Consider the following 57,671-nt stretch of genomic DNA (forward strand, 5'->3'; position numbering starts at 1 on the left):
CGCTGCATGCGAGACTGGGCCGGATGGAGCAGGCCTTTGCGAGCTTCGATCGCGCGCTCGCGCTTCGTCCTGACTTTTCCGCGGCGCTCAACGAAAAGGCGCGGGCGCTGTGGAGCCTGCAATTGCTGGATGAGGCCTTCGCGACGTTTCACCGATCGCTGGCGGTCGCCCCCGACAATGCGGATACGATCTGGAATCTCGCGCTGCTGCAGATGCTGACGGGAGATTTCGAGCGGGGCTGGCTTGGACGCGAGGCCCGCTGGAAGGCGCCGTCTTTGGGCCTTGCGGAGCGCGGCTTCCCGCAAGCACGCTGGCTTGGCGACCACCCGCTCGAGGGCAGGACCATCCTGCTTCATGCCGACGAGGCCCTGGGCGATTCCATCCAGCTTGCGCGTTACGCGCCCATGGTGGCCGCGCTCGGGGCTCGGGTGATTCTGGAGGTCAAGTCTGCAGTCCGGCCGCTGCTGGCCGGGATCGGCGGCGTCGCAGATTGTATCGACCGGTCGTCGACGCCGTCGCTGGCGTTCGACCTGCACTGCCCGCTCGGTAGCCTGCCGCTGGCGTTCGGGACGCGCCCCGATACGATTCCGTTCGCGGACGGCTATCTTCCTGCACCGCCGGCAGCGCGTGTGGAGTCGTGGGGGAGCCGGCTCGGCCCCCGCACGCAGCTTCGCGTCGGTCTGGTCTGGTCGGGAGACCCCGGTCACAAGAACGATCACAACAGGTCGATCGCACTGCGCGCGCTTGTGCCGCTGCTGGATTGCGACGTCCAGTTCGTCTCCCTGCAGAAGGGCATTCGCGATGCGGATCGCGCCTTCCTCGCCGGGCGTCCCGACATTGTCGACCTGACCGAGCAGCTCAGCGATTTCAGCGAGACCGCGGCGCTGGTCTCCTGCCTCGACCTGGTGATCTCGGTCGACACCAGCGTCGTTCACCTCGCCGGCGCGCTTGGCGCACCGGTGTGGACCATGCTGCCCTTCAACCCGGATTGGCGCTGGCTGCTCAATCGCGACGATAGCCCGTGGTATCGGTCGATGCGCCTGTTCAGGCAGAAGAAGCGGGACGACTGGGCCGGCGTGGTGGACAGCGTTCGGCGAGAGCTGGAAGGAAAAATTGCTGCGTGGCAGGCCCGGCAGAGCGGAAGCCATCCTCGCGGCTAAAGCGCGATGAGATTGGGTTGAATCGTCATCGCGCTTTGGCTCTTTGTTTGAGCATAATCTTTTCGGGAAACCGCTTCACACTTTTCCGGATCATGCTCTAACCCTCCACCCGGTAAAGCCGCCACCGCGCCGGCACGCCCTTGAGCTGGTGGCTGCCGTGATCCCTGAGGCGGATCTGGGATTGCGCCGCGAGCAGGTCCTTCACCGCGCTCGAGACCAGCACTTCGCCGGCGCGCGCCTTGGCGGCGATTCGGGTGCCGATGTGGAAGGCAAGACCGACCATCTCGCCGCCGCTGATCGTATATTCGCCGGCGTGCAGGCCGACCCTGATCTCGAGGCCGAGCGTGCGCACGGCTTTCTGAATCGCGGCTGCGCAACTGATGCCAGCGGCCGGCGACTTGAAGGTTGCCAGCACGCCGTCGCCGGTCGTCACGACTTCCTTGCCGCGGCACGTCTTCAGCTCCTTGCGGACGGCGGCATAGTAGAGGCCCATCACCTTGGTCCAGCGCGCATCACCGAGCTTTGCGGCCTTTGCCGTGGAGCCGACGATGTCGACGATCAGAATCGTGGCGAGCGCCTGCTTGAGCTCGGCGCTGCCGTTGGCAGAATTTCTCCTGACGCCAATGGCACCACTGAGCGGTTCATAGTCATGGCTGCGCCGCCGTGCGATGGCGGATCTGGTGTAGTCCTGGGCGCGCTGCGCCGTGCGGCAGCGGATCGTTTTCTCCTGCGGCAGATGCGTCCAGTAAACCTTGCGGCTCTTGCCGGCGCCCTGCACTTCGACGGCGCCCCATTTCAGGAGCACCACCGAGCCGACCCGCCGCACGCACCACGCCTTCGACGTGTACCCCGATACGTTCGACTGATGCAGGCCGACGCGAAGAAACTTGGGCATGACGATGCGGCTGATGCTGAACCGATGTGGCGGACCTGAAGCGTAATTCGACGCCCGCGCCTTGGCAACAGCGCGCGCTCGCGCGGCGCGGCCTACGCCCGCGCGGACGGTTCAAACGCGAACAGCTCGATCGGGTCGCTGAAGCCGCGCACGGCATGCTTGCCGACGCGCTCCAGCTCGAATTCGCGATCGACCAGCTCGGCGAAGTCACGCGACAGCAGCACCTTCTTGCCGATCTGCTTGGTGAGCGTCTCCAGGCGCGAGGCCATGTTGACGGCAGGGCCGATCACGGTGAAGTCGAGCCGGCTTTTCGAGCCGATGTTGCCGTACATGACGTCGCCGACATGGACGCCGATGCCGTAATTCAGCGGCGCGCGACCCGTGCCGTTGTTGCGCGCGTTCAGGGCAGCCATCGCCTGCCGGGCTTCGGTGACGGCGCGCAGGAGATTGGCGCAGGCATTGGGCTGGCTGAGCGGGAAGATCGCGAGCAGGCCGTCGCCGATGAATTTCAGGATCTCACCGCCATGGCGGGCGATCGGGTCCGACATCGCGTCGAAATAATCGTTGAGCAGATCGATGACGTCGTCGCGCGGCCAGTTATCGGAGATTTTTGTGAAATCCCTGAGGTCGCAGATCATGATTGCGGCGCGCACCGTCGTGCCGGTGCCGCGGCGCGTGGCGCCGGCGAGGATCAGCTCGCCAGCATGGGAGCCCACATAGGTCTCCAGCAGCGTGCGCGCCAGGCGGTTCTTGATGCGGATTTCGCTGACCAGCGCCAGCACCGGCAACAGCTTCTTCAGCGCCGCGATTTGCGCATCCTCGAAGCCGCCGCGGCGGTCTGTAGCAAAGGTGACGAGATGGCGCTTGCCAAGCGTGTGATAGAGCGGCCAGGCGACATAGTCCGTCAGGCCGTTCGAGCGCATCTCGTCGTAGAGTGCGTGCTTGCGGCCGAGCGCCGGATCCCGTTCGAGATTTTCGCGCACTTCAGTTGCGCCATTCTGCATCTCGTTGGCGGGACTGCCGATATATTCGGAGCGCTCCCGCACGTCGAAATCGACTCGTGCGATCTCGGCCTCACGCATGCCGTCGGCCCACATGAAACGCGCCCCCAGCCATTGCGGGTGCTGGATCAGCACGTGAAGCGTCGACCGCTTCAGCGGAATGCCCGCTTGCTGGACGCGGATGCACATCTCGGCAAAAATGTTGTCGATGAAGCGCTCGTTGTGCGTCCCGGTAGTCAGCCAGTCGACAACGCCGTCGGCTAACGTGGCAGCGGGAATCTTGTCTGACGCGTTCATATCCTGGCCTTCGGCGGCAGTCTTCATGTCAGCAGATATCGTGTTCCGGATGGACCGCGTCAACCTAGCCAGTTGCACGGATTGTACGCATTCGCACGACCGCGGCCTAGCCGGTGAGCCGAATCGATCCCAGCACGGCAAGTCCCGAAACGAATGTCAGCCTGGACGCCTCGGCCAGCTCGACTTTCAGCGTGCAGCCGCCGGGAACGAGAAATTCCTCGCTACTGACCCGAATGCCGCAATCGCCCGATAGCGCGTACACCAGATGCGTGCCGGCGGGCAACGACCGCTCGCCGGGCTCCTTCAGCGCCACCAGCGCGATCTCCGCCGCACCGCGCCGCGCCATCAGATTGACGACCTCGACCGGACCGGCCTCGAGCTCGGTCACGATCTCCATCTCGCCGGTGAAGCGGACGGTCGTGAACGGCTCGCGCTCGTCGAACTCCTGCCCCTCGGCTTTCAGCACCAGCCCGCGCCCGCCGATCACCATCTGCAGCCGGTCGATGCCTGGCATGTGCGAGAACGGCCCGGGCGCGACGATCGGCGTCGAGGCAAAGCGCCACAGCAGGCTGTCCCAGTTCTTCACCACCGTGCCGGGCCGATGCGCATCCGCGATATCGGTAAAGATGCCGCCGCCGTTCTTCCAGGGCGCACGGGTGTAGTCTTCCGGTTTCAGCAGCGTGGTTTTCATGTCGTGCAGGCGTCCAGCAGGGGATCACCCACGCATCATTAATCGTCATACGCCTCGGCGTCGAGGCGTATGCCCGAGCTCGCAAGTGGCCACGATCTTCGGATTGCCGGCTCGAACCGTGCTATCGTGCCCCGCGACGGTCCAACCTTCAGAGAGGCAAGCATGTCTGCAACTGACAAGGTTTTCGCCGGCTCGGTCCCCAAGCTCTACGACGAATATCTGGTCCCGCTGATCTTCTCCGTCTATGCCGACGACCTGGCCAGACGCGTCGCCGCGCTGTCGCCCTCGGACCTGCTCGAGATCGCCGCGGGCACCGGCGCGGTGACACGGGCCGTGGCGGCTCTGCTGCCTTCGGATGTCCGCTATGTCGCGACCGACCTCAACGAGCCGATGCTCGCAGTCGCCAGGCAGCGTCAGGGTGACGATCCCCGCATGACCTGGCGTCAGGCCGATGCGCTGACGCTGCCCTTCAACGACGCCGCGTTCGACGTGGTCTTCTGCCAGTTCGGCGCCATGTTCTTTCCGGACCGGAGCAAGGGCTACGCCGAGACGAGGCGGGTGTTGAAGCCTGGCGGCACCTATCTGTTCAACGTGTGGGACCGTATCGCGGACAATGTGTTCGCCGATGAGGCGACCGCCACGCTCGGCAAGATGTTCCCCGACGATCCGCCGCTGTTCATGGCGCGGACGCCGCACGGCTATCACGACAAGGCGGTCATCAAGGCCGATCTCGAGCGCGCAGGCTTCAGGGACATATCGATCGAAACCCTGACGGCGACGAGCCGCGCGCCTTCGGCCGAATATGTCGCGATCGCGTATTGCCAGGGAACGCCGCTGCGCGGCGAGATCGAGGCCAGGGATGCGAGCAGGCTCGAGGCCGCGACCGACGCGGTCGCCGAAGCGATCCGGAAACGCCACGGCTCGGGACCGGTCGAAGCAAAGATTCAGGCGCTGGTGATCACGGCCCGGCCGTAATGCCGGAGCAGCTATGCTCCAGCCTTGCCCTTACCAAAAACTCCGCTGCATCGGCATCGGCTGTGCCGGCTGATAATACTGGTACTGGCCGGCGCGGCGGCGCGGATTGGCCGGCTGCGCGTAGGGATCGCGCTGCCCAAAGAAGAAGAAGCCGTTGCCGCCCCAGCCGTCGTCACTGGCCATTTCCACCGGCGGCGCGGTCGGCTTGCGGGTGATGAAGCCGCCTTGCGGATGGTTGCTCAGGACCGCGACGAACTCGGTGCGGTAGTTGGTTTCGGCGCTCAAGGGCTCATCCGAGATGATGATCGAGGAACGCGGCAACGCGGTCGGCGCGATGCGATCCCACACGTCCTGCGGGATCGTGATGCGGTCGAGCGCGTCCTTGGCGTCGTCGCCCTCGTCGATGCTGACGACGCTCCAGCGCAGGCCCGCGCCGCTCCTCGCCATTGCCGTGAAGATGTGCGTGCCGATCGGCTGGTCGGGATTGCGGATGGTGACGGGAACCTCGATGCTGGTATCGAACACCTCACCGCCGCCATCCGGCGCGGGCTTGTGGGTGTTGCGCCGAACATAGAGCTTCTGCGTGGCGCGGCTGATATAGACCGAGACCGGCTCCATTGCGAGCTTGGCATCGGTCGCAGCCTTCACAGCCTCGACCTTCTTGGCCGCGGCGACCTTGGCCGCCTCCTTGGTCGCGGCAACCGCGTCGCGCTTGGGCTGAGCGGCGGCCTTGGCGGCGTCGAGCTGGGTTGCGGCATCAGCGGCCTTGGCCGCCGCCTTCTGCTTCAGCTCGTCGGCCTTTGCCTTGGCCTGGTCGTTCTTGGCATTGGCAACCAGCTTGTCGGCATAGGCGTTCTCGGCGTCGGCGCGCGCCTTCTGCTGCTCGAGCTTGCGCAGCGTGGCCGGCAGCGATTGCGCCTCCTTCGCCGCAGCAGAAGCGGCCTTCTTGGCTTCATCGGCCGCCCTGACGGCCTCCTCCTCCTCCAGGAGGAGTTTGTCCGCACGCGCCGGGGCCGCCGCGATGGCCTCCTTGCTCGGCACGAACAGCGAAGGATGCGAGAAATCGACCGGGGCGGCGTCATTCGGCGAGATGATCACCCGCATGCCGATATTGGTCTTGTCGAACAGGCGTTCGGCGAAATCGAAGGGCATGCGCACGCAGCCGTGCGACGCCGCGTAGCCGGGCAGCGGTCCGCCATGCAGCGCGATGCCGTTCCAGGTGATGCGCTGCATGTTCGGCATCCAGGCATCGTCATACATGGTCGAGTGGTGATCCCTGTCCTTCTCGATGACGGCGAAGACGCCGGCCGGCGTCTCGCGTCCCGTCGTGCCGGTCGAGACCGGCGCACGCAGGATCCAGCCCTCGGAATCGTAGAACGTCACCTGCTGGCTCTTGATCGACACGATCGCCATGATCGGCTCGCCCGCTTCGCGCGGCGCCACCGCCTCAACGGTCTGGCGCGGTTGCTTGGCGGCCAGCGCCTGGCCCGGGGCGACCAGCGCCAGCGCTAGGGCGAACATCACAACTCTGGGAGCCCCCCAACGTCGCGCCGCTCGATTGGATTGCGCCGTCGTCATCAGGTCTTTCATGCCATTCCCCGGTTGCCTGTCCGCACTTGCATCGATGATCCGTCAGATTGCGATCTTCGGATTAAGATTTCGCAGCCACCATCTGTTCCGTTTCCGGCATTATTCGGTCCATTCCAGCGACGAAACTCTCTTATACGAGGGTCCGTGCGGGCGGAAGGGCGGTCCGCGGCCGAGGCTGGCCCGGAGCTGGCGATGGCGGTGACCGCCCCGACGCAATGTCCGCCCTGGGAAGCAGTCTGACCGGATGTGACCAGAATCACAGAAGATCGCGGACTGGCGACTGTGACGGCACCTGCAGCGGCAAGCGATCAAGCGAAACCTCATCATGGTGCGCCGCGTTACGGCGCGCCGACGGCCTTGTTCGCGAAGAGTGTCTCGATCTCGGCGTCGCTCATGCCGGCCTCGCGCAACACTTCACGCGAATGCTCGCCAAGCCGTGGCGCCATGCGATGGATGCCGGCCGGGCTCTCGGAAAATTTTGTCGCAGGACGCGCCTGGCGGATGCGACCTTCCGTCGGGTGATCGATATCGGCAAACAAGCCGACCGCTTTAAGATGCGGCTGCTCGCCGAGCTCGGTCAGCTTGGCGAAAGCGGTGTGCGGCACGTCGAGCCGCAGCAATAGCTCCTCCCACTCCGCGGTGGTGCGGGTCGGCCCGATCTCGCTCATGCGGTCGTAGACCTTGTCGATGTTCTGCGAGCGCAGCACGGGATCGCGCACGCCGAGCTCCTCGATCAGCTCGGGGCGGCCGACGGCTTCGAAGAAGGCGCACCAATTCTCCCCCGAATAGGGCAGCATCGTCAGCCAGCCGTCCTTGGTCTCCACCGGACGGCGGTTCTTCATGCGCTTGTAGCCGGTCGGGCCGATCGGCGGATCGAAGGCATACCCGCCCAGCATCTCGATGCTGTTGAAGCCCGCGATCGTCTCCAGCATCGGCACCTCGACCATCTGGCCCTGCCCGGTGCGCTCGCGCCGAAACAGCGCTGCCGAGACCGCACCGACCATCGCCATCGCGCAGATCTTGTCGCCGATCAGGCTCGGGACGAATTGCGGCTCATCGTCCGATCCGATCGACGATGCGAGGCCCGAGGCCGCCTGGATGATTTCATCGAAGGCCGGGCGCGCCGCCCACGGGCCGTCCTGGCCGAAGCCGGTCGCGGCCGCATAGATCAGCCTCGGATTGAGCTTTGCGCAGTCGGCGTAACCGAAGCCAAGCCGGGCCATTGCGGCCGGGCGCACATTGGTGACGAGCGCGTCGACCGTCGGGACCAGCTTCGCCAGCACCGCCTTGCCATCAGGATGCTTCAGATCGAGCGCGAGGCTGCGCTTGTTGCGGTTGACCGCCATGAACTGGCCGCTCATGCCGCGATTCCGGAACAGGCCGGCGTAGCGCCAGGTGTCGCCGGTGAGCGGCTCGATCTTGATGACGTCGGCGCCCCAATCGCCGAGCATTTGCGCGGCATAGGGACCGAACAGCACGCTGGTCAGATCGAGGACGCGGATGCCGCTGAGAGGGCCTGATGGTGCCATCGTCGCTTCACCGTGGCTGGAGGAGGTGAGACGATACATGGATTGTCAGGCGTGAGATGTGGCGCGGAATTCAGATGCGTATGCGCAAGCCGCAGCCGTCCCGCCTGACCGGTTCGTCAGCTTCGGCGGCTTAGACGCCCAGCGCCTTGCGATTGAACGTCCGCAGGATGCGCAGCGACAGCGTCCGCACATTCGCGACATTGAGAAGCCACGTGACGGCGACGTAGGCGAGGCCGCCCGCAACGCTCACGATAATCAGCGCCGCGATACCGGTGCCGTGGACCTGAGACCGCGCAAGGAGGATCGCAGCTGCCATTGCCGTGGCGGAAGCGGCGACGCCGGCCAGGCTGACGACGTCGAACGGCACGGGATGGGCGCGGTGCATCAGCACGACGGCGACGACGAAGCCGATCACCTCGGTTGCGAGGGTCGCCAGCGCAGCGCCGTAGATGCCGTAACCCGCAACCATTGTGAACATCAGCGCCACGCTCACCACCAGCGTGAGAAACGACTGTGCCGCCAGCATGAAAGGGCGTTCGGCGAGTTGGAAGCTGAGCTGGACATAGAATTGATTGGCAATGCCGAAGAAGCGGGCGAGCACGAGCGTCGGCAGCAGCGCGGCCACGCCGCCACGAAAATCGACACCGACCAGCGTGCCCGTGACCTGATCGGCGGCAAGCGCAAGCCAGACCGCGACGGGGGCGACGACGACCAGCAACAGCTCGAAGCTTTCGGTCAGCCGCTCCCGCGTCGTGCCCCTCTCCGACAGCGAACGGAACACCATCGGCACGGTGGCCGCGGCAACGCTGGTGGCGATCATGACCATGAACTGGCGCGGCAGGTCGGCGGCGACACCGAAAATGCCGGCGGAATCCTTGCCGAGCAGATAGGCGACGATGAGCCGGTCGCTGGCCGAGTAGACCGCGACGGAAAGTCCGGCCAGCGTCAACGGCAGGCCGTAGCGCGCCAGCTGCATGAACTGGCTGCGCGAAAAGCTTGCGACCCTGGCGCGATCGCTGACGAGATTGAGGATGACGCCGGTCAGCGAGCCGAGGCCAAAGGCGGCGAGCAGGCCCATGCCGCCCCAGCCAAGCCAGATCCCGAGCAGGCCGAATCCGACGCTCGCCACGCTGCGTACCATCGAGATCGCCGCGAACCGAAAGGGCCGAAACTTGGCGCGTTCGAACTCCTGGCCGACGTCAAACCCGTTCGACATGATCGCGACGAACATGCTGGCGAGCACCAGCTCGACACTGACGTCGCTACGGAACAGGAATACCAGGGGGCTCGCCGCGCACATGGCAAGGACGGTCAGCGCAAAGCCAGCCATCGCCGTGCCGCGAAAATCCACTTCCGCCGACATCGCCTGATAGCGCGACACCGACAGCTTGATCCAGGCGAAGAAGATCGCGCCCAGAATGCCGGCCGTGCTCATGCCGACGACATAGACGCCATACTCCGCCGGCGTCAGCAACCGCGTGTAGGCGGTGACCGCGAAAAAACCCATCGCAGCAGACAGGATGTAGCTGACGAGGTAGATGGAGAAATGGCGGTTCAGCATGCGTGCACGGGACCGGCGGCCTTGAAATCGAGCAGCCGTTATTCAGTTGGACCTTGGCTTGTGAACGAAGACTTGGTGAACAAAGGCTGGTGATCGGACTGCGCCGCAGCATCTCCCAAGATAGTCATTTAAGTCTGCAAATCGGCCGCCGAATGGGACGGAGCCACCGCTTTCGCGCGTTAGCGTTAAATTTGCCCTGTGCTTGAACGGGCCGCCGCGATCACCGAAAGGAAACCATGATTTTAAAGACGTCGCCCGACGTTTGGTTAATGTGTGGACGTGGCTAAGATGGACGTTGTCGAACGCATAGGGGCTAACCCGAACGCCCTGCCCCATGCCGGGACGGACGCGTCCCTGGTCCCGGCATCTCCTGGGGACGGGGGCGGGCGAATGACGCTCAATTTGTTCTTCGAGGAGCGTGACGACCGCTGGTTTCCGGGCGACCGCCATGTCCGGCCGCTGGTGCGGCGGATGCTGCTCGGAAAATCCTGGATCAGCGGCCAGCGGCGCGTATTCCTCAATCTCTGCGCCGGGCTCGACCTGGTTGGAATTCCTTATCGCGTCAACGACTACAGCTACATCCGCAAGCATCCGGAGGAGCTCGCCTGCATTCTCGGGCGCCCGTTCGTGCTCGACTGGTTCGCGTGGAAGAACCCGCTGCTGCTCGGCGTCGTCATGTACAACCATCCGGTTGACGTGCCCAAGCGTCTCAAGCTTGTTCACGAGAACACGATCCTGGTGCCCTGCGACTGGTATGCGCAGATGTGCCGGCCCTACTGGCCTGACGTCAAGGTGTGGCCGGTCGGCATCGAAACCGATTTGTGGACGCCAACGCCGGCCGCGCAAAAAAGCCTCGACGTGCTGCTCTACGACAAGGTTCGCTGGGAACATGACCGCTACGACAGCGAGCTGATCGAACCGATAAGATCGCATCTCGAAGCGAGCGGTCGCACGGTCGAGGTGATCCGCTACGGCCATTACACGGAAGACGACTACAAGGCCGCGCTGGCGCGCTGCCGCAGCATGGTCTTCCTCTGCGAACACGAGAGCCAGGGCATCGCCTGCCAGCAGGCGCTGTCCAGCGGCGTGCCCGTATTCGCCTGGGATCGCGGCGGCCCGTGGCAGGATCCGGAATATTTTCCGGACAAAGTGAGATACGAAGGCGGCGTGTCCTCCGTGCCCTATTTCGACGCACGCTGCGGCAGCACATTTATCGATGCCGACGGCTTCACCTCCGGCTGGAGCGGATTCTGGTCGCGGGTGAACGCGGGCGGCTTCGCGCCTCGCGACTATGTCATGGACAACCTCACGCTCGAAAAGGGCGCGCTGCACTATTACGACATCGCCGAAGCGGTGATGCAGCGCCACGCGCGCTGAACGAAACATTCGCGACAATTAACCCAACAACAGGAAACCGCGGCGTTGCAAGGCGCCGCTTGGTACGATGGCGCGTTGGTTCCGAAGGACTGCAGCCACGTGATCAAGCTCGACAGACGCGAATTTATCCTCGGCGGCGCCGCAACGCTCGCGGCGGGCGCATCGGCGTCCGCGGCGCTGCCGGCGTCGAAACTCGCCCGGCGTCATCAGGGCTATGGCGCGGCGGCCACGCTCTGGGATTTGCAGTCAGATCCACGGCTGGGCGAGGCCATCAGCACCTATTGCACGCAGGTGGTGCCGGTGCTCGAGCTGAAATGGCCGGTGCTGCGACCGGACGCGCACACCTTCGCCTTCGAACGCGCCGACGCAATCCTGGATTTTGCACAGAAGAACGATTTGACCATGCGCGGCCATACGCTCGCCTGGTATCACGACATTCCTGACTGGACCAAGCAGATCAAGGATTCCAAGGGCGTCGAGCGCGCCTATGTCGATCACATCTCGACCGTCGTGTCCTATTACAAGGACAAGCTGACCTCGTGGGACGTCGTCAACGAGCCGATTCCTGACAATCCCAAAGGCGTCAAGGACCGGCGCGACACCTTCTGGACGCAGCATCTCGGCGACCGCTGGATTCCGCTGGCGTTCCGCACCGCAGCCGCCGCCGATCCCTACGTCAAGCTCGCGATCAACGAATACGATATCGAGTCGGCGAAGGATTCGTTCATCGCCAAGCGCGCGGCCTATCGCAACCTCATCATGGAGCTGCTGGACCAGGGCGTGCCGCTGCACGCGGTCGGGCTGCAATCGCATCTGCATGCCGAGCTCGAGATTGACACCCACGGGCTTGCCGAATTCGTCACCGAGATCCGCTCATGGGGCCTCGAGGTCTTCGTCACCGAGCTCGACGTCGACGATCAGAAGCTGACCGGAAGTCCTTTGGAGCGCGACGCCATCGTCGCCAAGCGCGTCGACGATCTCCTGACGGCGATCGCGAGCAGCGGCCCCGTGCGCTCGGTCCTGACCTGGGGCATTTCCGATCGCTACAGCTGGATCAACGGCTACGTCAAACGCCCGGACAAGCAGCCGAACCGGCCATTGCCGCTCGACGGCGAGTTCAAGCCCAAGCCGTTCATGGATGTCATCAGCAAGTTCACGAACGACGTGTGAGGACTGGCCGGGTCTCACCTCTCCCCGACGGGGAGAGGTCGGATTGCGGAGCAATCCGGGTGAGGGGCCGCAGTAAGCACTGGGACCGTAACCCCTCACCCGGATCGCATCTACGATGCGATCCGACCTCTCCCTTCGGGAGAGGTGAACACTCACGCCCGATCTAAGCCAGTGTTAGCCATCCGACGGCAGTCCCTGCTCGATCCCGCGAAAGCGCAGCGGCGCCAGGGCGGATGCGCGTTGCCACCAGTCGGCGACGCGGTCGTCGAGCGCGGTCACCCCGCGACCGTGGCCTGGAAAGATCCGGATCTGCTGTACCGCTTCGGCGACGAACCCCTTGCCCCGGCGCGTGATCATGAGGGCGGCGCCTTCACGGTCGCGCTGCGTCAGCGGCACCAGCAGCCGGCCGCGCGGGCGAAGCGATGCAAGCCAGAGCGGATGCGGATGCGAGAAGCCGGCATGCACGATGATGACGTCGGCCGGCTCGCCGATATCGCGACAGCCGTCGCCGTAGATGACCTCGACATTGTGATAGGCGCGCAGGTAATTCGCAGCGCGCGCCGCGAGCCGCGCGTCGCATTCGATTGCACACACCCTGCCCTTCGTCCCCACGATCTCCGACAGGATCGCCGAGAAATAGCCGAGCCCGCAACCGATCTGGATCACGCGATCCTTCGCTCGGATGTCGAGCACATCGATGAAATGGGCCCACAGGCTCGGCAGCCCGGTGTCGAGCTTGCGGCGCGCGTCGATGGCGACGAGCACGTCATCGTAGAGATGAACGGGATCGGCGCTGGGCGTCAGCCGGTAGTTGCGCGCCGCCCCGCTCTTGATGCGCCAGGGGCCCTTCGCCAGAAAATTTTCACGCGGCACCGCCGCGAGCGCCGCAAGCAGGCGCGACGAAGCAATCCGCTCGCGCTTCGCGATCAGCTCGACGAAGCGCGCCCGCGCGGCGGACAGATCGCTCATTTCACCGGATTAGCCTGCGGACGAGCCGGTGTATCGCCGCCGAGCTCATGCACCAGCTGCATGGCCAGCTTCAGGTCGGGCGTCAGGAAGCCCTCGTTGAATTTGCCGACGATCGGCACGAGCAGAAGGCTCGCGTGCTCGCGCTTGCCCGATGCGTGCGACAGCCGCGCGAGGCTCACGGCGGTTCTGAGCTCCCAGGACAACGCGCCCTGCTTGCGCGCCGTCTCCAGCGACAGCTCGAACAGATCTTCCGCCTCCTGCACCGAGGCCGGATTGCCATCCGACAAGGTGATCTCCCCCTGCAGGCGGTACACCTCGGCGAGGTAGGAGTGATCGCCGGTGCGCCTTGCGGTCGCAAGCGCACCGTCCAGCGCGCGCAAGGCGGCATCGCGCATGCCGACCTTGGCATAGGCCTCCGCGAGCAGGCAGCGGAACCAGCAGCCGGCGAGCCAGGAATCCATCGCCTCATACTCGTCGAGGCCGAAGCGCATCTGGCTGATGCCTTCGTCGAGGTCGCCGAGCTGGGCCAGCGCCCAGCCGCGCAGAATCGCGGCCTGCTGCTTCCAGTGCAGGAAATTGTGCTCGGTGGCGATGATCATGGCGCGGTTGGCGTGATCGCGCGTACCTTCGATATCGCGCAGATGCTGGCAGAGATAGGCGCCGAACACGAGCGCGAAGGCGAGCGAAAACGGATGGCGGATCTTCTCCGCGAGCGCAATCGCCTGCTCGCTGTGCTGGCGCGCCGCGTCCGGCTGGCCCAGGAACCAGAGGAGGTAGCCGAGATAGGACAGCGAGACGACGCCGGGATCGGTGCCGTGGCGCACCATCAGGTCGGAATGCAGATCGGGACTGTAGAGATCGATGCAGCGATGCAGATGATGTTGCGCGGCGGCGAAGCGGCCGCGATAGAGCATGGTCATCGCGATCGAGCGGTGCGCCTCGATCAGGTAGCCGGTCTGCTGCGCCGCATCCTCGTTCAACCGCTCGCGCTTGGCGAATTTCAGCAGCTCGACACTGAGATCATGCGCGCGGGTCAGGTCGGCGCGGATGAAATGGCACACCCATAGCCCGCGCGTCGCCGCAAAGGTCTTTTCGTCGTCGTCGAGCTGCTGGCCAAGCTCGAGGGCGCGAATGTAGTTCTCCTCGACCTCCTGCACGGCGTAGCCCTTGGCGGCGATCAGTGCGTTGCCGAGCGCGATCCGCAGCTCGAGCTCCACCTCGTCCGCGCCCTGCATGCGTGCATTGGCCTGCACGACGCTCAAGCCCCGGCGAAGATGGCCGATGGCCTCGAGATTGGCGCCGCTCTTTGCCGCCTGCTTGCCGGCCTTGAGCCAGAAGCTCGCCGCGCCCTCGCTCTGTCCGGACTCGGTCAGATGGTGGGCCAGCAGCTCCGGCTCGCGATCGGTCTTCTCCGGATACATCTCGGCAAGGACCTGGGCGATGCTGGCATGCAGCTTGCGCCGCTCACTATGCAACAGGCTGGCATGCGCCGCATTCTGGATCATCACGTGCTTGAAGGAGTAAACCGCGTCTGGCGGATGTCCCCGGCGCATGATCAGGCCGGCCTCCTCCAGATGGGTCAGCGCCGCCTCGATCTGCTCCGCCGGCGTGTTGGCGACCGCGTGCAGGGTCTCGTAGGAGAATTCGCGGCCGATGGTGGCGCCGATCTGTGCAATCCGCTTGAACGGCCCCATCCGGTCGAGACGGGCCATCAGCGAGTCCGTCAAGGTCGCCGGGATCGCGAGCTGCCGCCACGGACCCGACAGCACGTAGCGCCCGTGCCGCTCGGTCAGGAGGTTGGATTCGAGAACCGTCTTGGTCAACTCCTCAAGGAACAGCGGCACGCCGTCGGTCTTGACGATAATCTCCTCGACGACCTCCTTGGGAAGCTCTCTGCCCGCAACGCGCTCGACCAGCGTGGTGCGCAGCGGCCGGCTCAGCCGGTTCAGCACCAGCGTTGTGATGTGCGAATGCGCGTTCCAGCTCGGCTGGAATTCGGAGCGCGCCGTGATGATGGCCAGGATCGGCCGGTTCTGCACCTGGTCGACCAGCAAATCGACCACCTCGCGGGACGTCGGATCGATCCAGTGCAGATCCTCAAAGGCCATCACCAGCGGCATCTCGCGCGCGAGCCCCAGGAAGTGATTGACCAGCGCCGCGACGGTCGCGTCCTTGTGTTGCTGCGGCGACAGGTCCAGCGGCGGATAGCGCCCACCAGTCGGGATCGACAGCAGCGCGGCGAACAGCGGTGCCACCTGCTCGATATCGCCGTGGGCTGCGGCGATCGCATTCTCCAGGCTCGCCAGCGACACCGCGGAGGCATCCTCGCGATCGAGACCGAGCGAGAATTTGAGCTGCTCGACGAAGGGATAGAACGCAGTGGAGGTGTAATAAGGCGAGCACTGGAACGCGACATGTCCGTGCCGGTCACCTGCGATCCGCTCAAATATCTCCTGGATGATGCGCGACTTGCCGATCCCGGGCTCGCCGAACTTGACGACGACCTGGCCGTCGCCGTCCTTGACCTGCTGCCAGCGCGCCATCAGCAGCGCGATTTCCTCTTCGCGGTTGACCAGCGGGGTCAGCCGCGTGCCCATGGCGGCGGCGAAGCGGGTCTCCACGCGCGTGGCGCGCACGACGTGCCAGGCCTGGGTTTTTTCCGAGATGCCTTTCAACGTCTGGGCGCCGAGATCGCGGAAATCGAACTTGCCCTTCAGCAGCGACTGCGTCGAGGCGGAGATCACCACGCCGTTGGGAGGCGCCAGCGCCTGCAGACGCGCGGCGAGATTGACAGTCTCGCCGACGGCGGAGTCGCGCTCTTCGGTGCCGTGGCCGACGAGGTCACCGACCACGACGAGGCCGGTCGCGATCCCGATGCGGACGGCGGGCGCGTGGCTGAGCGCGCCGCGCGGCTCGATCGCGCGCGCGGTCGACAGCACCCGCACGATCTCGAGCCCGGCGCGCACCGCGCGCTCGGCGTCGTCCTCATGCGCGGTCGGATAGCCGAAATAGACCAGAATGCCGTCGCCGACGAAGCGGGCGGCAAAGCCTTCATAATGCTTGACGACGCGAACGCAGGTTTCGCGAAAGCTGGCGATCATGTCGCGCACGTCTTCCGGATCGAACTGGGCCGAGAGCACCGTGGAATCCACCATGTCACAGAACATGGTGGTGAGCTGGCGACGCTCGGCGCCAACCTCGGTGCGGGTCTGCGGATGCGCCGGGGCAGCCGGCGCCTCCACCGTCTCCGCCTTGAACAGCGCGGCCATTGCCCGCTGCAACCGTTTGCGATCGCCAAGCGGTAACCCGAGCTCGGCAAGATCCGCCTCGGTCAGGTCGCCCATGACGTCGAGATCGAGGCGGTGCTGCGCGAACAGATCGGTATAGTGACCGAGACCAATGCCTTCGAGCCAACGCTTCAACCCGACTTCAGTCCCCGGCTCATTCTCCAGCATGGTGATCCCGCCGTACACTCCCTGCGCCAAAGGGCTTAAGGTCCCTCAACCACAGATTTTGGGGCCAAAACTTCACCTCAGACTGGACGCGTTCCCAAACTCCAGGGAAGAATAGCCCAATCGGATCAAAAGGGAATGGCATTGTCGGAGATTGCATCCGAGGCGGGAGATAGGCCTGCCGGCGCGGGCGTCGAAACCGAGAACCTTGCCGATATCGGCAGCCTTCTCGCTTTTCACGCGCGCGCGATGCCGGCGGCGCCCGCCCTGCTCGCGCCCGGCCGGCCTCCTCTGACCTACGGCGCGCTCGGCACCTGGATTGCGCATTGCGTCCGCACGCTGCGCGGGCTCGGCATTACACCGGCCGCCCGAATCGCCGTCGCACTGCCGCGCGGGGCCGACAGTGCATTGGCGCTGATCGCGGTGGCATCGACCTGCGCCTGCGTCCCCGTCAATCCCGACTTCACCGCGGACGAGCTGCAACGTTATTTCAGCGAATTGAAGCTCACGGCACTCGTCACACGGGCGGACATGAACTCGCCGAGCCGCGACGTCGCCAGAGCACTTGATATCGCGGTGATCGATTTCGTGCCGGGACCGGAGACGGATCTCGGCGGCTGCAAGTTCGTGGGCCCGACGATCGGGCCAGCCTGTGCCGACGGCACCGCTCGCGCGGAGGACGACGCCTTCATCCTGCTGACATCGGGCACGGCCGCGCGCCCGAAGATGGTGCCGCTGACGCACCGCAATGTGTGTCTCTCCGCGCAGAATGCCGGCCGGGTGCTTTCGCTCGCTCCGCATGATCGCCTGCTCAACGTCCTGCCGCTGTTTCATGCCCACGGCCTGATCTCCGGCCTCCTGACCGCACTCGCGGCGGGCTCCAGCGTGATCGTAACAGGCGGTTTCGACGCACCGTCCTTTTTCGGCTGGATGCGGGACCTGCAACCGACCTGGTACACGGCCGTGCCGACCATTCATCGCGCATTGCTCACCGCCGCGGAAGCGAGCCCCGAGCGCGTCCGGTCGTCGCCGCTGCGGGTGATCCGCTCGGCCTCGTCCTCGCTTGCACCCGCCATCCTGAGCGGGCTGGAGGCGATGTTCGGCGTCCCCGTGCTGGAAACCTACGGCATGACGGAAGCCGCCTCGCAGATTGCCGCCAATCCGTTCGAGCTGCGCAAGATCGGCTCGGTCGGCCGCGCCGCCGGCCCCGAGATCGCGATCATGGACGAGGCCGGCCGCCTGCTTGCGCCCGGCCAGCATGGCGAGATCATGCTGCGCGGGCCCAACATGAGCCGCGGCTATTGTAATGACGAGGCGGCGACGCAGGCCGCATTCCGCGACGGCTGGTTCAGGACCGGCGACCTCGGCTATCTCGACGCCGACGGCTATCTCTTCATCGTCGGCCGCATCAAGGACGTCATCAACCGCGGCGGCCAGAAGATCTCGCCGCTGGAGGTGGAGGAAGTGCTGCTGGCCCACCCGGCGGTGCTGGAAGCCGGCGTGTTCGCCATTCCCCATGCCAAGCTCGGCGAAAACGTCGCCGCCGTCGTGGTGCTCAGGGACAATGCCGAGACGACATCAGACCAGTTGCGCCAATTCGCACGCAAGCGTCTCGCCGCCTACAAGGTGCCAAGCCTGATCCGCGCCGTGGCCGCGCTGCCGAAGGGCGCCAGCGGCAAGGTCAAGCGCAACGCGCTGGCCGAGCTGATTTCAGCCCCCCTTGACGATGACGAAACGCACCTGCCGCGCAACGAGCTGGAGACCCAGCTCGCCGGAATCTGGGCCAGTCTGCTCGAGCTTCCGCAGGTCGGCATAGACCAGGACGTCTTTGCGCTCGGCGCAGATTCGCTCGCGGTCACGCAGATGCGCTCCCGCCTGCGCGAACGCTTCAATGTCGACTTCTCCTTCGAGGACATCTTCGATTGCGCGACGGTCGGTGCTCTTGCCGCCCGGATCGAGACCACGGCGCACCGCGATGCGACGTTGCCAGCTTGGCGCCAGGAGGCTGCCGAAACAGACGCGCCGCTGTCGTTCCAGCAGCAGCGGATGTACGTGCTCTCAAGGCTCGACCCGACGCGCTACAATTATAACGTGGTCGAGGTCGCGCTGCTGAAGGGCGAGGTCGATATTGCCGCGCTTCAGGTAAGCCTCAACGCGATCTGCGCACGTCATGAAGCGCTGCGTTCGATCTTCGTCGAACGCGAGGGCGAGCCTGTGCAGCGCGTGCTTCAGGCATCGCCACAGCTCGAGCGGATCAAGCTCGAGCCTTGCCCTGCCGAGAGGCAGGTTGCGGTCGTCAGGCGCGAGGCGCTCAAGCTTGCGCAGTACGAATTTGATCTTGCCGGTGAGCCGCCGCTGAAGGTCACGCTGCTCTCTTTCAACAAATCCAGCCATGCGCTGGTGGTTAATGTCCATCACCTCGTCACCGATGGTTGGTCGCAACGGCTGTTCTGGGAGGCGCTCGCCGCCGGATATTCTGCCGCGCGCAAGGGAAGTGTGACGGCGTTCGCCTCGCCCAGCTTTCAGTATCGCGACTTCGCGCGCTGGCAGCAGAGCTGGGCGCAGACCCCGGCCGCGAGGGAGCAGCTCGACTATTGGCGGACCCAGCTCGACGGCGTTACCACGCTGCCGCTGCGGACCGATCGGCCGCGGCCGGAGCTCTGGAGCGGCCACGGCGCCCGTCATTATTTCGAATTCTCAAAGGCCCTTTCCGCCGACATCCGCTCGCTGAGCCAGGGCCAGGGCGTGACGCCTTACATGGCGCTGCTCGCGGTGTTTCAGTGTCTGCTGTTCCGCCACACCGGACACGAGGATGTCGCGACGGGTTCGCTGATCGCGAACCGCAACCAGATCGAGAGCGAGCGCCTGATCGGGCTGTTTGCCAACACGCTGATCCTGCGCAACGATTTCAGCGGCGACCCGACCTTCGGCGAGCTGCTGCGCCGGGTGCGTCAGGCCACCCTCGATGCTTACCGCAACCAGGACCTTCCGATCGAGGAAGTCCTGCGTGCCTTGCAGATCGCGCGCAGGAGCGACGGCAATCCGCTGTTCCGGATCATGTTCATCCTGCAGAACGCATCGATCGAGAGCGCGCGCTTTCCCGGCCTGTCGACGCGGCGGCTGGAAATCGATCCGCAAGTCGCCCGCTTCGACATCACGCTCGAGCTGGTCGAGGCCGAGGGCCGCTTCACCGGCTTCTTCGAATACGCCACCGATCTGTTCGATGCGGCGACGATCGAGGCCATGGCGGATCGCTTCAAGACCTTGCTCAAGGCGGTCATCACCAATCCCGAGCAGCGCATCTCGCGCCTGCCGCTGCTGACGGCCGCGCAGCGCCGGCGATTGCTAACGAAGGGCCGGCCAGCCAATTTCGCAGCGCGCGGCAATGTCTGCGAACGGTTCGAGCGGCAGGCGAAAAAGGCGCCGAATGCCGTCGCGATTTCAGATGGACATCAGTCCCGGAGCTATCGCGAACTAGCGCATCGCAGCCAGGCGATCGCGCGCTGGCTTGCCAGCGAAGGTGCCGGTGCGGAGACCGTGGTCGCGCTATTGGCGGATCGCGGACCGGACCTGCTCGCAGCGATGATCGCGGTGCAGTGTGCGGGCGCAGCGTTCCTGAACCTCGATCCCGAGCAGCCGCCGGCGAGGCTCGCAACCATCCTCGGCTCGAGCTGCGCAAACGTGCTGCTGACGGGACGCGCGCAGTCCGCCATGGTCGACGCGCTACTCGAACCGCTGGTCGCACGCATCCGGGTCGCCGTAGTCGAAGATATAATCGCAGGCGGATCGAGCGAGCCGGGCCGCCCTGCGCGGCGGGCGGATTCGAGCCTAGCCTATCTCATCTATACGTCCGGCTCCTCCGGCGCACCGAAGGGCGTCATGATCGAACAGCGCGGGCTGTCGAACCATCTCGCCTCGCTCATCGATGAACTCGGCCTTACGGCCACGGACGTGATCGCGCAGACCGCGCCGCAGAGCTTTGTCATCTCGGTCTGGCAGTTCCTCGTCGGTCCCATGGTTGGCGCGCGGGTCCATGTCTGCGGCAATTCGATCGTGCAGGATCCGATGCTGCTGGCGCGGGAGATCGAGCGCGAAGGCATAACGGTGCTGGAGATCGTGCCCTCGCTGCTTCGCGTGATCCTCGAACGGATGGACGAGGCGCCGATGCTGCGCGCTTTTGCGAAGTTGCGACTATTGATCTCGACCGGCGAGCCGCTGCCGGTCGAGCTCTGCCGCGCCTGGTTCGCCCGCTGCCCGAAGGTGTCGCTGATCAATGCCTATGGTGCCTCGGAATGCTCAGACGACGTCTCGCTGCACCGGTTGACTCATGCACCCGATGCTGTGATCACCAATGTTCCGGTCGGCACGCCCCTGCCCAACACCCAGCTTTACGTGCTCGATCCGGATCTGGAGCCGCAGCCGATCGGCGTGGTCGGCGAGCTCTGCATCGGCGGCGCCGGCGTCGGCCGTGGCTATGTCAACGATCCCGCGCAGAGCCGGCTGCGCTTCATCCCCGATCCGTTCGCGCGAGGGAAAGGCGGCCGGCTCTATCGCACCGGCGACCTTGCCAGGCGCCGCGCCGACGGGACGATCGAATGCCTCGGCCGCGCCGACCTTCAGGTCAAGGTCCGTGGTTATCGCATCGAGCTCAAGGAGATCGAGACTGCGCTGGCCGACCACGCAAGCGTGCGGGCCGGCATCGTCGAGCCGCGGCGCGATGCCAATGGCGATGTCAGGCTGATTGCCCACGTCGTTGCCAAAGCCGGCAACAAGATCAGCGCCAGCGAGCTGCGCGATTTTCTCAAAAGCCGGCTGCCTGTTCATGCAATCCCGTCGGCGTTCCTGTTCCTGGATCAGGTCCCGCTCAACGCCCACGGCAAGCTCGATCGCTCCGCCGTGCTGGCGCCTCCGCAACAGGAGAGCGCCGCGACTGAGATGACCGTGCCGGCCCGGCGCTTCACGGAAAAGGTCCTGTCCGACATCTGGATCGATCTGCTGAAGGTCGAGAGCCTTGGTGTCACCGACAATTTCTTCGACCTCGGCGGCCATTCGCTGCTGGCCGGGCAAGCGATGGCGCGCATCGCCCGAGCGCTTGGCGTATCGCTGCCGATCAAGACCATCTTCGAGGCACCGACGATCGCGGAGCTCGCCCGGCGGGTCGACGAGGCCGTGGCCACGGCACCGCAAAAGCCTGCGGCCGGCGTTCCACGCCTGGCCGAAAGCGCTCCTCCCACGCTGTCGATCGCGCAGGACCAGATGATGCGGATCGAGCGGAACCTGCCCGATCTGCCGCTGTTCAACCTGCCCTTCGCGTTCCACCTCGAAGGCCCGGTCGATCCGCTCACCCTGGCGCAAGCCATTGACGACATCGTGCGTCGGCACGAATCCTTGCGGACGGCATTCGGTTGGAATGGCGAGCAACCGGTCAGCCAGGTCATCGCGCCAGCCACGCTCGGTCCGGTCCTGACCGTCGAAACCATCGGTGACGGGCGGCCCCACGACAATCAGCGGCGCAAGGCGCTCGAGTTCAGGAAGATCGAGCTCCTGATCGCGCAGGACACCTATACCCCCGTTAACACCGCGCGGGCACCGCTGCTGCGGGCGCGCCTGCTGCGCCTTCATGCCGAGGATCACGTCCTGCTGCTGACGCTGCACCATGCCATCGCGGATGGCTGGTCGATCGGCGTGCTGTTCGAGGAATTGTCGGGCCGCTATGCCGCGCTCGCGGGCCATCCGTCGCCGCCCCTGCCGGGGACGCCGCTGGCGTTTTCCGGCGTCGCGCGCTGGCAGCGCTGGTGGTGCGGAACTGCGGCGGCCCGCCGGCAGGCCGCCGACTGGGCCGACAATCTGCGCGGTGCAGCCCCCGTGTTTGACGGCGAAGCGCGCGCGGGCGCGTCGACCGGCCATCATCCGCTCAGCCTAGAGCGTGATCTCGTCGCCGGTCTCACCTTCTATGCGCGCCAGCACAACAGCACGCTGTTCATGTGTCTGCTCACCGGCCTGAAGGCCCTGCTGCTGGCGCGGACCGGGCGCACCGACATTTCGGTCGCCACCGCGATGGCCAACCGCGCCCAGCCGGACACCGACCGCATCATAGGCCCGTTCGAAAACACCGTGATCGTCCGCAGCCGAATCACGCCGGATCTGTCGTTCGCCCAGGCCTTGGCCCGGGTGCGCCAGGGCGTGCTCGACGCGCATGCGCGGCAGGAGCTGCCGTTCAACATCCTGGCCGACCATCTGGAGCAGGAAGGCATCGACCCGGCTTCGCTGCTTCAGGTCTATTTCACGCTGCAAAACCCGCTGCGCCAGCCGCTCGACCTGCCCGATGTCACGGTGCGATCGATCGGCAACGTCGCGCGGGAAGGCCAGCCGGTGCTGCCGGTCGACCAGACCTGGCTATCGCTGATGCTGAAGGAGCGCCCGACCGGGATTACAGGTTCGTGCAATTATAAAGACGATCTGCTCGACGGCGCCACGGTCGGCGCATGGATGGAGGATCTCGTCGCGCTGCTTGAGGCTGCCATCCTCCGGCCAAACACGCCGCTGGAGCGCTTGCTCGCCCGCAGGGCGGCATGATCAGCCGCACAGGACAGGCGAACACGAGTTCACCCGTCAAAGCTGTGAAGACACAAGTTGCATCTTGATTATTTGGCTCCAGCGCGCAAGATTATTCTCGCCTTTTGATTTGGACGATATTTTTAACCGGGGGAGTGTTATTATGGGTTTCATCAAATTTACCAAAGGCACCTCGCTCAGCGACAAGGACCGCAAGGCCCTGCTAAAGCTGCTGACGGGCGAGAAGAAAAAACTTCAGTCCGCCCTGAAGGACGTCGATGCCAGCCTTGCGACGCTGGGTGGCGCGAAGAAGGCCAAGAAGAAGAAGTAAGATTCGGCGGCCGGGACGCCGCGCGGATCTTCGGGTATCATTTTCGATTTGAGCCGCTCGCCTGTCGGGTTGGGGTCTCGCACAAGCCTGCTCCTGCAAACCGGCCAGCGATTGACAAGAATTTGCCTGGGTGGACCGCTAGAGATGGTCCGCCGAGTTGCTTCATGTTCGGTTGATCCTTCAGTCAGGGCCGGATTTGGCCTCCGCCTGACGCTATGGGCCCAATTGATGGCAGACGACGGAATTGAACTGTTTATCGGATTGATCGAGAGCATCGATACGCCCGGCGCAGTGGATGTGTGCCGAGGGTTGCTCTCGGTCGACGAGCAGATACGCGCCGACCGCTTCAAGTTTGAACGGCATCGGCGGCAATATGTCTTCGCGCATGCGATGCTGCGCCTCGCGTTGTCGCATGCGGCCCCTGAGGTCGAACCGACCGACTGGTCGTTTTCGACCGGCCGCTACGGGCGACCCTTTGTCGCGGCGCCCACGACCGCGACGCCGCTGCATTTCAGCCTGTCCCATGCCGATGGCTGCGTCGCCTGCGTCGTCTCGAAGCATGAGACCGTCGGCGTCGATGTCGAGACCGTGTCGCGGCGCGTCGCACCGCTGTCGACCGCGCTTCGCTTCTTTGCGCCGGAAGAGGTGGAGACGCTGCGCACGCTGCCGGAGCCCGCCGCGATCGAGCGCTTCTTCGACTATTGGACGCTGAAGGAAGCCTATCTGAAGGCCAGAGGTTTTGGGCTCAATCTGCCGCTGGATGCGTTCGCGATGCAGGTGTCGCGGGAGGCGATCAAGATCAGCTTCAAGCCCGATATTGCCGACGACCCTGCGGGCTGGTGCTTCTCGCTGTGCTCGCCATCGCCCTCGCATCGCCTTGCGATCGCCGACGGCTCGCGCGCGGCCGGCGGCCTGCGCATAACCCGCAACGCCTGGCCGCTCCAGGACGCGGCGGAATGATGCCGGCGCGGCTGCGCGTCTTTCCGGCGATCTCGCGCAACCGCGATCCCGAAAAATACGTCGGCGAGCTGATGCGGGTGGCTGATTTCGCCGACCGCAACGGCTTCGAAGGTATTCTGCTGTTCGAGGGCAACGACGTGTTCGTCGAGCCCTGGGCGATGGCCCAGCACATCCTCGCCGCGACGACGCGATCCTCGCCGCTCATCGCGGTCAATCCGGTTTACATGCATCCGTTCACGGCGGCGAAGTTCGTCTCGTCCTTTGCGCAGCTCTACGGCCGCAAGGTCTATCTCAACATGATCACGGGGACCGCGATCAGCGATCTGCAGGGGCTGGGCGACGAGCAGTCCCACGCCGACCGCTATGTCCGGCTCGGCGAGTTCGTCACCTTGATGCGCAGGCTGCTCTCGAGCCCCCGCCCGGTGAATGTCGACGGCCGATTCTATTGCGCCAGCAATCTGCAACTGCGGCCGCGCCTGCCCGCCGAGCTGATGCCGGAATTTCTGATCGCGGGGCAATCCGACGCAGCCAGGCGCGTCGCCGAGGAGACTGGCTGCATCAAGATGCAGATGTTGCCGCCCGACCTCGATCGCAGCCTCGGCGCATCAGGCATGAACTTTGGCATCTTCGCGCGCGAGAGTCGCGACGAGGCGCGGCAGGCGGCCAAGGCCCGTTTCCGCGACAATCCTGACGATCGCGAGCTGCTCGCGCTCACGGTCGAAAATTCAGATTCGGTCTGGAAGCGGGGATTGTACGAGGGGCAAAGCGGGGAGCTCGCCGACAATGGCTATTGGCTGCTGCCCTTCCTCACCTTCCAGGCCGACTGTCCCTATCTCGTCGGCAGCTATGCCGAGATCGGCGCCCAGCTGAAGGAGTTTGCGGCGAAGGGGCTGACCACTGTCATGCTCGACATGGTCGCTGACGAGGCCGAGATGCAGCATGTTTGCAAGGCGCTGAAGGCGAGCGGGATGTTTTGACTACTGATCAACACTGCATCCGCATCGTCATTGCGAGCGAAGCGAAGCAATCCGGGACCTTTCCCTAGAGGCAGTCTGGATTGCTTCGCTTCGCTCGCAATGACGGAGAACGACGATCCATCCAGCGAAAATCACCGCACCTCTTCGAATCCCGCAAGCACCGAGGTCAGGTTGGCGCCAAGGATATCCGAGAGATAGCCGCCCTCCTGCACGAACACGGTCGGCAGGCCCAGCTTCGCGATGGCCTGGCCGATGCGGCGGAAGCCGGGCGTGGTCACGGCAAGCCCCTTCAGCGGATCGTGCTCGGAGGCATCGAGGCCGAGCGCGATCACGAGCGCGCCCGGCGCAAAGGATTCGATCGCCTTGCGCGCGCTCTCCATCGCCTTGAGGTAGCCATCGTCGCCTGTGCCGATCGGCAGGGGAATGTTGAGATTGGCGCCGAGGCCGGCGCCCTCGCCGCGCTCATGCGCATAGCCCCACACATAGGGATAGTAGGCGACCGGATCGGCGTGGATCGAGACCGTGTAGACATCCGGCCGCGCGTAGAAGATGCCCTGCGTGCCGTTACCATGGTGGACGTCGACGTCGAGGATCACGACGCGCTCGTGCTTCAGCCGCAGATGCGCGGCCGCGATCGCGCTGTTGTTGAGGAAGCAGAAGCCGCCGGCCATATCGCGATAGGCGTGATGGCCGGGCGGACGGCAGAGCGCGTAAACGGCGTCTTCGCCGTCCATCACCATCTGCGCCGCGGTGACAGCGACATCCGTCGCCGCGCAGGCCGCGGCCCATGTGCCCGGCCCAATTGGAGCTGCGGTGTCGGCGGTGTGCCAGCCGAGCTTGCCGACGATGTGGGTCGGATAGGTGGCGGCGTGGCGCACGGGATGGACGTTGCCGATCATCTCCGGACCGGAATCGCCGAGCGCCGTCCAGGCGTCCCAGGCTTCGCTCAGGAACGACAGATATTCCGGGCTGTGGATGCGCGCCCGCGGGCCCTGGCCGAATTCGGTCGGCTCGACCAGCTGATGCTTGCCGTCCTTCAAGCCCTTGAGCAGGCGATCGGCGCGCTCGGGCTGCTCGGTGGTGCGCTTGACGACGCCGCGAACCAGGAAGAATTGCGGATCGTGGCTGCGGTGCAGTTCGGTATGGACGGCTTTCACTCAACACTCCGTGCTCTTCAGCGGCTTTTTGAATCGACGCGCTTTCCTGACGCGAACCGGTATCCACTTCGCTCGAAAACGCTTTGATAGTGCCACAGGGTTTTTTGATCGCTGCGGCGGCCAGATGCAAGCGAGAAGAATGCCGGCCTGTGCCGCACCGCTCTGCGCCAGCAGCAGATCGCCCGCGAAGGTCAGCAGCGCCCGCGCTGAAGACAATATTCCCTGCCCTGCTGATCGGTGCGGAAGGATTCGATGAAGCCGCCCTGGCGCTGGGTGACGAAGACCGTCTTGCCGTCGCTGCCGCCGAAGGCGAGATTGGTCGGCTCCTTCGCTTTCAGCGTGATCTCGCGCTCGACCACACCACTCGGCTTCATCAGCGCGATCGTGCCCTTGAGAATGCGCGCGACGTAAAGGCGGCCGGCGACGTCGGTGCGCAGACCGTCGATGGTGTCGGGCTGGAATGTCTTGACCAGCTTCGCGTCGGCGAGCTCGCTGCCCCGGATACTGTAGGACCAGACCTGGCCGTTGCTGGACTCACCGACATAGAGCGTCTTGCCGTCGGGGCTGAGATCGATGCCGTTGGTGGTGCCCATCGAACGCGGCGCCGACATGATCTGTCCCTGCACCACGCCATCGGCGGCTTTGGCAATGCGCCAGATGTGACCTTCGCGGCCCTTCCAGTTCGGATCGCTCGCATAGATCGTGCCGTCGTGTGCGATGGTGATGTCGTTGGGCTGGTTCATCTCGTCGGAGTGAAACCAGACGGCCGGCTCGGTGCCGCCCTTCGGGATCGCAAAGATGTTGTGCTTCTTGTAGTCGGCGATGAACATCGTGCCATTGCGATCGAAGCGGATCGCGTTGCCGACGCTTCCCTCGGGAAGCTCCGTGAAAGCTTCGGACGCCGCAGCGCCCGCGGGCAATCGGCCAATGGTGCCGGGCTTGCCGAAATTGACGACGAAGAGATCGCCATCGAGATCGGCGGCGGGACCCTCGATACCGTGCGTATATTCACCTGAAGGCGTGACCTGCACGCTTTCGAACAGCTTGGTCTCGGCCGCGAAGAGCGGCGTTGCAACGACAAGCAGAATGCTACTGCACAGGCACCAGAAAGTCCTGCCGGATGTAATAGCCATCGTCGTCGCTGCACTCACCATTCAGATAGGGATCGGCCGGCCGGAAGAATCGGCTGAAGCCGGGTTTGTCTACAGCGTTCCTTTGTGTCACGACGACGACCTTGGCAGCCGGTATTTCGCCGCATTCCTTGTTCGCCTTGCTGAAGAACTTGCGCTGCGGCAGGCCGAGCTTGATGCGCATCGGCGTTCCCGGAACCATCTTGGCAACGAGCAGATCCGCTGTCGTCAGCAGGGCCGCGTAACCCGGCTCGGTCTTCGGCAGACTCTCGCCGCCGGGCGGCATCAGCTTCTCCGCGCCGATGCCGCGCAGGCGCGTGCGCAATCTGCCGGAGGCGGGATCGCCCGGATAGATCCAGCCGTCCTGCGACAGCATGAACCTCAGCACGGTCGCATCCTTGTCCCCGTCCGACTGCCCTGCCTTGAGGCCGAAATCGGAGTGGCAGCCGACGCAGTGCTTTTCAACGAGGTTCTTGCGCAGCGTGGTGAGCCGTAGCTTGTTCTGCGGATCCTTGGCGACGAAGGTAGCGAGCTGGTCGATCAACGCCTGGCTTCTGACGTCGCAGGGTAGTGGCGGCGGCGGATCGCCGGCGGCGCGATCGATGCGGATGATGGTCTGGTTCTTGTCCTCGACCAGCCAGATCGCACCGTCCTCCGCGACCGTCATGCCAACTGGCGCGCCTTGCGGCCGCGCACCATTGACGCGGTGCCAGCCGGCGATCAGTTCGTCGAACGGCGCAGCGGCGACATCGCCGGCGTCGGTCTGAAAATTGTGGGTCGGATCGGCCGCGCAGCTGACGTGGTAGCGCACCGGCGGCGGAGCAGGCTTTGGAAAGCCGCGATCGTCGACGTCGTAGATCAGCACGCGGCTGCCGGTCGGGCGGTAGCCGTGCAGCCCGATCAGCAACTTCCCTTCCAACTCGGGGAACCTGGCGCCGTGATAGTACAGCATCGCGAGCGGCGCACCGTGTGGCGGCAGCAGCGAGAAGGGCTGCTTGTAGAGCGCGCTCGCCGTACAGAGCGATTTGTAGACGCCGGATTGCAGCACGAGCTTGAACTCGGGACTCGGCGTCGACAAATCGTAACAATAGGGCCAGCCATAATGCCTGCCCTGCTCGATCGCGTTGATCTCCTCGTTCGGCTTGAAGATATCGGGCAGGTCCCGACCATTCTCTCCTTGCAGGAAGGCGTAGCCGGCATCGGGGAAGTTCGGGTGCAGCGCCAGCGCCAGCGAGTTGCGCAAGCCGCGCGCGTAGATCGTGTGAGCAGGATCGGGATCGCCAGGCTTCAAGGCCGGGAAGACGCCGCCTGACGGTGGCGTGAACAGCCAGAGTGCCGCCATGGCGGAAGCGCCTTCAGCCGGTGCGCAAGGCTTCGTGATCGGCGCCGGCGCAATGCAATCATCGCTGTGGGCACCGACATTGACGAACAGCCGCCCGTTCTTGTCGAAGACGAACTGCTTGAGCGGATGCGCGGCCTCCTCGAGCTTCGTCCCGTCAGGCAGCGTGATGCGGCGGCCCGGCATGTGGCGGATGATGGTCTCGACCGTGCTGCGCGGATTATCGGCGAGCGGATCGAAGCGGAAGATCGTCTCGGCGGTCGAGGCGTAGAGCTTCTTGTCCGGCCCGATCACGAGGCCGAACGGATATTCGACCTCGGTCAGCAGCTCCTTGAAGCGATGGCCGCTGGCGGCGTGAGGATCGAGCAGCAGCAGCCGGCCGTCGGTGTGGCCCCAGCCGCCCATGTCGGCCACCACGAACAGCTCACGGCCGGGCACCTGGATGATCGACCGCGGAAATTTCAGATGGTCTTCCTCGCTGCCGACGAGGCCAGCGCAGAAGCCAGCCTTCATGTCGATCTGGACTCTTGGGAAGGCGAGATCGCCGCTGCCGCAGGTCTCTGGTCCGACCGCATAGCCGCTTTTCCGCAGCTGATCGGACGCCGCTGGCAAGGCAAGGCCGAGCAAGACCGCGGTGACGGCGGCAGCTGCGCACAAGCCTCGGCGTCCATTCTGCAAAGTGAGATGATTCACAGCGGCCTCCCCCGATTTTCGGCTGAGGGTTGTTCCATGTCGTGCAGGGGCCGTCCAGCCATCACCCGCCTGTGATTAAACCTGTAACGATCTTCGTGGCGACCAACCTCCGTAAATTCCCTTACCGGGTTCAACCCGAATATTTTGGGAATGCTTGGGGTGGTATCGCTTTGCCGTCCCAATCGCTCTCTACAGGAGGCGCTTATGGTCCAGGTCTACTTTCACTGCTCCAACACCGAGGGCACGCTGATCGACCGCTACGGCGCTGCCGTCGCCAATCTGACCGAAGCGCGCGATCGTGCTGCCCAGATCATGCGATCCATGATCGAGACGCCAGGCGCCGAGGACTGGCGCGATTGGGTGATCCATATCAGCGACGACGACGGCGAAGAGATTTTCGATCTCCCCTTCACCGCCATGCTCGGCAAGCCGCATTGAGGTGATGCCATGCTGTTCGCTTCCCTGACCCTGCTCCGCCAGCCCCTCACCTTCGTCGCCACCAAATGGCAGACCCTGATCCGGGTCGCCGGCAATCCCTACCGCCCCGAGCTGCATTACATGCGTGGGCCTGGCCCGAAATGGCGCGCCAAATATCAGGCCAGCCGGGTCAACCGCGGGCTCTGAGCACGGGTTAGCCACTTTCCCCAACTCATGCCTCGACGTTGTCATGGCCGGGCTTGTCCCGGCCATCAGCGTTTTGACGCGGGCGGCCCCGGCGCCATCCCGCGCCGGTTTCACATCTGCCATGTCGCGCCTCGCAGCTGATGTTTTCGTCGATGGTGATGTGCCATTCTCGGCGAGCTTCGCCAATCGGAAGACGACATCATGCCTCATCAGTTCAGCCTCAACCAAACCTTCCGCAAACCCGCCGTGAGATCCAAGGTCGGCATTGTGGCTTCGCAGTCGCGGCGGGCGGCTGAGGTGGGAGCGCAGGTGCTGGCGGCGGGCGGCGACTGCGTCGACGCGATCGTGGCGACGACCTTCGCATTGAACGTACTGGAGCCCTGGAATAGCGGCATCGGCGGCGGCGGCGCGATGGTGCTCTACCGCGCCAAGGAAAATCGCTATGAAGTGATCGACTACGGCATGTGCGCGCCGCAAAGCCTGCGCGCCTCGGATTATCCCATCGTTGGGGACCGCCTCGCGACCGACCTGTTTCCGTGGCCGCGGGTGAAGGACGATCGCAACGTTCACGGTCCCGCCGCGATCGCCGTGCCGGGTGTCGTCGCCGGCATGGAGGAGGCGCACCGACGCTACGCCAGGATGCCGTGGAAGGACCTGGTTGTTCCGGCAGCCGCACTGGCCGGTGAAGGCCTGCTGGTCGACTGGTGGACGACACTGACGATCGCGAGTGCGGCGGCAGATCTGCGGCGCTATCCGGCAAGCGCGGCCGCCTTTCTGAAAGATGGCCTGCCTCCGAGCCCGCCATGGAGCATCGAGGCTGAGACCCGGCTGCCACAGGACAATTTGAAAGCGACGCTGTTGCACCTCGCCGAGGCCGGGCCACGAGACTTCTATCAGGGCGACCTCGCCAAGAGCATCGCGTCCGACATCAAGGCCGATGGCGGCTCGCTGTCAACAGAGGATCTCGCTGCATTCCGCGCCCAGCTGCGCGAGCCGCTGGCGATCCCCTATCGCGGCGGCAAGGTGCTGGCGACGCCGGAACTCACGGCCGGCCCGACCATGGCGCATGCGCTGCGCCTGTTGCAGGAGAATCTGAAGCCGGCGGGCACGCCCGACGCCGCTGCCTACAGCGAGTATGCAGTGGCTCTGCAGGCGGCCTATCGCGAGCGCCTCAAGGACATGGGCGATGTCGACGGCAGGCGCGCGCTCGGCGCGGAGTATCTCGCGCCGGCCTGCACCACGCATTTCTCCGTGGTCGACCGCGACGGCAACATCGCCGCGGTGACGCAGACACTGCTGTCCTCGTTCGGCTCGAAATATGTGACGCCGCAGAGCGGCATTCCCATGAACAACGGCATCATGTGGTTCGATCCGACGCCCGGCACCACCAATTCGCTCGCTCCCGGCAAGCGCTGCCTCACCAATTACACGCCTGTCATCGCCGAGACCGCGGATGGCAAACACCTCGCGGTCGGTGCCTCCGGCGGCCGCCGCATCCTGCCTTCCGTCCTGCAGCTCGTGTCCTTTGTGGTGGATTTTGGCATGGACCTCGATGCCGCCATCCACCAGCCCCGCATCGATTGCAGTGAAGGCGCGATCGTGCTCGGCGACATCAGGCTGCCGGCCGATGTGCGCAAAGCGCTCGCCGCGCGCTTCGATTACAGGGAGGCGCCGGTGCAGACCCTGCCGATGAAGTTCGCCTTCCCGAGCGTGGTGATGCGCGATGGCGACCTCAATTCCGGCGCGGTCGAGATCTTCCAGCCCTGGGCCGATGCGGTCGCCGAATCCTGAGCGTCACGACTCCTCCACATTTGCCAGGAACTTAGCTTGGCGGTGTCCGTTCCTTGAATGGACAAATGCGTTCGTTCAAGAGGAGGGACTATCGTTGTGAAGAAGCTCGCAATTGCCCTGTCGCTGATTCTGGCGGCAGGCTTGACCCAAGCTGCCTATGCCAAAGGTGGCCACGGTCATGGACACGGCTCGTTCGCCATGGCCCATGGACACTACGGCACACCGCCGGGATGGTCACACGGGCGCAAGGTCGGCTGGCGCGGGCACGGTTGCCCGCCCGGCCTCTGGAAACAGGGCCGCTGCTGACACGATCTGCAATTCTTGCGAGGCGCCGCCCGTAACGAGGCGGCGCCTTTTTTCAAATGCCCAGCCGGTCTCGCACCCGACCGGCAATCACAGCCGTGGTCACGCCGACCGGCCAGAACGCGTGCATCGGGATCGGCTTGATGCCTGATATTGGCATGTCGATCTCGGCCTTGGCGCCGCCGATCAAGCGGCGCGCAAGCTGCGCGCCCATGGCGGTCGAGAGCGCGACGCCGCGACCGTTGCAACCCAGCGAGATCAAGATGCCTTCCGCCGGCTCATGCACATGCGGATAATGATCCCCGGTGATGGCGAGCCGGCTGTTCCAGCCATGGCTCCAGGCCACCCCCTTGAGCTGCGGCCATAGCCGCTCGGCGTAGCGCATGAGATAGGCGACATCAGTTGGCGACTTGATCCAGCGCATCGGGCCGCGACCACCCATCAGCAGGCGGTTCTGCTGGTCGATGCGGTAATAGACGGTGATGTGGCCGCTCTCGTAGAGCACGGGCCGTGTCGGCATGATCGCGCGGGCGACCTCGTCGGGCAGCGGCGCAGTAGCCGCGATCGAGGAAAACACCGGCACGATGGTGCGGCGGAGCGCGGGCCAGAGATCGTCGGTGAAGCCGTTGGTTGCGAGCAGCACCTTCTCCGCATGCACGACTGCGCGCGGAGTCTCGATGCGCCAGCGCGCGCCGTCGCGACGGAGCGATAGCGCCGGCGTCTCGCCGTGAACCTTCGCGCCCGCTGAAATTGCAGCGCGCGCAAGACCACGGGCGTAGCTGAGCGGATGCAGGTCGCCGCCTCGCGTATCGAGCATCGCGCCGATGTAGCGATCCGTACCGGTCATCTCGCGCAACTGCTCGCGGTTCAGATATGACACCGGCATACCGCGGCGGATGCATTGCTGCGCGGTCTGTTCGATCGCAGCGGCGCTGGCCTCGTTGTAGGCCGCGCGCAGCGTGCCGTTCTGCCGCGCCTCGCAAGGGATTTGGTAGCGGCGGATCAGATCGTGGGTGAAGTTCGGCGAGCCGTAGGAGAACGCGATCATGCGGCGGCCGAGCCCGGTGCCGAAATCGGCCTCGATCTGATCGGGGTCGTGCTTCAGGCCGGGATTGGTGTGGCCGCCATTGTTGCCGGACGCGCCCCAGCCCGGCTCCTGTGCCTCCAGCACCAGCGCCTCGACGCCCTGCTCGGCCAGATGCAGCGCCGTCGACAGACCGGTGTAGCCGCCGCCGACGATCGCAACGGAAACGCTCCTGTCGGTATCGAGCGCCGGCGCCGCAACCGGCGCGACGGCCGTGTCGGCATAGAGCGATGGCGGCAGAGGCAGGCGTGTCATTGTAAAAGTCCGGTCAGAGCGGATGCAGCACGCGGCGCAAAAAGTCCTGCGTGCGCGGATGCTGGGGCTGGTTCAGCAGCGTTTTAGCCGGCCCCTGCTCGACGATGATGCCGCCGTCGATGAACAGCACACGATCGGCAACGTCGCGGGCAAAGCCCATTTCGTGGGTGACCACGACCATGGTCATGCCGTCATCAGCGAGCTTGCGCATGACACCGAGCACATCGCCGACCAATTCAGGATCGAGCGCCGAGGTCGGCTCGTCGAACAGGATCGCCTTCGGCTGCATGGCGAGCGCGCGCGCAATCGCGACACGCTGCTGCTGGCCGCCGGAGAGCTGCGGCGGGTGCGCGTCGGCCTTTTCGGCGAGGCCGACCTGAGCAAGCAGTGCGCGACCCCGCTCCAGCACCTGGGCGCGCGGCTCCTTCTTCACGAACAGCGGCCCCTCGACCACGTTCTCCAGCACCGTCCGATGCGGGAACAGGTTGAAGCGCTGGAACACCATCGAGACCTGGGTGCGGATGTTGACGATCGACGGCGCGTCGCGGTCGACTTTCAGGCCTTCGACGTTGATCTCGCCGCGATCGTAGCTTTCCAGCCCGTTGATACAGCGCAGGATGGTGGACTTGCCCGAACCTGACGGGCCGACGATGCAAACCACCTCGCCCTTCTCGACCTTCGCCGTGATGCCCTTGAGCACCTCGACCTTGCCAAAACTCTTGTGGACGTCGTTCAGCTCGATCATTTCTTGCCCGCCCGCTTCTCGAAGTGACGGACCAGCAGGATCAGCGGGATGCTCATGGTGAGATACATCAATGCGACCAGCGTGAACACGCTGGTGTTCTTGAAGGTCGAGGACGCGATCAGCTTGCCTTGCAGGGCAAGCTCGGCGACCGTGATGGTCGAGGCCTGCGAGGAATCCTTGAGCATCATGATCATGACGTTGCCGTAGGGCGGCAGCACGATGCGCACGGCCTGCGGCAGCACCACGCGGCGCATGGTCAGCCACCAGCCCATGCCGATCGACTGCGCGGCCTCGATCTGGCCCTTATCGATCGCCTCGATTCCGGCGCGGAAGTTTTCGGCCTGGTAGGCCGAGTACGCAATGCCGAGGCCGAGGATGGCGGCCTGCAAGGCCGACAGCGTGACGCCGAGATCGGGCATCACGAAGTAGAGGTAGAACAGCAACACGATGATCGGGATGCCGCGGATCACGTTGATCAGGCTGGCGCTGAGCATCGACAGCGCTCTTATGCCGGAGACCCGCATCATCGCCCAGATCAGGCCGAGCACCGTCGAGAGCAGCAGCGACCCGATCGTGACGATAACCGTCAGCGCGACGCCGTTCATCAGGATCGGGAAGAACTCGGCGGCGTCGTGCCAGAAGCCTTTCATCGTGCAGCCCTATGAGCGCTCTATCAGCCCTGCGCCTTCTGGCCCCATTTTTCGAGGATCTTGTCGATGGTGCCGTTGGCCTTGAGCTTCGCCAGCGACGCGTTGATCTTGCCGAGCAACTCGGTGTCGCCCTTGCGGACGCCGATGCCGACCGAGCCGACCGTGACGGGCTTGTAGCCGTCGACGAGACGCACCTCGGGGAACCCACCCTGCTTCAGGTTGTAGGCCAGGATCGGATAGTCGGCGTAGCCGGCCTTGAGGCGGCCGGTGTTCACATCGCGCAGGATGTCGGGGATGGTGTCGTAGGCCTTCACCTCGGCGAACAGGCCGGACTTCTTCAACGCATCGACGAAGGCGGTGCCGACCTGGGCGCCGACAGTCTCGCCCTTCAGATCATCCTGCGTGGCATAGGATTTGGTGTCGCTCTTCGGCACGACCAGGCCTTCGCCATAGGTGTAGATCGGGTCGGAGAAATCGACGACCTCCTTGCGCGGCGCCGTGATGAACATCGCGGCCGCGATGATGTCGATCTTGCTCGAGGTCAGCGACGGGATCAGCGCCGAGAACTGCATCGGCTCGATCTGCACGTTGAAGCCGGCGTCCTTGCCCACTTCGGTGACGAGATCGACCATGATGCCCTGAATGGAATTGGTCTTGGTGTCGAGGAAGGTGAAGGGAATGCCCGTCGGCGTCGAACCGACCTTCAGCACCTGCTGCGCCGAGACCGGCGTCATCGCTGCCATCGCGAGCGCCGCGACCGCGGCCAGACCAAAACGCTTCATCGCATCCCCCTTGGGTCCCGACCGATGGCGGCGCTCGCGAATGTCGTGGATCAGACGTTGCGGGCCAAGCCGTTTCGGCCTATTTTCACCAATATGAAAATTTGGTCACACTTTCGCAGACGATGCAAGCGGTTTTCATGCACATGAAAAAAGCGGTTTGACGTGAGCGGTGGCAAAAGAATGCGCAAACCGGCCGCGGCAAAGCCGGCGAAGAGGGGCAGGAAGGCTACCGCGAAGCCGACGGAGCCCGCAATGGACGTCGCGGTCGGCCGTCGCATCCGCGATCTCCGCCGCGCCAGGCAATTTTCGCTCGAAATGGTCGCGGCGCGCACCGAGCTGTCGATCGGCTTCCTGAGCCAGATCGAGCGCGGCCTGTCGTCGCCCTCGCTGCGCGTGCTGGCGACGCTCGCCGACGTGCTCGGCGTCGGCATCGCCGCCTTGTTCGGCGCCAGCCCCAGCGCGGACGGCACATCCGATCAGGTCGTCACGCGCGGGCTGCAGCGGCCCGAGCTGAAGCTCTGGCGCACCGGCGTATCCAAGCAATTGCTGAGCCCTGCGACTGCCGACAACAAGCTCAATCTATTCCTGGTGCATCTTGAGCCCGGCGGCTCGACAGGCGACGAGCTCTACACCCATGACGGCGAGGAAGCGGGCCTCGTGCTGGAGGGCGAGATGATGCTCACGGTGGACAGCCAGACGTGGTCGCTGAAGACGGGCGACAGCTTTCGCTTTGCGAGCCGCAGGCCGCACCGGTTTTCCAATCCGGCACAGGATGCGAAGAGCATGGTGCTGTGGGTGAATTGCGTGACGGGGTAATTTGCCGTCATTCCGGGGCGCCTCGAAGAGGCGAACCCGGAATCTTGAGATTCCGGGCTCGATGCTTCGCATCGCCCCGGAATGACGGAGCAATCACCCGAACCTATGCTGATACCGATCCACCGTCAGCGCGCTCACATCCACGTCCGGCTTCTTGCCCGACAGCATGTCCGCGAGCGCGCGGCCGGAGCCGCAGGACATGGTCCAGCCAAGCGTGCCATGGCCGGTGTTGAGGTGGAGGTTGGCATACTTGGTCGGGCCGATGACCGGCGGGCCGTCCGGCGTCATCGGGCGCAGGCCGCTCCAGAACGTCGCCCTGGAGAGATCGCCGCCACGCGGGAACAGATCGGACAGGGAGTGATCGAGCGTGGCGCGACGGGCGCCGTAGAGCTTGGTCGAGAAACCCGAGATCTCTGCGGTGCCGCCGACGCGGATGCGATTGCCGAGGCGGGTGATCGCGACCTTGTAGCTCTCGTCCATCACGGTCGATTCCGGCGCGCCGGAAGCGTCCTTGATCGGCACCGTGATCGAGTAGCCCTTCACCGGATAGACCGGCAGCGAAATCCCGAGCGGCGCTGCCATGCGCGACGAATAGCTGCCGAGCGCGAGCACGTAAGCGTCGGCTTGCAGCATACCGGCGCTGGTCGCGACACCGCTGACGCGCGCGCCATCGGTGACGATGCGGTCGATGCCGGTGTTGAACAGGAAGCGCACGCCGAGCGCCTCGGCCTGCTTGGCCAGGGCCTGCGTGAACATGTGGCAGTCGCCGGTCTCGTCCTGCGGCAGACGAAGGCCGCCGACGAATTTCTCCTTCACACCCGCAAGCGCCGGCTCGACCGCGATGCAGCCTTCGCGGCTCAGCGTCTCGTAAGGCACGCCGTATTGCTTGAGCACGGCGACGTCCTCGCCGGTGCCATCGAGCTGGGCCTGGTAACGGAACAGCTGCAGCGTTCCCTTTGAACGCTCGTCATATTGAATGCCGATGTCGCGCCGCAGGTCGCGCAGGCAATCGCGGCTGTATTCCGCGATCGGGATCATCCGGCTCTTGTTGACCGCGTAGCGCGCGCTGGTGCAGTTGCGCAGCATCTTGAGCAGCCAGACCCACATGACCGGATCGAGCTTCGGCCGGATCACCAGCGGGCCGTGCTTCATCAGAAGCCACTTGACCGCCTTCACCGGCACGCCGGGACCGGCCCATGGCGAGGAATAGCCGGGCGACACTTCGCCGGCATTGGCAAACGAGGTCTCAAGCGCGGGCTCAGGCTGACGGTCGACGACCGTCACCTCGTGGCCGGCACGGGCGAGGTAGTAGGCAGAGGTGACACCGATGACACCGCTGCCGAGGATCAGAACTTTCACGCTTGGTCAAACTCCCGCGGCATCACGCTCGCCGCTGTAAGAGCAATTATCAGGCCACCTTCTTGATGGCATCGCCGAGGATCGAGACGATCTGGTCGATGTGGCTCTTCTCGACGATGAGCGGAGGCGACATCGCGAAGCTGTCGCCGCTCATGCGCAGGTAAAGGCCGGTGTTGAAGCAGTCGACCATGACGTCGTAGCCGCGTGCGCCGACGACGCCGTCACGCGGTGCCAGCTCGACCGCGCCCATCAGGCCGCAATTTCTGATATCGACGACGTTCGGCAGACCATTGAGCTGATGCAGCGCATCGCGCCAGTATTCGGCCATCGACGCTCCGCGCGTCAGCAGGCCTTCGTCCTTGTAGATGTCGAGCGTGGCGATACCGGCCGCGCAGGCGGTCGGGTGCGCCGAATAAGTGTAACCGTGGAACAGCTCCATCTGGTTCTCGGGGCCGACCATCAGCCCGTCATGCACCTTGCGGCTGGCGAACACCGCGCCGCAGGGAATGGTGCCGTTGGTGATGCCCTTGGCCGTCGTCATCAGGTCCGGCGTGACGCCGAAGAAATTGGCGGCGAACGGCGTGCCCAGGCGGCCGAAGCCGGTGATGACCTCGTCGAAGATCAGGAGGATGCCATGCTTGTCGCAGATCTGACGCAGGCGCTGCAGATAGCCCTTCGGCGGCGGCAGCACCGCAGTCGAGCCCGGCACCGGCTCGACGATGACGGCGGCGATGGTCTCGGCGCCATGCAGGCCGACGAGGCGCTCGAGATCATCGGCGAGCTCGGCGCCGTGCTCGGGCTGATCCTTGGCGAAGGCGTTGCGGGAGAGATCATGGGTGTGGCGGATATGGTCGACGCCCGGCAGATGCGTGGCGAAGGCACGGCGGTTGGCGACCATGCCGCCGACCGACATGCCACCGAAGCCGACGCCATGATAGCCGCGCTCGCGGCCGATCAAGCGGGTGCGGCTCGACTGGCCGGTGGCACGATGATAGGCGAGCGCGATCTTCAGCGCGGTGTCGACCGATTCAGAGCCGGAGTTGGTGAAGAAGATGCGGTCGAGGCCCTCAGGCGCGATCTCGGCAAGGCGCTCGGCGAAGTCGAACGCCAGCGGATGGCCCATCTGAAACGTCGGCGCGAAGTCCAGCGTCATCAGCTGCCGCTCGACCGCAGCAGCGATCTGCTTGCGGCCGTGGCCGGCATTGACGCACCAAAGGCCGGCGGAGCCGTCGATCACCTTGCGGCCGTCGACGGTGGTGTAGTGCATGCCCTCGGCCGAGGAGAACAGCCGCGGCGCCTTCTTGAACTGACGGTTGGCCGTGAACGGCATCCAGAACGAGTGGGTCTTGATAGTGTTCGGAATCTGATGAAGGGTCACGGGCCACGCTCCTTTGCTGACGGCATAGCAGAGCCACGGCTTCGATAGCGCAACAAGTCCTTTTCTGGTGATCTGCAAGCCATTGATTTCCCTGGGGCAGCCGGTCCATATTTGCGCGATCCGCAACACCTGAAACAGGGCCAGAGGCATGAGCGTCGACATCGGTGGACGGCTGCGATTCATCCGGGCGCGCCACAAGCTGTCGCAGCGCGCGCTGGCAAAGCGCGCGGGCGTCACCAATTCGACCATCTCGCTGATCGAATCCAACCAGATGAACCCGTCGGTCGGGGCGCTCAAGCGCATCCTCGACGGCATCCCGATGGGGCTCGCCGAGTTCTTCGCGCTGGAGCCGGAGTCCAGGCGCAAGATCTTCTACCGCGCCGACGAGCTCACCGAGGTCGGCAAGAAGCCGATCTCGTACCGGCAGGTCGGCGACAATCTGTTCGGCCGCAGCCTGCAAATCCTGAAGGAGTGCTACGAGCCCGGCAGCGACACCGGACGCGTGCACCTCGTCCATGACGGCGAGGAAGGCGGCATCGTGATCTCAGGCAAGCTCGAAGTCACCGTCGAGGACGAGCGGCGCATCCTCAATCCCGGCGATGCCTACTATTTCGAAAGCCGCCGTCCGCATCGCTTCCGCTGCGTCGGCGGCAAGCCGTGCGAGGTGATTTCGGCCTGCACGCCGCCGACGTTCTGAAGGGCGATCGCGACATCCGCAATCATACGGAGCACCGGCATCTTACGGTACTTGAGCCAGCTCAATTTCTGCGGGCCGGCCTCCTATATATTACGAGATGTAGCCGAGCAGCCTCGCGCAAAGGTGTTGAGGTTATGGCCCCGGACTCCTAGGCACTCCGGGGCCGCTTCGTAACGGAGCGCACGATGAAGACCACCCTCGCCAATGCAGAAGCAGCGCTCGACGACGTTCAGCGCGATACAAGAAAGCTCCATTCACGCGAGCTGCGCGCGGCCATCGAGAAATACATCGAAGAGCAGCGAGAGCAGATCAAGGCACTCCGCCGGATGATGAACTGATCCGGCCACCGGGGCGGACGCGACGTCATGCGGTCCTGAACCGGACGGACGCAAGCGGCGACCAAGGAGAGATCCGAACCTGCTTCGACCAAGAGCTGCCCAAGAGCTGCCCAAGAGCCGACCATGTCCAGGCCTGTCCGCCTCGCGCTGCTTGCAGCCGCGTTGCTCAGCCCCGCCCCCGCCGACGCGATGGACGATTTCATGCGTGCCAGCAGCAGCGGACCGCTGGCGATGACGTTCTGCACGAAAAACTCCGACGGCAGCAAGATCGAGGGCGGCGCAAGCAAGTTTTGCAAGGCTCACGGCTACGACAAGCTCGTCGCCGCGGTCGACGCATCGTTTGCGGCGGCGGTCGGGAAGGCGCCGGCCAATGTCCGGCCCCTGCTCAAACGCGATCAGGTCTGGTTCAACGAGATGATCGAGGAAGCTGCCACCACCGTGCAGGAGGTGGACGCGGCCGAAATCCGCAGGAATTTCGCCGCGACACTGCGCCAGCGCGTCCCGGCCCTGAACGGGATCGCGGCCGGCCTCGGGCGCGCTGGGCTGAACGGCAAATGGACCAACACGTTTGGCGCTGTCAGCATTACAGTGGGCGAAAACGGGGCCTACCGCGTAACAGCCGAGTTGAGCAGCAATTACGGCAGCGACAAGCATTGGCAATGCAAGCTAGGAGCGACCGTCAAGCCGAGCGGCAACGGTTGGCTGTCCGGCGCGGTCGACCGCGCCAGGCCGGCGCAATCAACCGATGCGGGCGCGCCACAGAACAAGCCGACCGAGCCGCTCTCAATCAAGCTGCGCCGCCAGGGCGACACGCTCCGCCTCGTTCTCGTTGCGACGGACGAGCAATGGGACGGCTTCGACGATTCGGGCTGCGAGAGCCTTGGACAGATCACGGGCACTTATTTTGCCAGCGGCAAATCCGACGCGACTGACAAGGCCGACACCACATTCGTCAAGCCGACTTTCGATTGCACGCATCCGGAGACCGCGACCGACGAGGAGATCTGCGCCGATCCGGAGCTCGCCGAAAACGATCAGCGCTTGAACCGCGCCTGGAAGGCGCTTTTGCCTCGGCTCGACGAGACAACGCGACACGCTTTGACGGAGGACCAACGCCACTGGGTGCGCTCGCAGGCCGATCAATTCCCGGAATTCCTGCACCCCGGCTGGGAGAAGCGGACCTCGGAGATGCACTACACGGTCAATGCGCGCGATCATCTCAGCGGCCTGCAACGCGAGCGGATCGCGCTGCTCGAAGGTTTTGACGACAAGCGCGATGGCCTTGCAGGCACCTGGCTCGCCTACAATGCCATTATCAAGATCACCATCGACAAGGACGGCGGGCTCGAAGCCAATGGCTGGAAATGGGAGCAGGGCGACTGGAAAGCCGGCTGCGACTATGAGATGAGCGGCAGCGTCAAGAATGCTGTGTTCACGTCGAAAGAGCAGGGCAAGAATCCGGACACACTCGAACGCGACCACGCGATGCTGATTGTCAACCGGCTCGACGACGACTTCGCCAGGAAGCGCTACACTGACAACGGCATCGCCGGGAATGCCGACGAAGCCAAGTGCAAGCGAAGGCTCGATATCTCCTCGACCGCACGGCTATTCCCGGCGCAGCCCTCACCCGATATCGACCGCCTCCCCGGAATCCGCTGAAGCGGCGGCGGAAAGAAGCTCCCGCCGCGCGCGCTCAGCGCTGCGTCAGCAGTTCCTCGATCCTGATCGGGAAACGGCGCACCCGCACACCGGTCGCATGCCAGACGGCATTGGCGACGGCGCCGGCGCTGCCGGTGATGCCGATCTCGCCGACACCCTTGATGCCGAGCGCATTCACATGCGGATCGTGCTCCTCGACCGTGATCACATCGAGCGGCGGCACGTCGGCATTCACGGGAATGTGGTACTCGCCGAGATTGGCATTCATGATGCGGCCTGTGCGGCGGTCGGTGATGGCCTCCTCGTGCAGCGCGAAGGACATGCCCCAGATCATGCCGCCGAACAGCTGGCTCTTCACCAGATGCGGATTGACGATACGCCCCGCCGCGAAGGCGCCGACCATGCGGGTGACACGGATCTGGCCCAGCTCGGGATCGACCTTCACCTCGGCGAACACCGCGCCATGGGCGTGCATGGCATATTCCTCCATCGCCGCCGGATTCGGCGCGCCAGTGCCGCGCGCCTCGACCTCGGCGATACCGGCGCGCGCGAGGATGTCGGTGTAGCTCTCGCTGCGGCTCTCGTCGTCACGCCGGATCAGGCGGCCATCGCGCGCAATCACGCCGGTATTGCCGGCACCGTACAGCGGCGAACGCTCGTCATTGGTGGCAAGGTCGGCAAGCTTGGCGATGACGCCCGCGCCGGCGCTGTGGATCGCAGCCCCTGCCGTCGCCGTATGCGCCGAGCCGCCGGCAATGCCGGCATCGGGCAGGTCGGACGTGCCGGCCTTGAACGTGACGCGGTCGATATCGAGGCCGACGGCATCGGCCGCGATCTGGGCCAGCGCCGTCCAGGCGCCCTGCCCCATGTCATGCGCGCCGATCTCCATCGCGCCAGTGCCGTCACGACGGATCGCCGCACGCGCTTCAGCCTGGAACATCAGCGCGGGGAACGTCGCGGTGCCCATTCCCCAGCCGACCAGCAGTCCGGCATCGTCACGCATCTGTCGCGGCTGCAGCGTGCGCTTCGCCCAGCCGAAGCGCACCGCGCCCTGATCGTAGCAGGCACGCAGCGCTTTCGAGGAAAACGGCTTTCCAGTGATCGGCTCGACCTCCGCATAGTTCTTCAGGCGGAAGGCGAGCGGGTCCATGCCGCAGGCCCAGGCCATCTCGTCGATCGCGCTTTCCAACGCAATCGAACCGGTCGCCTCGCCCGGCGCGCGCATGAACAGCGGCGTGCCGGTGTTGACGCGCACGGCGTCATGCGAGGTACGGATCGCCGGGCTCGCATAGAGCGTATGCGAGGCATCGGCAGCCGGCTCGTAGAAATCATCGAACGTGCTCGACACGGTCCGCGCGTGATGATCGAGCGCAGTCAGACGGCCTTCCGCATCGGCGCCGATGCGCAAGCGCTGGCGCGTCGGCGCACGATGGCCGACAGGGCCATACATCTGCTCACGGCGCAGCACCAGCTTGACCGGTCTGCCGACCAGCTTGGCCGCCATGATGCCGAGCACCGGCGGACCAGCCATCAGGCCCTTCGAGCCAAACCCGCCGCCGAGGAACGGACTGCGGATGTGGATCTTGTCGGGCGCAAGGCCGAACAGCTCGGCGACCCGGCCAAGCGACAGCATCAATCCCTGGGTCGGCATGTCGATCTGAAGTCTGTCGCCGTCCCAATGCGCGACGATGGCATGCGGCTCCATCGCATTGTGATATTGCGGTGGCGTCTCATAGACCGCATCGATCTGCTTGGTGGCCGAGGCAAGACCCGCCTCGACATCGCCACGGAGATTTTCGGCTGGGTTGCCGACACCGACGACCGGTGGCACGTAGCTTTTTCCGGCATCGAGGCCAACGAGCGCGGGCAGCGTCTCATAGCGAGGCGCCAGCAGCACCGCACCTTCGGTCGCCGCCTCGAGCGTCTCGGCGATCACGACGGCGATGGGCTGGTTGGCGTAGCGAACCTCGTTGCTCTGCAGCACCTCCATCCGGAACACGAACGGATTGGTCTTGATTTCAGGATCGATCGCAAGCTCAGGCTTGTGATCCGGCGTCATGACGTCGACCACGCCGGGATGACGCTTGGCAGCGGCGACATCGAGCGAAATCACGCGGCCGTGCGCGATGCTGGACACGGCCATCACCGCAAACAGCATGCCGGGCGGATAATTGTCGGCGGCATAGGTCGCCTGTCCCTTGACCTTGAGCACGCCATCGCGGCGGGTCAGCGGCTGGCCGATGCTGGAGCCGTGGCGGAGATGGGCAGGAGCGCTGGTGAGATTGAGCTCAGGCATGAATGGCTCCAGAGGTCGAAGCAAAGGGGGAGGCCGGCAGCGCGGGGATGCGCGCGGGCGTCCCGGCTGCGGCAAGGGTCAGCGCGCGCACGACGATGCGGCGCGCCAGCTCGATCTTGTAGGCGTTGTCGCCGGACGGCTTTGCGTCGGTGAGCGCGCGCCAGGCGGCTTCCTGGAAGGCATCTGCGCTGGGCGCGACGCCTTTGAGGACATCTTCCGCAGCCCGGGCACGCCACGGCTTTGCGGCGACGCCGCCGAGCGCAAGCCGTGCCTCCGCAATTTTGCCGTTCTCGATCCGCAGCGCCGCGGCGGCCGAGACGATGGCGAACGCGTAGGACGTCCGCTCGCGGACCTTGAGATAGCGCGCATGCGCGGCAAACCCGCGCGCTGCTGGCGGCAGACGCACTGCGACGATGAGGTCGCCGGGCTCGAGCGCGGATTCACGTTCGGGCGTATTGCCGGGCAAGCGATGCAATTGGTCGAGCGCGATCTCGCGATGACCGTTCTTGCCTTCGATCTCGACGATGGCGTCGAGCGCGAGCAGCGGCACGCAGAAATCAGAGGGGTGCGTCGCGATACAGCGGTCGCTCCAGCCAAGCACGGCATGGGACCGGTTCTCGCCGTCGCGGGCGTCGCAGCCCGAGCCGGCCGCGCGCTTGTTGCAGCGGCTGGCGGTGTCATAGAAATACGCGCAGCGGGTTCTCTGCAGGAGGTTGCCGCCCACAGTCGCAGCGTTGCGCAATTGCGCCGACGCTCCGGAGAGCAGCGCTTCCGCGACGGCCGGATAGGCCTTCACGAACTCCCCATCATGCGCAAGATCGGCATTGCTGACGAGCGCACCGATCCGCAACGATCCATCCGCGAGGCGCTCGATTCCATCGAGCCCATCGAGATGGGTGACGTCGACCAGCCGATCTGGGCGGGTGACATTGCCCTTCATCAAATCGAGCAGATTGGTGCCGGCGGCAAGATAGACTGCGCCCGGCTGGGCGGCGGCGGCGACGGCTTCAGTGACCGTGGCAGGCCTGACGTAATCAAACTGTTTCATGCGGAGCGCCTCTGGTTGGTTTCGTCGGCACCGGCCTGCGCCTCGAGCACGGCATCGACGATGCCGGCATAGGCACCGCAACGGCAGAGATTGCCGCTCATGCACTCACGAATGCGTTCGGGGTCATTGCCGGCCTGCGCCTCCTGCATCATGCCGATCGCACTCATGATCTGACCGGGCGTGCAGAAGCCGCACTGGAATCCGTCATGGGCGATGAAAGCGGCCTGGACGGGGTGAAGCCGGTCGCCGCGAGCGAGACCTTCGATGGTGAGGATATCGGCGCCGTCATGGCTGATGGCGAGCGCGAGGCAGGAATTGATGCGCTTGCCGTCGACGAGGATGGTGCAAGCGCCGCACTGGCCGCGGTCGCAGCCCTTCTTGGTTCCGGTGAGATGGAGGCGCTCACGCAGGAGATCGAGCAGCGTGACGCGGGGATCGTCGAGGACGAAATCGCGCCGTGCACCGTTCACGGTGAGGCTGATGGAGTGGTTCATACAGGGCTCCGATCAGATATGGACATGAGTCATCGCGCAGCGCGTCACCGCCGTGACCGCTGTCGATATCGCACCAGCGCGGACATGTTCCGAGCCGACACCCCGCGAAGATACGGAGGCACCCTCCGTTTAACAAGGGCCCCCTCAGAAAATATTGGAATTCGTCAAAAAGGCCGTGCACTGACAACGCCATGCAGCAGGCTCGGGGTTCAACCTAACCAATTCGTGATCTACATTGCCTGATATGGACGACCATACCGACCAGACCCGAAAGCCCCGCGCCGATGCCGTGCGCAACCGCGAGCGTGTGCTCGAGGCGGCCAAGGTCGTGTTCAGCGCAGGCGGGCCCGAAGCAAGCCTCGAGGCCGTGGCCAAGCGCGCGGGCGTCGGCATCGGCACGCTCTACCGGCATTTCCCGACGCGTGAGGATCTGTTCGAGGCGGTGTACCGGCGCGAGGTCGAGCAGCTCAGCGAGCTTGCCGAACAGCTGAAGAACGCCAAGGATCCGGTCGACGCGCTCAGACGCTGGCTGCGCTCAGGTGTCGAATTCGTTGCCACCAAGAAAGGCATGGTGGCAGCCCTGGCACTCGCCGTGCAGAGCGGATCCGAACTGCATGCCTTCTCCTTTGAGCGCCTGACCAAGGCGATCGCCTCGCTGCTTGATCGCGCAGCCGCGGCCGGCGCGATGCGCGCCGACATCAGTCCCGAGGATTTGCTGCGCGCGTTCTTCGGCATGTGCTACATGCACGACCAGCCCGGCTGGCAATCCTCGGTGCTGCGGATGCTCGATGTGTTTGTCGACGGTCTTCGCATGCAGCCCGCCGCAAAGGCCAAAGCGCGCACAGTCAAGCCGGCGAAGGCGGCGGTGAAGCGGAGACGATAGTTCGCCCGTATTTGCCAATGGTCATGCTAGGATCAGCATCGCCGGCATATCAACGCGGAGCCTGTCATGCGCATCGCAGCCTTGGTCGTCGCCCTCGCTATTGTCTTCAGCCCCTTTGCCGCGCGCGCTGACGATGTCTCGGCGGCGCAAGGCGTGATCCGCGCCCAGGAGCAGGCCTTCGTCCATGACGACGCGGCGGCTGCCTATTCCTATGCCGCGCCGGCGATCAAGCAGATCTTCCCTGCACCCGACATCTTCATGTCGATGGTGCAGAACGGCTACGCGCCGGTCTACCGCCATAAGAGTTTTGAGTTCGGCGACGTCAAGACCGAGGGCAGCTCGGTTGCCCAGCGCGTTCACATCATCGATGCCAATGGCGAAGCCTGGGAAGCGCTCTACACGCTCGAGCAGCAGGCTGACGGCAGCTACAAGATCACCGGCTGCTCACTGCTGAAGGCCGGACAGGCGGTTTAAGTCGCGAGGGTCGGTCCTGTCCTGACCGAATTCATCCGCGAGCGGATCAGCAGCGTCAAAACGATGCCGACATTGAGGGCATTCCACGCCACGCCGTTGGCGAACGCCGCGGCGTAGGAGCCGGTGGCATCGAAGATGATGCCGGACACCCAGCCGCCGAAGGACATGCCGAACACGGAGGCGAAGATCACGATGCCGACGCGAGTTGCGGCTTCGCTCGCCGGCATCGCCTCGCGCACGATGATGGCATAGCTCGGCACGATGCCGCCCTGAAACAGGCCAAACATCGCGGAGATCAGATAGAGCGAGGTGAGGCTGTCGAAGAACAGATAGAACACCAGCGCAAAGCCTTGCGCCAGCGATCCGAGCAACAGCGTACGGATGCCGCCGATCTTGTCGGCGAGGTAGCCCGAGCCAATGCGGCTGACGATGCCGCAGGCCATCATCAGGGAGAGCATCTCGGCGCCCCGCGCCACGCCGTAACCGAGATCGCCGCAATAGGCGACGATATGCACCTGCGGCATCGCCATGGCGACGCAGCAGGAGATACTGGCGATCGAGAGCAGCGCCGTCAGCGTGTTGGTTGAAAGTTTCAGATCGACACGCGGCGGCGGCGCATTGGCGTGATTGCGGACTCTGTCGTCGCCGATCCGCGCGCGCAAGACCAGCACCAGCGTCGTCATCAAGCTCGCGCAGATCAAGGCAATGACGACATGCGTGTAGCGCCAGCCGATCGTCTCCATGCCCGCGTTGACCAGCGGTGGCCATATCGTGCCGGCGACGTAATTGCCGCTCGCGACGATGGTCACGGCGAGGCCGCGATAGCGCTCGAACCAGTGCGAGGCCTCGGCCATCAGCGGCGCGAAAGTCGCCGACGTGCCGAGCCCGATCAGGAAATACGCCGCAACGAACTGCCAGAGCTGGGTCGAGAGTCCCGCGAGCGTATTTGCGACGCCGAGAAAGGCGATGCTGATCGCCATCGCCGGCACGATGCCGAACCGGTCCGTGATCTTGCCGGCGATGACGCCGCCGAGCCCGAAGCCGAACATCATCACCGTGAAAGCCAGCGACACTGCGCCGCGCGTTGCGGCGAATTCGGCCTGCACGACGGGAATCACGACGACCACGGCCCACATGCCGACGCTGCCGATCGAGCCGATCAGCAGCGCAACGACGAGCCGTATCCAAGCCTGACGGGAATCAGGGCTGAATGAGTCTGGTCTTTGTTCGGGATGATTTGGCGCGTGCACGGGCCGGACCATGGCCCGCGGATCGCCACACGGTCAAGCAACGTGGCGATATATTGGGCATGCGCGGTGCGCTGCGGTAAGAAGGAGCTTGGCGAAATCGCCTTTTGCCATTAGTTTGCAATCAGCGTGTGCAACAATGCCGCGCGAGGAGCCTATCGACGGATGTTGCTGCGGTTGACGCGATCGGTGCGGATGAAGGTGGGGCGGATCATCGCTCTCGCCTATTTGTTCTGCGTGCTCGCGCCGGCGGCAAGCCTCGCTTTGGGTACCAGTCCCGCGCCATGCCTCGATGACGCGCTCCTCACCGACCTCGTGCCGGTTCAGATGGCGAGCCATATGCATGGGGATTCCTCGCATGAACATGCGGGAGCCCACGCGCATCACCAAATTGCGGCCAAGGACGCACCCGCTCCGCATCACCATGACGGCAAGGGAACGGTGGGCCCATGCTGCGCGATGATGTGCATCAGCGCGCTGCCAGCCGATCTGCCCAGCGTTGCCACACCGGTCCAGCCGACGTCGACCTGCGCGCCCGAGATCGTGGCCAGCCTGCACAGCACGGCGCCGCCCCAGCACTACCGTCCCCCCATCGCCTGATCTGACGCAACGACGTCGGTCCGAGCGCGCGTTTGCGCGCGCGAACCTGTGGTTTCCAGATCAGGGATGAATCATGCTTGCGCTTTTCGGGGCGAAGTCTGCCGCCGCATCTGCGGTGGGTGGGCGACTCTTTCTATTGAATTGGCCGCTGCTGGCCGTGGTTACGCTGGCGCTGTCCGGCTGCATGCCAGCCACCACGCACGTGGCCAGGCCGGACCCCGCCGATCCGGCGGCGAAGGTGGCACGCGTGGGCTATCGCTCGACCATCGCGCCCTATACCACCCTGCGGCCCGCGACACCTGCACCATGGCGGCAACGCAACGACGCCGTGACGCCGCAACCGAAGCAAGACCGGTAGGGACGCGCCATGGCACATCGTCTCGCGCGGGGCTTGCGCATGCTCACCGCGTTCGGACTCTCATCAATAAGTCTTGCCGGCTGCATGGCGTTCTCGCCGGACGGCGGCATGACGACGGTCTCGGACCTCACCAGCCAGACCATTAATAAGGACGTCGCCTTCGTCCGATCAGCCGAAGGCGCCGAGGCCGTCGATGCGACCGTCCGCCGGCTGCTGGCGCGCCCGCTGACCATCGAGACCGCCGTGCAGGTCGCGCTGCTCAACAACAAGGGGCTGCAAGCCGCCTATAACGAGCTGGCGCTGGCCGAGACCGAGCTGGTCGAGCAAAGCTTGCCGCCCAATCCGGTGTTTTCGATCTCGCGCATCTCAGGCGATGGCGCGAACGAGATCGAACGCCAGGTTGTCGGCGACATCCTCGCCCTCGCAACACTGCCGTTCCGATCCGAGATCGCGCGGGATCGCTTTCGCCAGGCGCAATTGCGCGCAGCATTGGCAACGTTGCGGCTCGCCGCCGATGTGCGGCGCGCCTATGTCCGCGCGGTCACCTGCAACGAGCTCGTGGCGCTGCTGACGGATGCGAAGGCTACGGCGGAATCGACGGCCCAGCTCGCCGTCAAGCTCGGCGAAACGGGCTCGATCAACAAGCTCGACCAGGCCCGCGAACAGGTGTTCTACGCCGAGACGACCGCCGATCTCGCGACCGCGCGACAGGCGGCGACCAGCACGCGCGAACGACTCGCACGCCTGATGGGGCTGTGGGACGACGGCCTCGACTTCCGTCTGCCCAACGCATTGCCGCCGCTGCCACGACGGCCGCAGGCCTTGCCATCGATCGAGGCCGATGCAGTCGCCCATCGCATCGATTTGCAGATCGCGCGGCTCGAACTGACCGGGCTGGCGAAGTCGTTGAACCTGACCGAAGCAACCCGCTTCGTCACGCTGCTCGATCTCGCCGGCATCTCCCGCCGCACCCAGGATCCGGAGGGCGCACCGTTCCGCGAACGCGGCTTCGACGTTCAATTCCAGATCCCGATCTTCGACGGCGGCGAGGTGCGCGTGCGACAGGCGGCGGAGACCTACAATCTCGCCTTCAACCGCCTGACCGAGCGTGCCGTGAACGTTCGCTCGGAGGCGCGCGATGCCTATCGCACCTATCGGTCCACGTATGACATCGCCAGCCACTTCCAGCGCGAGATTCTACCGTTGCGAAAAATCATCACCGAGGAGATGCAGCTGCGTTTCTCCAGCATGCAGGTCGACATCTTCGCACTGCTGACCGAGGCACGACAGCGCCTGGCATCGCTGCGCGGTGCCATCGATGCCAGACAAAGATTCTTCCTCGCCCAGTCCGACCTGCAAACGGCCGTCAATGGCGGCGGTGCGCCTGCTTCCGGCGGCGACACTTCGACCACCATCGCCGCGGCAGCATCTGCCGACGGCGACCACTGAGATGGAGGCCAGCATGTTTTCCCGCAGAGGATTTCTGGGCAGCGCTGCCCTTGCCGGCGCGTCGGCCATCAGCGGCCGCGTCCAGGCCGCATCGATTCCGGAAGCGCCGACCATGGACAAGGTGGTGATGCAGCCGCCGCTGCACCCGATCAGCGGCCCGGACTATCGCCCCGTGGTCACCCTGAACGGCTGGTCGCTGCCGTTCCGCATGAACGGCGAGTGGAAGGAATTCCATCTCGTCGCCGAGCCCGTGGTGCGCGAGTTCGCCGAAGGCATGAAGGTGAACCTGTGGGGCTACAATGGCCAGTCGCCGGGGCCGACGATTGAAACGGTCGAGGGCGACAAGGTCCGCATCTTCGTCACCAACAAACTGCCCGAATACACCACCGTGCACTGGCACGGCATGATCGTGCCGAGCGGCATGGATGGCGTCGGGGGACTGAATCAGCCGCATATCGAGCCCGGCAAGACCTTCGTCTACGAGTTCGAGATGAGGAAGAGCGGGACCTTCATGTACCACCCGCATTCCGACGAGATGGTGCAGATGGCGATGGGCATGATGGGCATGGTCGTCGTGCATCCGCGCGATCCGAGCTTCCGGCCCGTCGATCGCGACTTCGTCTTCGTGATGAGCACCTATCGCGTCGATCCCGGCAGCTATCTGCCGCAGGTCAACGAGATGACCGATTTCAACATGTGGACCTGGAATTCGCGGGTGTTTCCCGGGATTGATCCGCTGCCAGTGCGGCTCGGCGACAAGGTGCGCGTGCGCATCGGCAATCTCAGCATGACCAACCATCCGATCCATCTGCACGGCCACAGCTTTTCTGTGACCTGCACGGACGGCGGCTGGATTCCCGAGACGGCGCAGATTCCCGAGACGACCACCGATGTCCCGGTCGGCGCCGTGCGCGTGTTCGACGTGGTCGCCGACAATCCCGGCGACTGGGCGTTTCACTGCCACAAATCGCACCACACCATGAATGCAATGGGACACGAGGTGCGCACCCTTATCGGCGTGTCGCGGAAGGATCTCGCCAAGGCGGTCGGCAAGCTCGCGCCCGACAGCATGGCAATGGGTTCTACCGGCATGGCGATGGGCAACATGGAGATGCCCTCGCCCGACAACACGCTGCCCATGATGACCGGCTCCGGCCAGTTCGGCCCGATCGAGATGGGCGGCATGTTCACGGTGATGAAGATCCGCGAGGGCCTCGCGCGCGACGATTACCGCGATCCCGGCCCCTATCAATTCCCGCAAGGCACCGTCGCCTATGAAGTCGCCTCGCCCGCGGCGGAGCCCGCACGGCAACCCGCAGCGCCGATGCCGAAGATGAAGATGAAGATGTAACCCACGCGTTTCGATCAACCACCAACCGGAGACTACAATGACAAGAACAATCGGCATCGTCCTGGCGCTGGCCACGCTTTCAATCGCGCCGGCCCTTGCGCATGAGGGGCACGGCCATCACGGCTTCTCGGCCGGCGAGCCCGGCGATCCCAGCAAGCCGGCGCGCACCATCGAGATCGCGATGAGCGAGATGTCCTACGAGCCGTCGAAGATCGAGGTGAAGCGCGGCGAGCAGATTCGCTTCGTGCTGCGCAATGTCGGCAGGGAAGACCACGAATTCCTGCTCGCCACACCTAAGGAAAATCTTGCCCATGCCGAGGTGATGAAGAAACACCCGCACATGGAGCACGACGATCCCAACGGCGTGCGGCTCGCGCCGAACAAGACGGCCGAGATCGTCTGGAAGTTCACCAAACCAGGCACCTTCGAATTTTCCTGCCTGATCCCCGACCATCGCGATTACGGCATGGTCGGCCACGTCAGCGTGAAATGAAGACAATGGAGACATCAATGAAGCCAATCATCCGCACCACCACCGCAGCGCTTGCGCTGGCGCTGGGCCTGACCATCAGCACGCTGGCGCAAGCCGCTTCCATCAGCGGTGAGGTCAAGAAAATCGACGAAGGCGCCGGCAAGATCACGCTCAAGCATGGCCCTGCGAAGAACCTCGGCATGGACGAGCCCATGACCATGGTCTACCGCGTCAAGGATCCCGGCATGCTCAAGCAGGTGAAGGTCGGCGACAAGGTGACCTTCGAAGCCGAGGAGGCGGCGTCGGGGTACACGGTGACGAAGTTGGAAAAGGCGAAGTAGGATCCTTGGTCATTCCGGGGCGCGCGCAGCGCGAGCCCGGAATCCATTCATCCACCACCTCCACCGCACGATGGATTCCGGGCTCGCCCTTCGGGCGCCCCGGAATGACGGCCGAGCCCCCGAAATACCCCGGCCCGACCTCCCCGGCCCCCTTCGTTAACCCTTTGCTAACCATACACCCGGCAAGAATTGCCGGGTGAAGTCGAGTGTCGTCAGCCGCGTAAGACGGGAGCTCCCGTGGACGCCAGTGCGGTGCCTCACTTTCGGACCGGCGGCCCTTCGGCCGCTGCGCAGGCGTTTGGGGCGCGCGGACGGCAGTCGCGCGGGGAGGCAGCTACCATGGTCGACGTCACCGCGGGTCAGGGCGTAGGCGGCGCAAAGCCCGGGATCCCCTCCCTCTCCGACATCGTCACCATCCTCAAGCGCGGCGACATCGCGCTCGCGCTCGGCATCCTCACCATCCTGGTGGTGCTGATCCTCCCGCTGCCCGCGATCGTGCTGGACCTGTTCCTGGCGATCTCGATCACGCTGTCGATCCTGATCCTGATGACCTCGCTGTTCATCCAGGCGCCGCTGGAATTCTCCGCCTTCCCGACCATCCTCTTGATCTCGACCATGCTGCGGCTGTCGCTCAACATGGCCTCGACCCGCCTGATCCTGTCACACGGGCACGAGGGCACGGATGCGGCCGGTCACGTCATCGAAGCCTTCGGCAGCTTCGTGATGGGCGGCAATTTCGTCATCGGCATCATCGTCTTCGCCATTCTGATCATCGTCAATTTCGTCGTCATCACCAAGGGTTCGGGCCGTATCGCCGAAGTCGCCGCGCGCTTCCACCTCGACGCCATGCCCGGCAAGCAGATGGCGATCGACGCCGACCTGTCCGCCGGGCTGATCGACGAAAAGGTCGCCAAGGAGCGGCGCAAGGCGCTGGAGGACGAGAGCGGCTTCTTCGGCGCCATGGACGGTGCCTCGAAATTCGTCCGCGGTGACGCCATCGCGGGCCTCCTGATCGTCTTCATCAACGTGGTCGGCGGCATGATCATCGGCGTGGCGCAGCAGGGCCTGTCCTTTGCCGATGCCGGGCGCAGCTACACGCTGCTGACGGTCGGCGACGGCCTCGTCACCCAGGTGCCGGCGCTGATCGTCTCGACCGCGGCCGGCCTGCTCGTCTCCAAGGCCGGCGTCTCCGGCGCCGCCGACAAGGCGCTGATGAAGCAGTTCTCCGGCTATCCGCAGGCCCTCGCAATGTCCTCGGCGGTCATGCTGGTGCTGGCGGCGCTGCCGGGCATTCCGACCCTCCCCTTCCTCGCGCTCGGCGCCGGTGCCGGCGCGCTGGCCTGGACTGCGCGTAACCGCAACCGCGCGACGGCCAAGGCCGAAGCCGTTGCCAAGGCCGCGCCTGCGGCCGGTCAGCCCGGCGCACCGGGCGCTGCGGCCGCGGAGGAGCCGATCTCGGCGGCGCTCAAGATCGACGACCTCAAGATCGAGCTCGGCTACGCGCTCTTGCCGCTCGTCAACGGCCCCGACGGCACCGACCGCCTCACCGAGCAGATCAAGGCGCTGCGCCGTTCGCTCGCGATCGAGATGGGCTTCGTGATGCCGGCGGTGCGCATTCTCGACAACGTCCAGCTCGAGGCCAACACCTACATCATCAAGATCAAGGAGGTCGACGCCGGCACCGGCAAGATCTGGCCGAGCCAGTTCATGGTGATGGATCCCGGCGGCAGCCAGGTGCAGGTGCCCGGCATCCACACCACCGAGCCGACCTTCGGCCTGCCCGCGACCTGGGTCGACGCCAGCCTCAAGGAGGAGGCTTCGCTCAAGGGATACACCGTCGTCGACGCCGCCACCGTGCTCTCGACCCATCTCACCGAGCTGCTCAAGGCCAACATGTCGGACCTTCTGTCCTACGGCGAGGTGCAAAAGCTGCTCAAGGAGCTGCCGAAGGAGCAGAGCGAGCTGGTCAAGGACATCGTGCCCGGACAGGTCACCGTCTCCGGCATCCAGCGCGTGCTGCAGCTGCTGCTGGCCGAGCGCATCTCCATCCGCGACCTCTCGACCATCCTCGAGGGTATCGCCGATTCGCTCGCCTTCTCGCGCAACCCCGCGACCATGGTCGAGCATGTCCGCGCCCGCCTCGCCCGGCAGATCTGCGCGCAAAACACCTCCTATGCCGGCTACCTGCCGCTGATCGCGCTGTCGGCGAAATGGGAGCAGGCCTTCGCCGAATCCATCATCGGCCAGGGCGAGGAGCGCAGCCTCGCGATGCAGCCCTCAAAACTGTCGGAATTCATGACCGCCGTGCGCGAGGCCTTCGAGCGCGCCGCCCGCGAAGGCGAGGCGCCGGTGCTGGTGACCTCTGCGGCAATTCGTCCCTTCGTCCGCTCCCTGGTCGAGCGGTTCCGGGCCCAAACGACGGTTCTGTCGCAGGCCGAGATTCACCCCAGGGCGAGGTTGAAAACGGTCGGAAGCATCTGATTTGCCTTAAGAAGCCGTGTGTTTTTGGGCCACAGGCAAATGGTTTTTGAGTTCCTGGCGCCTTGTCGACCAAAGGCTGAAAAGGCGCCTTTCGAACAAATTATACCGTTGAAATAATTGCCAAATCGATCGATCAAGCGCTGCTTTTGATCGCGATCTTTCACGTCCTATCACGCTCTTGTGATGGCCTCTTGGGAACGAATCCCGCCAATACTAGGTTGTTGGGCACCGGAAGTATGAACCTGCCTGAAGAGGCCGGCGACTACTTCGGGTAGATGGCGGCAGGAGGCTTCCATGAACCACTCGATCTACAGCGCGGATCGCTCGACCCACCTGAAGGTGGTGGCCGTGGCGCTCGTCGCCGGCATCGCAGTTGCGGGTTTCGGCATCTCGGCGCGCTCGGGTTCGGATGAAGGCCTCACACAGACTGCTCGCGTCATCAAGGCCGGCAAGCCGGTCGTGATCACCAGCTCGAACGCATCGCTCGTTCGTTAAGGAGATTTTGAGTTTCAGGAATTCACGCGGCTCTTTACCAGCCCCCCAAAGTCGCCACGTGGATATGTAGACGACCCCAACCCCAAGTCGACTACAGAAAGCGCCCGCCCCCCACGGGCGCTTTCTCATGTCTGGGGGTAGCTCGCGTCATTTCTCTCCCTCATGTTCCTGGCGCGCCGCGACGCTGCGCTGCGTCCGGGGCACGAGACTTGAGTTTGCGCGCAACTGGACCAACGCCGTCATTCCCCGCGAAGGCGGGGAATCCAGTACGCCGCGGCTTCTCGGCCCAATCACATCCGCCTCTGGAATACTGGATCGCCCGGTCAAGGCCGGGCGATGACAGTGAGTGTGTAGGCGCAGACACAGCTTCACATCCTCGCGGCTCATCTCGCCCGAGCTTTGCTCTGCAACGTCGCCCTCATCTGAAAGAGGGCGCAGGGAAGACCGGGTGCCCGACCGGCACCCGCGGTCCACTGTGCGATAGGTTGCGCTACAAGAGGCTGCACAGCGGCATACAGGTGAAGCCGAAACATCCGGCCTTCCCTGCGCAGTGGTTGGAACGGCTTATGTCGTGATCTCCCCGGGGAGCGATGCACTATTGCCCCCGTCGTCTCGCAGATGACTGATGCAAGGACCCGGTCGGGTCACACGCATCACCACGAGCCTTGGCGCACAGGCTCCGGGCGCCAGGACCACACGATTTTGCCGTACGCGGACCACACCGGTCGTTTGCGCGATGCCTTCGCTCACGGTCGCCCGCCCTGCAAAAACCCTTCGCGCCGATGTGACCTGCGCCCACCGCCGCCCGGCCCGCGTCGTGACGATCGCGATACGCCCCTCTTCCATGGGCCGGGTTGCGCGATACATACGATATTTCCGAATTTCGGTAAAGTGGAATATTTTTAGGCGAGCGGATTGACCGGCATTTTGGGTGTTTTGCCCGTCAGGCAGCGCAAGGGATTGTGGATGTGTAGGGACGCCTTGACAATTAATGGCTTTAATTGGCTAGCTTCACAACCGATGGCCCGCCAAGCGGCCAGCTGAGAGCTACAAATGACCGGTCAGAACGACGTCGAACGCAATTGCCCGGAGTGTGACGGGACCGGCCAGGACAGGGGCATGCATCCGGTTCGCTTGGGCGAAAAGAATGAGTTTCGTCCCTGCACGAAATGTGGCGGATCGGGGAAGATCAAAGAGACCGCCGCGTCGCGATAGCTGTCATCTGGCCGCCGCCGGCTTGACCGGTATTGCTGTGCCGCGGTCCCTTCGTGCTCCTCCAATCTAAGCCGAGCGAACCTGGGACGGAGCAACAGCCAAACCGTCAATCCGTTTCCGGGCGGCTTCGATCAGCTCTTTGATTCCATGTGACTGCTCGATGAGCTGATGAAC

Annotated in this window: 48 protein-coding genes (2 of these 48 cut by a window edge); 26 read left to right on the top strand and 22 right to left on the bottom strand. The window is 64.8% G+C overall.

Translation table 11 applies throughout. The annotated features are described in order from the left end of the window. On the top strand, positions 1–1,160 hold the 3' portion of the coding sequence (locus XH80_RS10695; RefSeq protein WP_271598565.1) for a tetratricopeptide repeat-containing glycosyltransferase family protein. It extends 241 nt beyond the left edge of the window; only the last 1,160 of its 1,401 coding nucleotides appear in the window; its start codon lies beyond the left edge, outside the window; the stop codon is at positions 1,158–1,160. Positions 1,161–1,257: 97 nt separating this feature from the next. Here XH80_RS10695 and XH80_RS10700 read toward each other — a convergent pair whose 3' ends face one another. From XH80_RS10700 to XH80_RS10710, 3 genes are all read right to left on the bottom strand, one after another. Further along, positions 1,258–2,055 (bottom strand): adenylate/guanylate cyclase domain-containing protein, encoded by a 798-nt coding sequence (locus XH80_RS10700; protein ID WP_271598566.1) that lies wholly within the window; start codon positions 2,053–2,055, stop codon positions 1,258–1,260. Positions 2,056–2,147: 92 nt separating this feature from the next. Further along, positions 2,148–3,380 (bottom strand): adenylate/guanylate cyclase domain-containing protein, encoded by a 1,233-nt coding sequence (locus XH80_RS10705; protein ID WP_442869140.1) that lies wholly within the window; start codon positions 3,378–3,380, stop codon positions 2,148–2,150. 79 nt (positions 3,381–3,459) lie between these two features. Beyond that, positions 3,460–4,044, bottom strand: coding sequence for a HutD/Ves family protein (locus tag XH80_RS10710; RefSeq protein ID WP_271598567.1), 585 nt, complete (start codon positions 4,042–4,044; stop codon positions 3,460–3,462). A gap of 162 nt (positions 4,045–4,206) precedes the next feature. On the opposite strand from XH80_RS10710, the gene XH80_RS10715 reads away from it, so the two are divergent. Continuing rightward, on the top strand, positions 4,207–5,019 hold the full coding sequence (locus tag XH80_RS10715; protein WP_271598568.1) for a class I SAM-dependent methyltransferase: 813 nt from the start codon (positions 4,207–4,209) through the stop codon (positions 5,017–5,019). A 30-nt stretch (positions 5,020–5,049) separates the two neighbouring features. Here XH80_RS10715 and XH80_RS10720 read toward each other — a convergent pair whose 3' ends face one another. The 3 genes from XH80_RS10720 to XH80_RS10730 all read right to left on the bottom strand — a co-directional run bounded on the left by XH80_RS10720 (position 5,050) and on the right by XH80_RS10730 (position 9,699). Continuing rightward, a complete protein-coding gene (locus XH80_RS10720; RefSeq protein WP_271598569.1) occupies positions 5,050–6,609 on the bottom strand; it encodes a L,D-transpeptidase in 1,560 nt (519 codons plus the stop codon). A 338-nt stretch (positions 6,610–6,947) separates the two neighbouring features. Beyond that, the gene (locus XH80_RS10725) at positions 6,948–8,177 is read right to left on the bottom strand and encodes a CaiB/BaiF CoA transferase family protein (protein WP_271598570.1); all 1,230 of its coding nucleotides are present in this window, start codon (positions 8,175–8,177) and stop codon (positions 6,948–6,950) included. A gap of 91 nt (positions 8,178–8,268) precedes the next feature. Continuing rightward, positions 8,269–9,699, bottom strand: a complete 1,431-nt coding sequence (locus tag XH80_RS10730) for an oligosaccharide flippase family protein (protein WP_271598571.1) — start codon at positions 9,697–9,699, stop codon at positions 8,269–8,271. Between the two features lie 288 nt (positions 9,700–9,987). Between XH80_RS10730 and XH80_RS10735 the strand changes: the two genes are divergently transcribed. Continuing rightward, positions 9,988–11,076 carry a glycosyltransferase gene (locus XH80_RS10735; protein WP_271598572.1) on the top strand — a complete coding sequence of 363 codons (1,089 nt, stop codon included), beginning with the start codon at positions 9,988–9,990 and terminating at the stop codon, positions 11,074–11,076. 99 nt (positions 11,077–11,175) lie between these two features. Beyond that, positions 11,176–12,246 carry an endo-1,4-beta-xylanase gene (locus XH80_RS10740; RefSeq protein WP_271598623.1) on the top strand — a complete coding sequence of 357 codons (1,071 nt, stop codon included), beginning with the start codon at positions 11,176–11,178 and terminating at the stop codon, positions 12,244–12,246. Between the two features lie 174 nt (positions 12,247–12,420). On the opposite strand, the gene XH80_RS10745 is transcribed toward XH80_RS10740, so the two are convergent. Beyond that, a complete protein-coding gene (locus XH80_RS10745) occupies positions 12,421–13,215 on the bottom strand; it encodes a protein-L-isoaspartate O-methyltransferase family protein (RefSeq protein ID WP_271598573.1) in 795 nt (264 codons plus the stop codon). Continuing rightward, positions 13,212–16,670 carry an ATP-binding protein gene (locus XH80_RS10750; RefSeq protein WP_271598624.1) on the bottom strand — a complete coding sequence of 1,153 codons (3,459 nt, stop codon included), beginning with the start codon at positions 16,668–16,670 and terminating at the stop codon, positions 13,212–13,214. The genes XH80_RS10745 and XH80_RS10750 overlap by 4 nt, the downstream gene beginning before the upstream one ends. 135 nt (positions 16,671–16,805) lie before the next feature. Between XH80_RS10750 and XH80_RS10755 the strand changes: the two genes are divergently transcribed. The 4 genes from XH80_RS10755 (at position 16,806) to XH80_RS10770 (ending at position 25,490) form a co-directional block, all read left to right on the top strand. Beyond that, positions 16,806–23,243 (top strand): non-ribosomal peptide synthetase, encoded by a 6,438-nt coding sequence (locus XH80_RS10755; RefSeq protein ID WP_271598574.1) that lies wholly within the window; start codon positions 16,806–16,808, stop codon positions 23,241–23,243. A 142-nt stretch (positions 23,244–23,385) separates the two neighbouring features. Next, positions 23,386–23,553, top strand: coding sequence for a hypothetical protein (locus XH80_RS10760; RefSeq protein ID WP_220001700.1), 168 nt, complete (start codon positions 23,386–23,388; stop codon positions 23,551–23,553). 228 nt (positions 23,554–23,781) lie between these two features. Then, entirely contained in the window at positions 23,782–24,513 is a 732-nt protein-coding gene (locus tag XH80_RS10765; RefSeq protein ID WP_271598575.1) for a 4'-phosphopantetheinyl transferase family protein, read from the top strand. Next, on the top strand, positions 24,510–25,490 hold the full coding sequence (locus XH80_RS10770) for an LLM class flavin-dependent oxidoreductase (protein ID WP_271598576.1): 981 nt from the start codon (positions 24,510–24,512) through the stop codon (positions 25,488–25,490). The genes XH80_RS10765 and XH80_RS10770 overlap by 4 nt, the downstream gene beginning before the upstream one ends. Before the next feature lie 131 nt (positions 25,491–25,621). Here XH80_RS10770 and XH80_RS10775 read toward each other — a convergent pair whose 3' ends face one another. From XH80_RS10775 to XH80_RS10785, 3 genes are all read right to left on the bottom strand, one after another. After that, positions 25,622–26,647 carry a histone deacetylase family protein gene (locus XH80_RS10775; RefSeq protein ID WP_271598577.1) on the bottom strand — a complete coding sequence of 342 codons (1,026 nt, stop codon included), beginning with the start codon at positions 26,645–26,647 and terminating at the stop codon, positions 25,622–25,624. A gap of 191 nt (positions 26,648–26,838) precedes the next feature. After that, a complete protein-coding gene (locus XH80_RS10780) occupies positions 26,839–27,780 on the bottom strand; it encodes an SMP-30/gluconolactonase/LRE family protein (protein WP_271598578.1) in 942 nt (313 codons plus the stop codon). After that, entirely contained in the window at positions 27,737–29,773 is a 2,037-nt protein-coding gene (locus XH80_RS10785; RefSeq protein WP_271598579.1) for a PQQ-dependent sugar dehydrogenase, read from the bottom strand. Before XH80_RS10785 ends, XH80_RS10780 begins: the two co-directional genes overlap by 44 nt. 240 nt (positions 29,774–30,013) lie before the next feature. Here XH80_RS10785 and XH80_RS10790 point away from each other — a divergent pair, with 240 nt between their 5' ends. The 4 genes from XH80_RS10790 (at position 30,014) to XH80_RS10805 (ending at position 32,530) form a co-directional block, all read left to right on the top strand. After that, entirely contained in the window at positions 30,014–30,247 is a 234-nt protein-coding gene (locus XH80_RS10790; protein WP_057747891.1) for a DUF6894 family protein, read from the top strand. Positions 30,248–30,256: 9 nt separating this feature from the next. Then, positions 30,257–30,433 carry a hypothetical protein gene (locus XH80_RS10795; protein ID WP_271598580.1) on the top strand — a complete coding sequence of 59 codons (177 nt, stop codon included), beginning with the start codon at positions 30,257–30,259 and terminating at the stop codon, positions 30,431–30,433. Between the two features lie 201 nt (positions 30,434–30,634). Then, positions 30,635–32,224 carry a gamma-glutamyltransferase family protein gene (locus XH80_RS10800; protein ID WP_271598581.1) on the top strand — a complete coding sequence of 530 codons (1,590 nt, stop codon included), beginning with the start codon at positions 30,635–30,637 and terminating at the stop codon, positions 32,222–32,224. A 96-nt stretch (positions 32,225–32,320) separates the two neighbouring features. Continuing rightward, positions 32,321–32,530 (top strand): hypothetical protein, encoded by a 210-nt coding sequence (locus tag XH80_RS10805; RefSeq protein WP_271598582.1) that lies wholly within the window; start codon positions 32,321–32,323, stop codon positions 32,528–32,530. A 52-nt stretch (positions 32,531–32,582) separates the two neighbouring features. Here XH80_RS10805 and XH80_RS10810 read toward each other — a convergent pair whose 3' ends face one another. Genes XH80_RS10810 through XH80_RS10825 form a run of 4 tightly spaced genes read right to left on the bottom strand, consistent with a single transcriptional unit; the run spans position 32,583 to position 36,043 of the window. Then, positions 32,583–33,866, bottom strand: a complete 1,284-nt coding sequence (locus tag XH80_RS10810) for an NAD(P)/FAD-dependent oxidoreductase (protein ID WP_271598583.1) — start codon at positions 33,864–33,866, stop codon at positions 32,583–32,585. 13 nt (positions 33,867–33,879) lie between these two features. Next, positions 33,880–34,611 carry an amino acid ABC transporter ATP-binding protein gene (locus tag XH80_RS10815; protein WP_271598584.1) on the bottom strand — a complete coding sequence of 244 codons (732 nt, stop codon included), beginning with the start codon at positions 34,609–34,611 and terminating at the stop codon, positions 33,880–33,882. Continuing rightward, positions 34,608–35,261 (bottom strand): amino acid ABC transporter permease, encoded by a 654-nt coding sequence (locus XH80_RS10820; protein ID WP_057747902.1) that lies wholly within the window; start codon positions 35,259–35,261, stop codon positions 34,608–34,610. Before XH80_RS10820 ends, XH80_RS10815 begins: the two co-directional genes overlap by 4 nt. A gap of 23 nt (positions 35,262–35,284) precedes the next feature. After that, a complete protein-coding gene (locus XH80_RS10825; RefSeq protein WP_271598585.1) occupies positions 35,285–36,043 on the bottom strand; it encodes an ABC transporter substrate-binding protein in 759 nt (252 codons plus the stop codon). 180 nt (positions 36,044–36,223) lie between these two features. Here XH80_RS10825 and XH80_RS10830 point away from each other — a divergent pair, with 180 nt between their 5' ends. Next, positions 36,224–36,859 carry a helix-turn-helix domain-containing protein gene (locus tag XH80_RS10830; RefSeq protein WP_271598586.1) on the top strand — a complete coding sequence of 212 codons (636 nt, stop codon included), beginning with the start codon at positions 36,224–36,226 and terminating at the stop codon, positions 36,857–36,859. A 93-nt stretch (positions 36,860–36,952) separates the two neighbouring features. On the opposite strand, the gene XH80_RS10835 is transcribed toward XH80_RS10830, so the two are convergent. Together XH80_RS10835 and XH80_RS10840 are read right to left on the bottom strand one after the other, a co-directional pair. Then, positions 36,953–38,218, bottom strand: a complete 1,266-nt coding sequence (locus XH80_RS10835; protein ID WP_271598587.1) for a D-amino acid dehydrogenase — start codon at positions 38,216–38,218, stop codon at positions 36,953–36,955. 49 nt (positions 38,219–38,267) lie between these two features. After that, positions 38,268–39,596: an aspartate aminotransferase family protein gene (locus XH80_RS10840; RefSeq protein WP_271598588.1), complete on the bottom strand. Its 1,329-nt coding sequence runs from the start codon at positions 39,594–39,596 to the stop codon at positions 38,268–38,270. A gap of 148 nt (positions 39,597–39,744) precedes the next feature. Here XH80_RS10840 and XH80_RS10845 point away from each other — a divergent pair, with 148 nt between their 5' ends. The 3 genes from XH80_RS10845 to XH80_RS10855 all read left to right on the top strand — a co-directional run bounded on the left by XH80_RS10845 (position 39,745) and on the right by XH80_RS10855 (position 42,293). Further along, entirely contained in the window at positions 39,745–40,293 is a 549-nt protein-coding gene (locus XH80_RS10845) for a cupin domain-containing protein (protein ID WP_271598589.1), read from the top strand. A gap of 185 nt (positions 40,294–40,478) precedes the next feature. Further along, complete coding sequence (locus XH80_RS10850) at positions 40,479–40,631, top strand: hypothetical protein (protein WP_167353982.1); 153 nt, start codon at positions 40,479–40,481, stop codon at positions 40,629–40,631. Positions 40,632–40,754: 123 nt separating this feature from the next. Beyond that, positions 40,755–42,293: a lysozyme inhibitor LprI family protein gene (locus XH80_RS10855; protein WP_271598590.1), complete on the top strand. Its 1,539-nt coding sequence runs from the start codon at positions 40,755–40,757 to the stop codon at positions 42,291–42,293. Positions 42,294–42,327: 34 nt separating this feature from the next. On the opposite strand, the gene XH80_RS10860 is transcribed toward XH80_RS10855, so the two are convergent. The 3 genes from XH80_RS10860 to XH80_RS10870 are packed head-to-tail and all read right to left on the bottom strand — an operon-like array spanning position 42,328 to position 46,131. Beyond that, complete coding sequence (locus XH80_RS10860) at positions 42,328–44,589, bottom strand: xanthine dehydrogenase family protein molybdopterin-binding subunit (RefSeq protein ID WP_271598591.1); 2,262 nt, start codon at positions 44,587–44,589, stop codon at positions 42,328–42,330. Beyond that, a complete protein-coding gene (locus XH80_RS10865; RefSeq protein WP_271598592.1) occupies positions 44,582–45,637 on the bottom strand; it encodes an FAD binding domain-containing protein in 1,056 nt (351 codons plus the stop codon). Before XH80_RS10865 ends, XH80_RS10860 begins: the two co-directional genes overlap by 8 nt. Beyond that, the gene (locus XH80_RS10870; protein WP_057747928.1) at positions 45,634–46,131 is read right to left on the bottom strand and encodes a (2Fe-2S)-binding protein; all 498 of its coding nucleotides are present in this window, start codon (positions 46,129–46,131) and stop codon (positions 45,634–45,636) included. Before XH80_RS10870 ends, XH80_RS10865 begins: the two co-directional genes overlap by 4 nt. Positions 46,132–46,375: 244 nt before the next feature. Here XH80_RS10870 and XH80_RS10875 point away from each other — a divergent pair, with 244 nt between their 5' ends. Further along, a complete protein-coding gene (locus tag XH80_RS10875) occupies positions 46,376–47,014 on the top strand; it encodes a TetR/AcrR family transcriptional regulator (protein ID WP_271598593.1) in 639 nt (212 codons plus the stop codon). A 66-nt stretch (positions 47,015–47,080) separates the two neighbouring features. After that, positions 47,081–47,488, top strand: coding sequence for a DUF4864 domain-containing protein (locus tag XH80_RS10880; RefSeq protein ID WP_271598594.1), 408 nt, complete (start codon positions 47,081–47,083; stop codon positions 47,486–47,488). Here the strand turns inward: XH80_RS10880 and XH80_RS10885 are convergent. Continuing rightward, positions 47,485–48,750, bottom strand: a complete 1,266-nt coding sequence (locus XH80_RS10885) for an MFS transporter (protein WP_271598595.1) — start codon at positions 48,748–48,750, stop codon at positions 47,485–47,487. The genes XH80_RS10880 and XH80_RS10885 overlap by 4 nt on opposite strands. Positions 48,751–48,900: 150 nt before the next feature. Here XH80_RS10885 and XH80_RS10890 point away from each other — a divergent pair, with 150 nt between their 5' ends. From XH80_RS10890 to XH80_RS10925, 8 genes are all read left to right on the top strand, one after another. Next, the gene (locus XH80_RS10890; protein WP_271598596.1) at positions 48,901–49,335 is read left to right on the top strand and encodes a hypothetical protein; all 435 of its coding nucleotides are present in this window, start codon (positions 48,901–48,903) and stop codon (positions 49,333–49,335) included. 73 nt (positions 49,336–49,408) lie between these two features. Beyond that, complete coding sequence (locus tag XH80_RS10895; RefSeq protein WP_271598597.1) at positions 49,409–49,693, top strand: hypothetical protein; 285 nt, start codon at positions 49,409–49,411, stop codon at positions 49,691–49,693. Between the two features lie 9 nt (positions 49,694–49,702). Next, on the top strand, positions 49,703–51,142 hold the full coding sequence (locus XH80_RS10900; RefSeq protein WP_271598598.1) for a TolC family protein: 1,440 nt from the start codon (positions 49,703–49,705) through the stop codon (positions 51,140–51,142). Positions 51,143–51,155: 13 nt separating this feature from the next. Next, entirely contained in the window at positions 51,156–52,493 is a 1,338-nt protein-coding gene (locus XH80_RS10905; RefSeq protein ID WP_271598599.1) for a multicopper oxidase family protein, read from the top strand. A gap of 37 nt (positions 52,494–52,530) precedes the next feature. After that, complete coding sequence (locus tag XH80_RS10910) at positions 52,531–52,986, top strand: cupredoxin domain-containing protein (protein WP_271598600.1); 456 nt, start codon at positions 52,531–52,533, stop codon at positions 52,984–52,986. A gap of 17 nt (positions 52,987–53,003) precedes the next feature. Then, complete coding sequence (locus XH80_RS10915) at positions 53,004–53,306, top strand: copper-binding protein (protein ID WP_271598601.1); 303 nt, start codon at positions 53,004–53,006, stop codon at positions 53,304–53,306. Between the two features lie 339 nt (positions 53,307–53,645). Continuing rightward, on the top strand, positions 53,646–55,787 hold the full coding sequence (flhA, locus tag XH80_RS10920; protein ID WP_057747953.1) for a flagellar biosynthesis protein FlhA: 2,142 nt from the start codon (positions 53,646–53,648) through the stop codon (positions 55,785–55,787). Positions 55,788–56,081: 294 nt separating this feature from the next. Beyond that, positions 56,082–56,282: a hypothetical protein gene (locus XH80_RS10925; protein WP_057747956.1), complete on the top strand. Its 201-nt coding sequence runs from the start codon at positions 56,082–56,084 to the stop codon at positions 56,280–56,282. 1,281 nt (positions 56,283–57,563) lie between these two features. Here XH80_RS10925 and XH80_RS10930 read toward each other — a convergent pair. Beyond that, positions 57,564–57,671 carry the 3' portion of a hypothetical protein gene (locus XH80_RS10930; protein WP_271598602.1) on the bottom strand. The gene runs 216 nt beyond the window's last position, so the window shows 108 of its 324 coding nt (coding positions 217–324); its start codon lies off the right edge, out of view; the stop codon is at positions 57,564–57,566.

The organism is Bradyrhizobium sp. CCBAU 45384, from assembly GCF_028128665.1.
GTDB lineage: Bacteria > Pseudomonadota > Alphaproteobacteria > Rhizobiales > Xanthobacteraceae > Bradyrhizobium > Bradyrhizobium manausense.

What these genes read in the sequence shown, in the direction of transcription:
- XH80_RS10700 (WP_271598566.1), bottom strand. Translation starts at nt 2,055, where the DNA reads ATGCCCAAGTTTCTTCGCGTCGGCCTGCATCAGTCGAACGTATCGGGG.
- XH80_RS10705 (WP_442869140.1), bottom strand. Translation starts at nt 3,380, where the DNA reads ATGAAGACTGCCGCCGAAGGCCAGGATATGAACGCGTCAGACAAGATT.
- XH80_RS10710 (WP_271598567.1), bottom strand. Translation starts at nt 4,044, where the DNA reads ATGAAAACCACGCTGCTGAAACCGGAAGACTACACCCGTGCGCCCTGG.
- XH80_RS10715 (WP_271598568.1), top strand. Translation starts at nt 4,207, where the DNA reads ATGTCTGCAACTGACAAGGTTTTCGCCGGCTCGGTCCCCAAGCTCTAC.
- XH80_RS10720 (WP_271598569.1), bottom strand. Translation starts at nt 6,609, where the DNA reads ATGAAAGACCTGATGACGACGGCGCAATCCAATCGAGCGGCGCGACGT.
- XH80_RS10725 (WP_271598570.1), bottom strand. Translation starts at nt 8,177, where the DNA reads ATGTATCGTCTCACCTCCTCCAGCCACGGTGAAGCGACGATGGCACCA.
- XH80_RS10730 (WP_271598571.1), bottom strand. Translation starts at nt 9,699, where the DNA reads ATGCTGAACCGCCATTTCTCCATCTACCTCGTCAGCTACATCCTGTCT.
- XH80_RS10735 (WP_271598572.1), top strand. Translation starts at nt 9,988, where the DNA reads ATGGACGTTGTCGAACGCATAGGGGCTAACCCGAACGCCCTGCCCCAT.
- XH80_RS10745 (WP_271598573.1), bottom strand. Translation starts at nt 13,215, where the DNA reads ATGAGCGATCTGTCCGCCGCGCGGGCGCGCTTCGTCGAGCTGATCGCG.
- XH80_RS10750 (WP_271598624.1), bottom strand. Translation starts at nt 16,670, where the DNA reads ATGCTGGAGAATGAGCCGGGGACTGAAGTCGGGTTGAAGCGTTGGCTC.
- XH80_RS10755 (WP_271598574.1), top strand. Translation starts at nt 16,806, where the DNA reads ATGGCATTGTCGGAGATTGCATCCGAGGCGGGAGATAGGCCTGCCGGC.
- XH80_RS10760 (WP_220001700.1), top strand. Translation starts at nt 23,386, where the DNA reads ATGGGTTTCATCAAATTTACCAAAGGCACCTCGCTCAGCGACAAGGAC.
- XH80_RS10765 (WP_271598575.1), top strand. Translation starts at nt 23,782, where the DNA reads ATGGCAGACGACGGAATTGAACTGTTTATCGGATTGATCGAGAGCATC.
- XH80_RS10770 (WP_271598576.1), top strand. Translation starts at nt 24,510, where the DNA reads ATGATGCCGGCGCGGCTGCGCGTCTTTCCGGCGATCTCGCGCAACCGC.
- XH80_RS10780 (WP_271598578.1), bottom strand. Translation starts at nt 27,780, where the DNA reads ATGGCTATTACATCCGGCAGGACTTTCTGGTGCCTGTGCAGTAGCATT.
- XH80_RS10790 (WP_057747891.1), top strand. Translation starts at nt 30,014, where the DNA reads ATGGTCCAGGTCTACTTTCACTGCTCCAACACCGAGGGCACGCTGATC.
- XH80_RS10795 (WP_271598580.1), top strand. Translation starts at nt 30,257, where the DNA reads ATGCTGTTCGCTTCCCTGACCCTGCTCCGCCAGCCCCTCACCTTCGTC.
- XH80_RS10800 (WP_271598581.1), top strand. Translation starts at nt 30,635, where the DNA reads ATGCCTCATCAGTTCAGCCTCAACCAAACCTTCCGCAAACCCGCCGTG.
- XH80_RS10810 (WP_271598583.1), bottom strand. Translation starts at nt 33,866, where the DNA reads ATGACACGCCTGCCTCTGCCGCCATCGCTCTATGCCGACACGGCCGTC.
- XH80_RS10815 (WP_271598584.1), bottom strand. Translation starts at nt 34,611, where the DNA reads ATGATCGAGCTGAACGACGTCCACAAGAGTTTTGGCAAGGTCGAGGTG.
- XH80_RS10820 (WP_057747902.1), bottom strand. Translation starts at nt 35,261, where the DNA reads ATGAAAGGCTTCTGGCACGACGCCGCCGAGTTCTTCCCGATCCTGATG.
- XH80_RS10825 (WP_271598585.1), bottom strand. Translation starts at nt 36,043, where the DNA reads ATGAAGCGTTTTGGTCTGGCCGCGGTCGCGGCGCTCGCGATGGCAGCG.
- XH80_RS10830 (WP_271598586.1), top strand. Translation starts at nt 36,224, where the DNA reads ATGCGCAAACCGGCCGCGGCAAAGCCGGCGAAGAGGGGCAGGAAGGCT.
- XH80_RS10845 (WP_271598589.1), top strand. Translation starts at nt 39,745, where the DNA reads ATGAGCGTCGACATCGGTGGACGGCTGCGATTCATCCGGGCGCGCCAC.
- XH80_RS10850 (WP_167353982.1), top strand. Translation starts at nt 40,479, where the DNA reads ATGAAGACCACCCTCGCCAATGCAGAAGCAGCGCTCGACGACGTTCAG.
- XH80_RS10855 (WP_271598590.1), top strand. Translation starts at nt 40,755, where the DNA reads ATGTCCAGGCCTGTCCGCCTCGCGCTGCTTGCAGCCGCGTTGCTCAGC.
- XH80_RS10860 (WP_271598591.1), bottom strand. Translation starts at nt 44,589, where the DNA reads ATGCCTGAGCTCAATCTCACCAGCGCTCCTGCCCATCTCCGCCACGGC.
- XH80_RS10865 (WP_271598592.1), bottom strand. Translation starts at nt 45,637, where the DNA reads ATGAAACAGTTTGATTACGTCAGGCCTGCCACGGTCACTGAAGCCGTC.
- XH80_RS10870 (WP_057747928.1), bottom strand. Translation starts at nt 46,131, where the DNA reads ATGAACCACTCCATCAGCCTCACCGTGAACGGTGCACGGCGCGATTTC.
- XH80_RS10875 (WP_271598593.1), top strand. Translation starts at nt 46,376, where the DNA reads ATGGACGACCATACCGACCAGACCCGAAAGCCCCGCGCCGATGCCGTG.
- XH80_RS10880 (WP_271598594.1), top strand. Translation starts at nt 47,081, where the DNA reads ATGCGCATCGCAGCCTTGGTCGTCGCCCTCGCTATTGTCTTCAGCCCC.
- XH80_RS10885 (WP_271598595.1), bottom strand. Translation starts at nt 48,750, where the DNA reads ATGGTCCGGCCCGTGCACGCGCCAAATCATCCCGAACAAAGACCAGAC.
- XH80_RS10890 (WP_271598596.1), top strand. Translation starts at nt 48,901, where the DNA reads ATGTTGCTGCGGTTGACGCGATCGGTGCGGATGAAGGTGGGGCGGATC.
- XH80_RS10895 (WP_271598597.1), top strand. Translation starts at nt 49,409, where the DNA reads ATGCTTGCGCTTTTCGGGGCGAAGTCTGCCGCCGCATCTGCGGTGGGT.
- XH80_RS10900 (WP_271598598.1), top strand. Translation starts at nt 49,703, where the DNA reads ATGGCACATCGTCTCGCGCGGGGCTTGCGCATGCTCACCGCGTTCGGA.
- XH80_RS10905 (WP_271598599.1), top strand. Translation starts at nt 51,156, where the DNA reads ATGTTTTCCCGCAGAGGATTTCTGGGCAGCGCTGCCCTTGCCGGCGCG.
- XH80_RS10910 (WP_271598600.1), top strand. Translation starts at nt 52,531, where the DNA reads ATGACAAGAACAATCGGCATCGTCCTGGCGCTGGCCACGCTTTCAATC.
- XH80_RS10915 (WP_271598601.1), top strand. Translation starts at nt 53,004, where the DNA reads ATGAAGCCAATCATCCGCACCACCACCGCAGCGCTTGCGCTGGCGCTG.
- flhA (WP_057747953.1), top strand. Translation starts at nt 53,646, where the DNA reads ATGGTCGACGTCACCGCGGGTCAGGGCGTAGGCGGCGCAAAGCCCGGG.
- XH80_RS10925 (WP_057747956.1), top strand. Translation starts at nt 56,082, where the DNA reads ATGAACCACTCGATCTACAGCGCGGATCGCTCGACCCACCTGAAGGTG.